The organism is Neobacillus niacini, assembly GCF_030817695.1.
Taxonomy (GTDB): Bacteria; Bacillota; Bacilli; order Bacillales; family Cytobacillaceae; genus Neobacillus; species Neobacillus niacini_F.
Genome location: NZ_JAUSZQ010000002.1, coordinates 2,850,001 through 2,906,763 on the forward strand (window position 1 = coordinate 2,850,001; position 56,763 = coordinate 2,906,763).

At 37.8% G+C, this 56,763-nt stretch carries 64 protein-coding genes and 2 pseudogenes (2 of these 66 cut by a window edge); 23 read left to right on the plus strand and 43 right to left on the minus strand.

Going from position 1 to position 56,763, the window contains the following annotated elements:
* The 3 genes in view from crcB (QFZ28_RS14630) to QFZ28_RS14640 are tightly spaced (at most 58 nt apart) and all read right to left on the minus strand, a layout consistent with a single transcriptional unit that may run on beyond the window.
* Nucleotides 1-62: the 5' end (the start) of a fluoride efflux transporter CrcB gene (gene crcB, locus QFZ28_RS14630; protein ID WP_307195306.1), read on the minus strand. The gene continues 292 nt to the left of window position 1, outside the view; only the first 62 of its 354 coding nucleotides appear in the window; its start codon is at nt 60-62; its stop codon lies off the left edge, out of view.
* Complete coding sequence (crcB, locus tag QFZ28_RS14635) at nt 59-445, minus strand: fluoride efflux transporter CrcB (protein ID WP_307195307.1); 387 nt, start codon at nt 443-445, stop codon at nt 59-61. Before crcB (QFZ28_RS14635) ends, crcB (QFZ28_RS14630) begins: the two co-directional genes overlap by 4 nt.
* A gap of 58 nt (nt 446-503) precedes the next feature.
* A complete protein-coding gene (locus tag QFZ28_RS14640; RefSeq protein WP_307195308.1) occupies nt 504-1,322 on the minus strand; it encodes a hypothetical protein in 819 nt (272 codons plus the stop codon).
* Between the two features lie 540 nt (nt 1,323-1,862).
* Here QFZ28_RS14640 and QFZ28_RS14645 point away from each other — a divergent pair.
* Nucleotides 1,863-2,306 carry a hypothetical protein gene (locus tag QFZ28_RS14645; RefSeq protein ID WP_307195309.1) on the plus strand — a complete coding sequence of 148 codons (444 nt, stop codon included), beginning with the start codon at nt 1,863-1,865 and terminating at the stop codon, nt 2,304-2,306.
* Nucleotides 2,307-2,590: 284 nt separating this feature from the next.
* On the opposite strand, the pseudogene QFZ28_RS14650 reads toward QFZ28_RS14645, so the two are convergent.
* Nucleotides 2,591-2,746 (minus strand): annotated as a pseudogene (locus QFZ28_RS14650) (NAD(P)H-dependent oxidoreductase); the annotation flags it as partial.
* Nucleotides 2,747-2,907: 161 nt separating this feature from the next.
* Between QFZ28_RS14650 and QFZ28_RS14655 the strand changes: the two are divergent.
* Nucleotides 2,908-3,117 carry a DUF892 family protein gene (locus tag QFZ28_RS14655; RefSeq protein WP_307195310.1) on the plus strand — a complete coding sequence of 70 codons (210 nt, stop codon included), beginning with the start codon at nt 2,908-2,910 and terminating at the stop codon, nt 3,115-3,117.
* Nucleotides 3,114-3,440 carry a spore coat protein gene (locus tag QFZ28_RS14660; protein WP_307195311.1) on the plus strand — a complete coding sequence of 109 codons (327 nt, stop codon included), beginning with the start codon at nt 3,114-3,116 and terminating at the stop codon, nt 3,438-3,440. The genes QFZ28_RS14655 and QFZ28_RS14660 overlap by 4 nt, the downstream gene beginning before the upstream one ends.
* A gap of 50 nt (nt 3,441-3,490) precedes the next feature.
* On the opposite strand, the gene QFZ28_RS14665 is transcribed toward QFZ28_RS14660, so the two are convergent.
* On the minus strand, nt 3,491-4,369 hold the full coding sequence (locus QFZ28_RS14665) for a proline iminopeptidase-family hydrolase (RefSeq protein ID WP_307195312.1): 879 nt from the start codon (nt 4,367-4,369) through the stop codon (nt 3,491-3,493).
* Between the two features lie 167 nt (nt 4,370-4,536).
* On the opposite strand from QFZ28_RS14665, the gene QFZ28_RS14670 reads away from it, so the two are divergent.
* A complete protein-coding gene (locus tag QFZ28_RS14670; RefSeq protein ID WP_307195313.1) occupies nt 4,537-5,310 on the plus strand; it encodes a class I SAM-dependent methyltransferase in 774 nt (257 codons plus the stop codon).
* A 79-nt stretch (nt 5,311-5,389) separates the two neighbouring features.
* Here QFZ28_RS14670 and QFZ28_RS14675 read toward each other — a convergent pair whose 3' ends face one another.
* Nucleotides 5,390-6,112, minus strand: coding sequence for a TerC family protein (locus QFZ28_RS14675; protein WP_307195314.1), 723 nt, complete (start codon nt 6,110-6,112; stop codon nt 5,390-5,392).
* A 227-nt stretch (nt 6,113-6,339) separates the two neighbouring features.
* Between QFZ28_RS14675 and QFZ28_RS14680 the strand changes: the two genes are divergently transcribed.
* From QFZ28_RS14680 to QFZ28_RS14690, 3 genes are all read left to right on the plus strand, one after another.
* Nucleotides 6,340-6,582 carry a glutaredoxin family protein gene (locus tag QFZ28_RS14680; protein ID WP_307195315.1) on the plus strand — a complete coding sequence of 81 codons (243 nt, stop codon included), beginning with the start codon at nt 6,340-6,342 and terminating at the stop codon, nt 6,580-6,582.
* A 197-nt stretch (nt 6,583-6,779) separates the two neighbouring features.
* Nucleotides 6,780-7,037, plus strand: coding sequence for an HPr family phosphocarrier protein (locus QFZ28_RS14685; RefSeq protein WP_307195316.1), 258 nt, complete (start codon nt 6,780-6,782; stop codon nt 7,035-7,037).
* Nucleotides 7,038-7,262: 225 nt separating this feature from the next.
* Entirely contained in the window at nt 7,263-7,733 is a 471-nt protein-coding gene (locus QFZ28_RS14690; protein ID WP_307195317.1) for a divergent PAP2 family protein, read from the plus strand.
* A gap of 8 nt (nt 7,734-7,741) precedes the next feature.
* On the opposite strand, the gene QFZ28_RS14695 is transcribed toward QFZ28_RS14690, so the two are convergent.
* Nucleotides 7,742-8,941 (minus strand): MFS transporter, encoded by a 1,200-nt coding sequence (locus tag QFZ28_RS14695; protein WP_307195318.1) that lies wholly within the window; start codon nt 8,939-8,941, stop codon nt 7,742-7,744.
* A 305-nt stretch (nt 8,942-9,246) separates the two neighbouring features.
* Here QFZ28_RS14695 and QFZ28_RS29795 point away from each other — a divergent pair, with 305 nt between their 5' ends.
* Nucleotides 9,247-9,960: a cell wall hydrolase gene (locus QFZ28_RS29795; RefSeq protein WP_373428075.1), complete on the plus strand. Its 714-nt coding sequence runs from the start codon at nt 9,247-9,249 to the stop codon at nt 9,958-9,960.
* A 37-nt stretch (nt 9,961-9,997) separates the two neighbouring features.
* Here QFZ28_RS29795 and QFZ28_RS14705 read toward each other — a convergent pair whose 3' ends face one another.
* Nucleotides 9,998-10,132, minus strand: coding sequence for a hypothetical protein (locus QFZ28_RS14705; RefSeq protein ID WP_307195319.1), 135 nt, complete (start codon nt 10,130-10,132; stop codon nt 9,998-10,000).
* Between the two features lie 211 nt (nt 10,133-10,343).
* On the opposite strand from QFZ28_RS14705, the gene QFZ28_RS14710 reads away from it, so the two are divergent.
* Entirely contained in the window at nt 10,344-11,180 is an 837-nt protein-coding gene (locus QFZ28_RS14710) for an RMD1 family protein (protein WP_307195320.1), read from the plus strand.
* A gap of 61 nt (nt 11,181-11,241) precedes the next feature.
* Here QFZ28_RS14710 and QFZ28_RS14715 read toward each other — a convergent pair whose 3' ends face one another.
* From QFZ28_RS14715 to QFZ28_RS14745, 7 genes are all read right to left on the minus strand, one after another.
* Nucleotides 11,242-11,664 (minus strand): DUF1801 domain-containing protein, encoded by a 423-nt coding sequence (locus QFZ28_RS14715; RefSeq protein WP_307195321.1) that lies wholly within the window; start codon nt 11,662-11,664, stop codon nt 11,242-11,244.
* A gap of 143 nt (nt 11,665-11,807) precedes the next feature.
* Nucleotides 11,808-12,296: a GNAT family N-acetyltransferase gene (locus QFZ28_RS14720; protein WP_307195322.1), complete on the minus strand. Its 489-nt coding sequence runs from the start codon at nt 12,294-12,296 to the stop codon at nt 11,808-11,810.
* A gap of 288 nt (nt 12,297-12,584) precedes the next feature.
* On the minus strand, nt 12,585-12,725 hold the full coding sequence (locus QFZ28_RS14725) for a sporulation histidine kinase inhibitor Sda (RefSeq protein WP_307195323.1): 141 nt from the start codon (nt 12,723-12,725) through the stop codon (nt 12,585-12,587).
* Between the two features lie 335 nt (nt 12,726-13,060).
* Nucleotides 13,061-13,801 (minus strand): TerC family protein, encoded by a 741-nt coding sequence (locus tag QFZ28_RS14730; protein WP_307195324.1) that lies wholly within the window; start codon nt 13,799-13,801, stop codon nt 13,061-13,063.
* Nucleotides 13,802-14,091: 290 nt separating this feature from the next.
* Nucleotides 14,092-14,580 carry a DMT family transporter gene (locus QFZ28_RS14735; protein WP_307195325.1) on the minus strand — a complete coding sequence of 163 codons (489 nt, stop codon included), beginning with the start codon at nt 14,578-14,580 and terminating at the stop codon, nt 14,092-14,094.
* A 102-nt stretch (nt 14,581-14,682) separates the two neighbouring features.
* Complete coding sequence (locus QFZ28_RS14740) at nt 14,683-15,381, minus strand: Crp/Fnr family transcriptional regulator (protein ID WP_307195326.1); 699 nt, start codon at nt 15,379-15,381, stop codon at nt 14,683-14,685.
* Nucleotides 15,382-15,414: 33 nt separating this feature from the next.
* Entirely contained in the window at nt 15,415-15,840 is a 426-nt protein-coding gene (locus QFZ28_RS14745) for a DMT family transporter (protein WP_307195327.1), read from the minus strand.
* A 242-nt stretch (nt 15,841-16,082) separates the two neighbouring features.
* On the opposite strand from QFZ28_RS14745, the gene QFZ28_RS14750 reads away from it, so the two are divergent.
* Nucleotides 16,083-17,150, plus strand: a complete 1,068-nt coding sequence (locus QFZ28_RS14750) for a sulfite oxidase (protein WP_307195328.1) — start codon at nt 16,083-16,085, stop codon at nt 17,148-17,150.
* A 58-nt stretch (nt 17,151-17,208) separates the two neighbouring features.
* Here QFZ28_RS14750 and QFZ28_RS14755 read toward each other — a convergent pair whose 3' ends face one another.
* A complete protein-coding gene (locus tag QFZ28_RS14755) occupies nt 17,209-17,679 on the minus strand; it encodes a hypothetical protein (protein WP_307195329.1) in 471 nt (156 codons plus the stop codon).
* 304 nt (nt 17,680-17,983) lie between these two features.
* Here QFZ28_RS14755 and QFZ28_RS14760 point away from each other — a divergent pair, with 304 nt between their 5' ends.
* Complete coding sequence (locus QFZ28_RS14760; RefSeq protein ID WP_307195330.1) at nt 17,984-18,994, plus strand: 2-oxoacid:acceptor oxidoreductase family protein; 1,011 nt, start codon at nt 17,984-17,986, stop codon at nt 18,992-18,994.
* 17 nt (nt 18,995-19,011) lie between these two features.
* A complete protein-coding gene (locus tag QFZ28_RS14765; RefSeq protein ID WP_307195331.1) occupies nt 19,012-21,324 on the plus strand; it encodes a thiamine pyrophosphate-dependent enzyme in 2,313 nt (770 codons plus the stop codon).
* 355 nt (nt 21,325-21,679) lie between these two features.
* Here the strand turns inward: QFZ28_RS14765 and QFZ28_RS14770 are convergent, their stop codons facing one another.
* The 6 genes from QFZ28_RS14770 to QFZ28_RS14795 form a co-directional block, all read right to left on the minus strand.
* Nucleotides 21,680-22,123: a hypothetical protein gene (locus QFZ28_RS14770; RefSeq protein WP_307195332.1), complete on the minus strand. Its 444-nt coding sequence runs from the start codon at nt 22,121-22,123 to the stop codon at nt 21,680-21,682.
* 479 nt (nt 22,124-22,602) lie between these two features.
* Nucleotides 22,603-23,856 (minus strand): MFS transporter, encoded by a 1,254-nt coding sequence (locus QFZ28_RS14775; protein WP_307195333.1) that lies wholly within the window; start codon nt 23,854-23,856, stop codon nt 22,603-22,605.
* A gap of 24 nt (nt 23,857-23,880) precedes the next feature.
* Nucleotides 23,881-24,744 carry a PhzF family phenazine biosynthesis protein gene (locus QFZ28_RS14780; RefSeq protein ID WP_307195334.1) on the minus strand — a complete coding sequence of 288 codons (864 nt, stop codon included), beginning with the start codon at nt 24,742-24,744 and terminating at the stop codon, nt 23,881-23,883.
* Nucleotides 24,745-24,771: 27 nt separating this feature from the next.
* A complete protein-coding gene (locus QFZ28_RS14785) occupies nt 24,772-25,431 on the minus strand; it encodes a DUF429 domain-containing protein (protein ID WP_307195335.1) in 660 nt (219 codons plus the stop codon).
* A gap of 158 nt (nt 25,432-25,589) precedes the next feature.
* Nucleotides 25,590-26,087 (minus strand): hypothetical protein, encoded by a 498-nt coding sequence (locus QFZ28_RS14790; RefSeq protein ID WP_307195336.1) that lies wholly within the window; start codon nt 26,085-26,087, stop codon nt 25,590-25,592.
* Between the two features lie 131 nt (nt 26,088-26,218).
* A complete protein-coding gene (locus QFZ28_RS14795; protein WP_307195337.1) occupies nt 26,219-26,725 on the minus strand; it encodes a GNAT family N-acetyltransferase in 507 nt (168 codons plus the stop codon).
* A 77-nt stretch (nt 26,726-26,802) separates the two neighbouring features.
* Between QFZ28_RS14795 and QFZ28_RS14800 the strand changes: the two genes are divergently transcribed.
* On the plus strand, nt 26,803-27,252 hold the full coding sequence (locus tag QFZ28_RS14800; protein WP_307195338.1) for a ribosomal maturation YjgA family protein: 450 nt from the start codon (nt 26,803-26,805) through the stop codon (nt 27,250-27,252).
* Nucleotides 27,253-27,728: 476 nt separating this feature from the next.
* Here the strand turns inward: QFZ28_RS14800 and QFZ28_RS14805 are convergent, their stop codons facing one another.
* From QFZ28_RS14805 to QFZ28_RS14815, 3 genes are all read right to left on the minus strand, one after another.
* Nucleotides 27,729-27,971 carry a hypothetical protein gene (locus tag QFZ28_RS14805; protein WP_283951205.1) on the minus strand — a complete coding sequence of 81 codons (243 nt, stop codon included), beginning with the start codon at nt 27,969-27,971 and terminating at the stop codon, nt 27,729-27,731.
* 149 nt (nt 27,972-28,120) lie between these two features.
* The gene (locus QFZ28_RS14810) at nt 28,121-28,270 is read right to left on the minus strand and encodes a hypothetical protein (protein WP_307195339.1); all 150 of its coding nucleotides are present in this window, start codon (nt 28,268-28,270) and stop codon (nt 28,121-28,123) included.
* Between the two features lie 625 nt (nt 28,271-28,895).
* The gene (locus QFZ28_RS14815; RefSeq protein ID WP_307195340.1) at nt 28,896-29,249 is read right to left on the minus strand and encodes a hypothetical protein; all 354 of its coding nucleotides are present in this window, start codon (nt 29,247-29,249) and stop codon (nt 28,896-28,898) included.
* Between the two features lie 258 nt (nt 29,250-29,507).
* On the opposite strand from QFZ28_RS14815, the gene QFZ28_RS14820 reads away from it, so the two are divergent.
* From QFZ28_RS14820 to QFZ28_RS14835, 4 genes are all read left to right on the plus strand, one after another.
* Complete coding sequence (locus tag QFZ28_RS14820) at nt 29,508-30,476, plus strand: NAD(P)-dependent alcohol dehydrogenase (RefSeq protein ID WP_307195341.1); 969 nt, start codon at nt 29,508-29,510, stop codon at nt 30,474-30,476.
* A 98-nt stretch (nt 30,477-30,574) separates the two neighbouring features.
* Nucleotides 30,575-31,087, plus strand: coding sequence for a GNAT family N-acetyltransferase (locus tag QFZ28_RS14825; protein WP_307195342.1), 513 nt, complete (start codon nt 30,575-30,577; stop codon nt 31,085-31,087).
* Nucleotides 31,088-31,227: 140 nt separating this feature from the next.
* A complete protein-coding gene (locus QFZ28_RS14830) occupies nt 31,228-31,314 on the plus strand; it encodes a YjcZ family sporulation protein (RefSeq protein WP_307197036.1) in 87 nt (28 codons plus the stop codon).
* Between the two features lie 233 nt (nt 31,315-31,547).
* Complete coding sequence (locus QFZ28_RS14835; protein ID WP_307195343.1) at nt 31,548-32,483, plus strand: FkbM family methyltransferase; 936 nt, start codon at nt 31,548-31,550, stop codon at nt 32,481-32,483.
* Between the two features lie 99 nt (nt 32,484-32,582).
* Here QFZ28_RS14835 and QFZ28_RS14840 read toward each other — a convergent pair whose 3' ends face one another.
* Both QFZ28_RS14840 and QFZ28_RS14845 read right to left on the minus strand, forming a co-directional pair.
* Complete coding sequence (locus QFZ28_RS14840; RefSeq protein WP_307195344.1) at nt 32,583-33,698, minus strand: mechanosensitive ion channel family protein; 1,116 nt, start codon at nt 33,696-33,698, stop codon at nt 32,583-32,585.
* Between the two features lie 255 nt (nt 33,699-33,953).
* On the minus strand, nt 33,954-35,033 hold the full coding sequence (locus QFZ28_RS14845; RefSeq protein WP_307195345.1) for an NAD(P)H-dependent flavin oxidoreductase: 1,080 nt from the start codon (nt 35,031-35,033) through the stop codon (nt 33,954-33,956).
* 289 nt (nt 35,034-35,322) lie between these two features.
* On the opposite strand from QFZ28_RS14845, the gene QFZ28_RS14850 reads away from it, so the two are divergent.
* Nucleotides 35,323-36,048, plus strand: a complete 726-nt coding sequence (locus QFZ28_RS14850) for a hypothetical protein (RefSeq protein ID WP_307195346.1) — start codon at nt 35,323-35,325, stop codon at nt 36,046-36,048.
* Between the two features lie 85 nt (nt 36,049-36,133).
* On the opposite strand, the gene QFZ28_RS14855 is transcribed toward QFZ28_RS14850, so the two are convergent.
* Together QFZ28_RS14855 and QFZ28_RS14860 are read right to left on the minus strand one after the other, a co-directional pair.
* The gene (locus tag QFZ28_RS14855) at nt 36,134-37,786 is read right to left on the minus strand and encodes a flavin-containing monooxygenase (RefSeq protein WP_307195347.1); all 1,653 of its coding nucleotides are present in this window, start codon (nt 37,784-37,786) and stop codon (nt 36,134-36,136) included.
* A gap of 47 nt (nt 37,787-37,833) precedes the next feature.
* Nucleotides 37,834-38,778 (minus strand): alpha/beta hydrolase, encoded by a 945-nt coding sequence (locus QFZ28_RS14860; protein WP_307195348.1) that lies wholly within the window; start codon nt 38,776-38,778, stop codon nt 37,834-37,836.
* A 161-nt stretch (nt 38,779-38,939) separates the two neighbouring features.
* Here QFZ28_RS14860 and QFZ28_RS14865 point away from each other — a divergent pair, with 161 nt between their 5' ends.
* The gene (locus QFZ28_RS14865; protein ID WP_307195349.1) at nt 38,940-39,614 is read left to right on the plus strand and encodes a response regulator transcription factor; all 675 of its coding nucleotides are present in this window, start codon (nt 38,940-38,942) and stop codon (nt 39,612-39,614) included.
* A 213-nt stretch (nt 39,615-39,827) separates the two neighbouring features.
* On the opposite strand, the gene QFZ28_RS29800 is transcribed toward QFZ28_RS14865, so the two are convergent.
* The 4 genes from QFZ28_RS29800 to ftsZ form a co-directional block, all read right to left on the minus strand.
* Nucleotides 39,828-39,911 carry a putative holin-like toxin gene (locus tag QFZ28_RS29800; protein WP_369689651.1) on the minus strand — a complete coding sequence of 28 codons (84 nt, stop codon included), beginning with the start codon at nt 39,909-39,911 and terminating at the stop codon, nt 39,828-39,830.
* A gap of 130 nt (nt 39,912-40,041) precedes the next feature.
* A complete protein-coding gene (locus QFZ28_RS14870; RefSeq protein WP_307195350.1) occupies nt 40,042-40,947 on the minus strand; it encodes a TIGR01777 family oxidoreductase in 906 nt (301 codons plus the stop codon).
* A gap of 159 nt (nt 40,948-41,106) precedes the next feature.
* Nucleotides 41,107-41,700, minus strand: coding sequence for a cupin domain-containing protein (locus QFZ28_RS14875; protein ID WP_373428076.1), 594 nt, complete (start codon nt 41,698-41,700; stop codon nt 41,107-41,109).
* A 426-nt stretch (nt 41,701-42,126) separates the two neighbouring features.
* A complete protein-coding gene (ftsZ, locus tag QFZ28_RS14880; RefSeq protein WP_307195351.1) occupies nt 42,127-43,296 on the minus strand; it encodes a cell division protein FtsZ in 1,170 nt (389 codons plus the stop codon).
* Between the two features lie 671 nt (nt 43,297-43,967).
* On the opposite strand from ftsZ, the gene QFZ28_RS14885 reads away from it, so the two are divergent.
* Nucleotides 43,968-44,522: a MerR family transcriptional regulator gene (locus tag QFZ28_RS14885; protein ID WP_307195352.1), complete on the plus strand. Its 555-nt coding sequence runs from the start codon at nt 43,968-43,970 to the stop codon at nt 44,520-44,522.
* 40 nt (nt 44,523-44,562) lie between these two features.
* On the opposite strand, the gene QFZ28_RS14890 is transcribed toward QFZ28_RS14885, so the two are convergent.
* Together QFZ28_RS14890 and QFZ28_RS14895 are read right to left on the minus strand one after the other, a co-directional pair.
* On the minus strand, nt 44,563-45,483 hold the full coding sequence (locus QFZ28_RS14890) for a patatin-like phospholipase family protein (protein WP_307195353.1): 921 nt from the start codon (nt 45,481-45,483) through the stop codon (nt 44,563-44,565).
* Nucleotides 45,484-45,568: 85 nt separating this feature from the next.
* Nucleotides 45,569-46,003, minus strand: coding sequence for a hypothetical protein (locus tag QFZ28_RS14895; protein ID WP_307195354.1), 435 nt, complete (start codon nt 46,001-46,003; stop codon nt 45,569-45,571).
* A gap of 271 nt (nt 46,004-46,274) precedes the next feature.
* On the opposite strand from QFZ28_RS14895, the pseudogene QFZ28_RS14900 reads away from it, so the two are divergent.
* A pseudogene (locus QFZ28_RS14900) lies at nt 46,275-46,490 on the plus strand (IS5/IS1182 family transposase); the annotation flags it as partial.
* Between the two features lie 160 nt (nt 46,491-46,650).
* Here QFZ28_RS14900 and QFZ28_RS14905 read toward each other — a convergent pair.
* The 3 genes from QFZ28_RS14905 to QFZ28_RS14915 are packed head-to-tail and all read right to left on the minus strand — an operon-like array spanning nt 46,651 to nt 49,601.
* A complete protein-coding gene (locus tag QFZ28_RS14905) occupies nt 46,651-47,937 on the minus strand; it encodes a TRAP transporter large permease (RefSeq protein ID WP_307195355.1) in 1,287 nt (428 codons plus the stop codon).
* A 19-nt stretch (nt 47,938-47,956) separates the two neighbouring features.
* Nucleotides 47,957-48,571: a TRAP transporter small permease gene (locus tag QFZ28_RS14910; RefSeq protein WP_307195356.1), complete on the minus strand. Its 615-nt coding sequence runs from the start codon at nt 48,569-48,571 to the stop codon at nt 47,957-47,959.
* 19 nt (nt 48,572-48,590) lie between these two features.
* On the minus strand, nt 48,591-49,601 hold the full coding sequence (locus QFZ28_RS14915; protein ID WP_307195357.1) for a TRAP transporter substrate-binding protein: 1,011 nt from the start codon (nt 49,599-49,601) through the stop codon (nt 48,591-48,593).
* A gap of 381 nt (nt 49,602-49,982) precedes the next feature.
* On the opposite strand from QFZ28_RS14915, the gene QFZ28_RS14920 reads away from it, so the two are divergent.
* Nucleotides 49,983-50,681, plus strand: coding sequence for a FadR/GntR family transcriptional regulator (locus QFZ28_RS14920; protein WP_307195358.1), 699 nt, complete (start codon nt 49,983-49,985; stop codon nt 50,679-50,681).
* 195 nt (nt 50,682-50,876) lie between these two features.
* On the opposite strand, the gene QFZ28_RS14925 is transcribed toward QFZ28_RS14920, so the two are convergent.
* The 5 genes from QFZ28_RS14925 to QFZ28_RS14945 form a co-directional block, all read right to left on the minus strand.
* Nucleotides 50,877-51,944 (minus strand): Ldh family oxidoreductase, encoded by a 1,068-nt coding sequence (locus QFZ28_RS14925; protein ID WP_307195359.1) that lies wholly within the window; start codon nt 51,942-51,944, stop codon nt 50,877-50,879.
* Nucleotides 51,945-52,032: 88 nt separating this feature from the next.
* On the minus strand, nt 52,033-53,190 hold the full coding sequence (locus tag QFZ28_RS14930; RefSeq protein WP_307195360.1) for a UxaA family hydrolase: 1,158 nt from the start codon (nt 53,188-53,190) through the stop codon (nt 52,033-52,035).
* Between the two features lie 3 nt (nt 53,191-53,193).
* Entirely contained in the window at nt 53,194-53,538 is a 345-nt protein-coding gene (locus tag QFZ28_RS14935) for a UxaA family hydrolase (protein ID WP_307195361.1), read from the minus strand.
* Between the two features lie 108 nt (nt 53,539-53,646).
* Entirely contained in the window at nt 53,647-54,597 is a 951-nt protein-coding gene (locus QFZ28_RS14940; RefSeq protein WP_307195362.1) for a hydroxyacid dehydrogenase, read from the minus strand.
* 166 nt (nt 54,598-54,763) lie between these two features.
* Entirely contained in the window at nt 54,764-55,648 is an 885-nt protein-coding gene (locus tag QFZ28_RS14945; RefSeq protein WP_307195363.1) for a LysR family transcriptional regulator, read from the minus strand.
* A gap of 118 nt (nt 55,649-55,766) precedes the next feature.
* Here QFZ28_RS14945 and QFZ28_RS14950 point away from each other — a divergent pair, with 118 nt between their 5' ends.
* Nucleotides 55,767-56,763: the 5' portion of a YeiH family protein gene (locus QFZ28_RS14950; RefSeq protein ID WP_307195364.1), read on the plus strand. The gene runs 65 nt beyond the window's last position; 997 of the gene's 1,062 nt are visible here — the first part of the coding sequence; the start codon lies at nt 55,767-55,769; the stop codon falls past the right edge of the window.

A 56,763-nucleotide genomic window follows, 5' to 3' on the forward strand; every position in this document is an offset into this window, starting at 1 on the left:
TTGCCCAATAAATATCTGCTTGCTGCACCTAATGATCCTCCTATACCAATTAACCAAATCAATGTGATTCCCCTTTTCCCTCGTTAACCACTGCCAATTTTAAGCCAAAGTACGCCATCAGTATCCCTAAAATAATACTGATTAAAATATATAGAACACCATAAGCAGCCTGTCCATTTTGAAATAATAGGATTGTCTCTACAGAAAAGGTTGAAAAAGTTGTAAATGATCCGAAAAAACCCGTTCCTATTAATAAAGTTAATGCTGGTTTTATGTTTTTTCTGTTGGTGATGAACGTAAGAAACCATCCAAGGAAAAGACAACCTAGGAGGTTTATTAATAAGGTTCCTAGAGGGAATCCATTATTCGTTTGAATCCACTCTCCTATCGCATATCTAGTTAGTGCTCCCAAAAAACCTCCAAGTATAACAGAGATTAAATTCAATACATTCAGCCTTCTTTCAATTGAAAATAATGTGTTTTCGATAGGTTTTCCCCTACGTTCACCGGCACGATCTCATTTTATATAAAATAAAGGATATCAATAGTGTAATAAAAGAAAAAAGGAGCGTAATACTTGAAAAAGCTAATACATAGGCATTATATTCCGTTAATCTGACAATAAATTTATAGGTATCTATATCAAAGAAACCAGCAATAAGGTTTGTTATAAACAAGACGAAAAATATCATTTGCAGCCCTCTGGAAGCACCGCTGATGTCGGCCTTACTTAACGATATATGTGAGGAAATACTAACAGCAAATACTAGAAATAGCCAAAATAACGGATTGAGTAAATTTTCTAATGTAAAAAGACTTTTCGTAATAGCAAGAGTTGCACTTACAATTACCATTAAGTCAATGCTTCCAGGAGAAACGTGGTTACCAATATACGAACTAAAACTGTAATAAGAATCAGGTACCAATACGTACATCCCTAGCATCAATGCACCAATCCCGCTGAAAACCGGTCCCATTCCAATGAAGAAGTTTCCAATCTGTTGATAGATACTGTTCGGATTATACTGGTGCTCCACATAACCAAGAACACCATTAGGGCTGTTTAATTGAAGGAATTTTACCTTAGTAACTCGATGTCCCCAAATGAAACACTGAAGAAGGTGACCGAGTTCGTGGACCGGTGTACCTATCCAAGCGGTAGCCAATACTCCGCGTGGTCCCAATGCTTTATATAGAAACTTATTCGAATATTTTTCTAACACGCCCAATAAAAAACCAACACCAATTAAGAACCCTAAAAGGAAAAATAATTCTACTAGACTTAACATTAAAGTATTTAAAACAGACTCAAGAAACCTCACCTATTCATTTTTCCTCCTCTTCGGTCCTAGACATCCTTTCATACAGCAACGTATTTCTTTTTATATTTTCGATCCTCTTCTTTGATGATTAATTCTAAAGCGATTCCCTTTACTTCTTTATTGTTTATAACCTCATACATGTTTCTTAGTCCTTGAATGATATCAAACCGAATCAATGTATAGTTTTTTCTTCAGACAATTAATGTAGCGATCAACAAGGTGGTAGATGATTATCTTTTTTACTCATCTCCTGCCAATCCAATTTTCCAGATGGATTAAAAAGATTGAGTCTTACTATCCATTTATATCCCTCGGAAATTTCACTCATAATGTAATACCGAATTATACCATATTTTTCTTTATTAACCTTATTCTTATTTACTTTTGGACAAATAGTGCAGGAATCTCAGTAACTATTGCATATCCTGGTAATGGAAATCTCATCAATTTAAAGGTGCGAATAGTGAAACAATTCAAATCAATTTCATAATTTACACCATTAAAATGATTAAAACAAAAATATTGAAGGAGTGTAAAAGAATGTCACCTAAAGGTAAGAATAAAAAGATGCACCGTAAGGATGAATCCTCAAGCAGCCATGTTGAGGACAAGCAGTCTGAAAAAAAGAAGCACCGTAAGGATGAATCTACAGACATCTATGGTGAGGATAAGCAGTTCGAAAAAAAGAAGCACCGTAAGGATAAATCATCAGACATCTATGGTGAGGATAAGAGATTTAAAAAAAAGAAGGACCGTAAAGATGAATCTTCAGACATTCATGTCGATGACAATTTGTTAAAAAAACAGTATTTCGATGATAACCGTCTACAAACTGAATTTGTATATTATGATCCATATATTATTCAGGAGGTAGACGTATTTCAGGCCACTTCACAACATTCCCATTTTTCATATGAAAATGATGAAGTCGAAGCAGTAGATCATGTTGTAGAAGCTAAAGAACAGGATGAAATGAAGGAATAATAGCTAGTAAATTAGGTATTGAATTTAAAAAATCCACCATAATCGTGGATTTCAGGCTGTTGAGAATCTCTCCACAGCCTTTTATTTTTCCTTGAAACTTTAACAATCATAATATAATTAATAATTATAGGACGGTGAATTAAATATATAAGCAAAAAAGCAGGTTACGGGGATGTATTCATTTCACCCATTGTACAACTTGATCCATTGTCTTTCTTGTTTTGGAGGATTTTGTTTACGGCATTATAATCAAACCCTTCAATTGGACAAGAATCTATACAAATTGACAATCTACCCGTTTCCAAAATGAAGTGAAAGTCCTCTTCATTAATTTTTTTAGCGGTGTTAAATCGTTTGGCTGCATGGCGAAAATGAAATGCATCTATAATTTCCTGCTTTCGGGTTTTTGTCTCAAGCAAAAAGAATCCCCTCGATTCAATTGATAGCTTTTCTTCAGATTAATTAATAATCCAGGTATAGAAAGAACAAGATTTTCCACCCTTTGATTCTGAAACATCCACTTATTCCCTCAAATTTATTTGCAGGGTCGGGTCAAACTATTTTTTGTGTGGCAAATATAATTCCGTAAGGAGGAAACGCAGTGAATACACATTATTTAGCACCGCATGAGACATACGAATTACATGAATTATTAACGTTTAAAAACCTTTGTTTAACGAAATCATCGACAATGAGTGCACTTGTCCAGGACCCGCAGCTTAAGAATATCTTGCAGCAAGATGTCACTAAAACAACAAGTCAAGTACAACGTATTCAAGAATTTATGACGAACAGAGGTGAACAATCATGAATGGAATGATACAGAATATGGCAGGCATGGGCGCAATGACAGATCAAGTCGTTGCAACCGATTTTTTAATCTCCGCAAAGACAGGGGTAAAAAATATTGCACTCGCCTTAACTGAAACCTCTACACCAGAAGTAAGAGATGCATTAAAGCAATATCTAATGGACGCAGTGGATACACACGAACAAATTTCAAAGTATATGGTAGATAAAGGCTATTATCACCCGAATAATCTTTCTGAGCAACTAGGCGTCGATCTAAAAGCTGCTCAAACTGCGCTCAATTTAAACCAATCTCAAAACCAGTCTCAAAATACTTCTTCATAAAGAAAAATACCCGCCTGTTGCTATAGGCGGGTGTAATAATATTTTTAATTTCACTTTGAATCATTTGTTTTTAAGAAGTCACCAACTACCTGTAAAAACTCGTCTTTCTCTTCGAAATATGCCAAATGAGCACTATTTTCGTAAACATGGAATTTCCCATTTGGCACAAGACTGCTAAAGTATTCTGTCGATTTAGGTGTTGCCTCATCATATCGTCCACATGTAAATAAGGTTGGGCAGCTGATTTCATTTAGCCGAGATGTACAATCAAAATATTTTAAATTCCCCTTTACGCTGAATTCAGATGGACCCCACATAATGTTGTAAATCTCAGGATTTCGATAACCTGACCCTTTTTTAACCCACTCAGGATCAGGTTCTTCCTGTACTCTACAAACAAATACTTTGTTAAATTCCTTAATAGCAGCTTTGAACTCATTGGAATCCGTTGTTCCCTCTTCTTCACACCGAGTTATTGTTTCCTGAATCTCAGTAGGTAACTTTTTAAGATTCTCTATCTGGTCCTGTTCCCAACGCGACGCACTTAGACATGGACTTGAAAAGATAACACTTTTCACACCCCTAGGTTTTGTTAAACAATAGGAGGCCGCAAGGGTTGTACCCCATGAATGACCTAAAATATGAACTTTATCCAATTTTAAAGCTTCTCTTACCTGTGCTAATTCTTCGACAAAACGATCAAGTTGCCAAAGAGAGGTGTCACTAGGACGGTCTGACCTCCCGCAGCCTAATTGATCGTATAAAATAACCGGTCTATCTTTTTCAAGCGCTTGTAATCCTTCTAATGAATAACTTGAAGAACCCGGACCACCATGTAATATGATAACTGGAGTAGCTTCAGAATTTACATTGAATCTTTGATACCAAACTCTCCCGCCTGTAACCTCTATGTATCCCTCTTCACGCATAAATCTTCCCCCTAAAACAACTAAAAATAATAGTAATGCGTTATTATTTTACCTGATTAAAAATAATTAGAAAACTCATAAAAATATATCCTATGGTGAAAATTTCCATTATACTCTAGTAAAAGAATACCTCAGATTGTCACATCTTAATAAAGGGAGAGTTGAGCGTGAAAATTCAAAGTACCGAGGACAATTGGAATGCAAATTTATATGACAAGAACCATTCATTTGTATCAATGTACGGAACGAATCTAATAGAGTCATTAGAAGTTTCAGCAGGCGAGAAAATTCTTGACCTTGGTTGTGGAACTGGAGATTTAACAAAAAAATTATATGATATTGGAGGATATGTAATCGGAGTGGATAAATCTCATAAAATGATTACCCAAGCATTGAGTAAGTACCCCGATATTAAGTTTTTCGTTCGAGATGTAATAGACCTAGGATACCATGCAGAATTTGATGCTGTATTTTCGAATGCAACGCTTCATTGGGTAAAACAGCCGAAGGAGGCGTTAAATTGTATTTATCAAAGTTTAAAACCAGGCGGAAGGTTTGTTGCCGAATTTGGTGGTAAAGGAAACGTCCAAATCATAACAACCGAAATTATTGAGCAAATAATGCAAGCAGGAATGGAATATGAGATGGAACAGTTTCCTTGGTTTTATCCAAGCATCGGTGAATATACGACTTTAATGGAAGAAGCAGGATTTAGGGTTACTTTTGCAGAGCATTTCGATCGGCCGACCCCATTAATAGGTGAAAATGGATTGAAAAATTGGATTGAGATGTTTGGCAGTCTTTTGTTTAAAGGGATTTCCTCAGATAAAAAAGATGATATAGTTATAAAGGTAGAGAATAAATTAAAAGAAATCTTATATAAAGATGGTAATTGGATAGCTGATTACAAAAGGATTCGTGTACGCGGAATAAAGGAATAACAAGCCAAGATACTGAAAAGAAAATGACTATCAAAAGGATAATTTGATCGTCATTTTCTCATTTTAAAAGTGTTATCATTTATTTAGTTGCCAGCTTCCCCTTTAAAAAATGTACCAGGAATGTTCCAAAGAAAATTCCAATTAACACACTGAAAAAGATAATTTCGTCCATCTGGAAACCAAAGGCTGCAGCAATCATTCTTAATCCAATCATGCCGATTAAGACAAATGCAGTAGTTTCGAACTCAGGAACTCGTTCAATTAGGGCTAAGAATAGTTGTGCTACGCCCCTCATCATGAGGATCCCGAAGATTCCTCCTAAAAATAGTACCCAAACCTGATTGGATACACCAAAAGCTGCAATGACACTATCAATACTAAAGGCGATATCCATCAGCTCTACCGTTAACACTGTACTCCAAAAACCTACGGTCTTCGTTTGAACCTCTTCCTCCCCATCCTTTTTCTTAAGGAAGTTTTGAAGGACAATCCATAGAAGATAGTGACCGCCTACTATTTTGATCCAGCCAATATTAACTAAAGTAACACCAACCCCAATAGCGACAACACGGAATAGATAGGCTCCTATTATCCCATAAAAGAGTGCTTTCTTTCGTTGTTTCTCGGGCAAATGCTTTACCAATACGGCAAGTACTAACGCATTATCAGCCGATAATAACCCTTCTAAAACGACCAAGGTACCAATGATTCCCCAACTAGCAGGATCTGTTAAAACATCCCCCAAGGCGTCTAATGATAAAAATGAACCATAATTCGCTATGATTTCTTGTAAGAATCCCATCCCCTTGCACTTATCTCCTTTCATGAATTTTCCTTGACGTAACTGCTTGTCAACTTACTGTATATGTATGTTAGGCAAACGATTATATGAACCTTAAATGGATAGCAACTATGACAAGGAAAAATTTAGGAGGATACATTTAGTTTGAAAATGTATTTAATGAAGAAATAAAGTAATGGGACTTTTCTTATTAAATATAATAAAATGTAAGGAAGGAGGAATGTACTATGCGTAAGGTAGTTATATACACACAAGAAAGCTGTGGTCCATGTACAGCTGAGAAGCTATGGTTAAAGGATAATGGTATTAAGTTTGAAGAAAAAAATATCAGAGAAAATCCTAAATACTTAGATGAAATTGTTGAATTAGGTGCATCCGCCACACCAGCAACTGTAGTGGAGGATGAAAATGGGTCAGAGGTAGTTTTTGGCTTTAACCAAGAGAGATTAGCGGAACTTTTAGGATTATAAGTGTAACGTCAATAACGGACACTCCAGACTTGGAGCGACCGTTTTTTATATGTCGATTTTGGTCTCTTTTTTCAATTATCTTACATCGTATTCTTTGGTGCAGACAAGCTTAAATGACTAAATAAATCATATTTGAATATTATCTTTCATACATAAAAGAGTGTGATTTAACTTGAATTTTAAGGAGGTTGCCTCAAATGGTATTAAAGACAATTCAGCTTAATCGAAAGTCTGGTTTAGACAGTCGCGCAATTAACCAAGTCGTTCAGGTGTCTTCTCAATTCGAATCAGATATCTACCTAACTTACAATGGACATAAAGTTAATTGTAAATCCATAATGGGCGTTTTATCACTAGCCATACCAAACAACGCAGAAATTAGTTTAGAAGCATCAGGCTCCGACGATCAGGAAGCAATGAAGCAATTAATAGAAACAATAGAATCATTAGCTTAAACCCCATTTCACAAAAGTAAGAGTGATCAAAGCCACTCTTACTTCTTTGTTTTATCCAAAAAATGCACATACGGTATTATAATCATTCATTAACATTTACAAACTCTTAGTTTATACAATCATACTTTGTCATAATTTCTTCCACATTCTTGGATGTTTCATCCGGATTAATAGGGGTTATATAGTGATAATATAAGTATATAGATAATCATGCAGGAGGTTATTATGTTCTTATCCTTTCCTATATTAGCTGCTTTTTTGGGCATGTTCTTTGCACAATTCGTAAAAGTACCGATTCATTTTCTAGCTTCTAAAGAATTAAAATGGAAATTAATGTTTAGCACTGGCGGTATGCCTAGTTCACATACTGCGATGATTGTTTCATTAACGACAGCAATCGGGTTAGTGACAGGATTCCAATCAAATGAGTTTGCTATTTGCGTTGTATTAGCTGCGATCGTTATGCATGATGCGATGGGAGTTCGGAGGCATGCCGGTTATCATGCGGAAATACTGAATACGCTCTTAGCTGATTTTAACCGTCTGATCGAAACATTAAAAGACCCCAATTTAAAGAAACCGGAGTCAAGAGAAAAATTAAAAGAATTATTAGGTCACCAGCCTACAGAGGTCTTTTTTGGAGCCATAACTGGAATCATTGTCGGAGTCATTACTTACTATTTATATCCCTTTTAAATTATTTTTCATGTAACTTTTGTTTTAAGTTCACGATTTAAGTCATTTGCATACCAATAAGCCACACCGGTTGCGGCCAGAAGTAAGATACCTGTTACAACAAACACAGTTTGTACAGGGAAAATACCGCCAAGGATCCCTCCGATTATCGGGCCAATCATCCCGCCAATTTGATTAGAAGTTTGGTGTAACCCAAACGCCCGCCCGCGGAAATCGCTTTGGGTTGACCTTACAACTAGTCCATTTAACGCTGGGAATACGGCGCAGAAAAAGACACCGAAAATAAATCGAGTAATCGAGAATCCCCAAATATTGCTGAAAACAATTTGAGCGATGGTTCCGATTCCTCCACCCATTAACCCAATAAAAAGAATTTTTTGGAAACCAACTTTGTCAGCCCATTTCCCCCACATTGGGGCAAAAACGACACTTGCGATACCAGGAAGCGAAAAAACAATTCCTGCTAGTAATGACGCATGCTGGGAAGAACCGCCAAGGTCTACTATATATAATGGAAGTACTGGTTCGATGGTCATAATCGAAGCAGATGTAAGGCTTGTTAATCCAAGAACCATCATCAATGAACGGTTTGAAAGTGCCAATTTAAAATCATTCCGAATAGATCCCTTTTCTTTATTAGGAATGAAATTTTCCTCTATTACAAAAAATATTACAAGCAGCGTCGAAATGAGCGAAAACATTCCAGCACTTCCAAATGCAATGCGATTCCCAACCAATGATGCAATTCCCCCGCCTAAAAGTGGTCCCACAATACCACCTGAGGCAGAAGCAGAGGATATCATCGAAAGAGCGTACCCTACTTTATTACTTGGTGTATTTGTACCAACTAAGGCGATTGCGCCAGGGATGAATCCACTTAATAAACCCTGCATAATGCGTAATCCTAATAGCTGATACGGATTTGTAACAAAAGCCGTTAACGTATAGACAACAAACAAGGCAAATCCTGCTCGGATTAACAACGGCTTTCTTCCATATTTATCTGCGACCCTCCCCCAAAACGGTGAAGCTATCGCCCCGGCAAAAAATGCAGCACTAAATAACAAACCAGCCCAAACTTCCGTGTGATCATGCACACCAATCTGAAGCAGGAAAATAGGCAAAAATGGGATGACCATGGAAAAACTTGCTGAAACGAAAAAAACTCCTATCCATAGTACCCACAAATTACGTTTCCAAATAAGCACGCAAATCCATCTCCATTAACATTGATAATTTTAATAGTGTAATAGTAGCATAATTGCCATTTATTTTCATTTCCGAAATATTAGATTACAGAAATATTTTCTTCCTCCTCCCTTTCTCGTACAAAATATTCCTCTATTCCGTAAAATTGGTTCGTTTATGACAAAATCATAGGTATAATGTCATATTCCCATCGCTGCTGCAATGTTGTTCATCAAACCATAATGAAATGTAACCTTATCGTTCTGTATATAGTGTGTATACCCATGTTAGTGTTATATATAGAAAACATCAGGAGGTAGCACACATGAAAAACACTTATTTTAAAAAAGTTGCGGTAGCTTGTGTAGCTACATTTGCATTTATCGGGATACACAACAGTACAGTTGAAGCGATTACGCAATATCAAATTGTAAATGTAGACAGCTTGGCTGAAATTGGACAAGCATATGGTCCGATCATGGATGAAATGGAACAAGAAAATAATCAATATGATGACAAAAAAGAATTCATTCTTAATAAACCTGATTTAGTAGAAGAACAATCTCCCGAAATGGAGGTTGAAGTACCAGCTGATACGGAGCCTCAGGCAGCGGAACCAGAAATGGTCACTCAAGAAGCAGCACCTGAGCCAGCTCCACAAGCCGTTTCTATTTCAAATGAAGAGAAAGACTTATTTGCGAGGTTAGTAGAGGCAGAAGCTAAAGGTGAATCATATGAAGGAAAAGTTGCGGTGGCAACGGTTGTTTTAAACCGAGTTGATTCTCCAGAATTTCCAAATACAGTAACGGAAGTTATTAATGAAGTAGTTGGTACCGCTTATGCCTTTTCGCCAGTGCAAAATGGTGAAATTAATAATCCGGCATCAGATGAAGCAATTCGCGCAGTTGAGGAAGCTTTAACACGACAAGATCGTTTAAATGACAGCGTATATTTTTATAATCCAGAAATTGCAACTGATTCTTGGATTACGACTCGTGAAGTAGTAAAGACAGTTGGAAATCATGTATTTGCAAAATAAAAGCAAGAGCCGTAGTTAACGGCTCTTTTTTGCTGTTTTATTCTTCTTTTTCATAAGCAATAACTACAACTTCTTTATTGGCTTGTTCGCTTAATTTTTCTTCCAGTGATTTGATTTCATTTACTAAATTTGATGATAAGTCAGCAGCTACATAGTCCTTTTCATTGTCCATACTGATCTCTCCTTTTTATTTTTAGTATTCACCATAAAGGAGAAAGTATTACATTCGGTTTTTTTTAATGCCTCCGCAACATTTCAGGCTTTATTTACTAGTACATAATAATTAATTCTGTATTCTTTCCATTTATCCTTCATTATTTTACCTAAACCGTTCATATACTAGTATAGATAAGTAATAAAAATACCTGAGATGAGTGGTGAATATGAGAGATTTAACCTTTAAAGCTTTTGCCATAACCAATGAAATTGACCTGAACAAAATCGCCGTTCATTGCGGAATTCCGAAGAAATTCACCTGGGAAGAGCCATTAATTTTAAGGGGTGAAATATTAAAATCAATTCTCTATAAAGATGTGGACGAATCACAAATGGTTCTAGTATTTTCCTTCGGCAGCATTGTCTTCATTAATCACTCAACTCCGAATGAGATAACTGCTTTATTGAACTACCTCCACTCCTTCGAGCCAGACATTGAGGTTAAAAACGCAGACCGATACAGCGATGATTACAGTTTGCATATAAAAGAAACCGAAAGCATTGAGTTAACAGATGAATATGTGGTCGTTCCTGAATATGAAAGCTACTATCCTGAGTTGATTTCTACCGTATTGGCAAAGTCAGTTGCTTTGGAAAAAACAGAGGAACAGCTGGGGCAAATTAATGATAAACTAGAAACAATGATAGATCGGCTAGAGAAAGGCAAACTGCGAATCGGAAATAAGGAACTAGCGAGAACGACTGCAAAAATCGTTCGTCACGAGTACAATACCTTAGCTTATATTATGATTCTGGATAAGCCTGACATCACTTGGACAAGCAGTACAGCGGGGGAATTTTACGATAAAATGCTCGAGTTTTTCGAACTGAATGATCGCTATAAAATCTTAAAAAGTAAAACAGAAATACTTTATAACATCATGGATGGATTTTCGACCATCAGTCACTCGATTCGCGGACTATTTGTTGAATGGATCATTGTGATACTCATCCTTTTTGAAATTGTTTTATCCCTACTAGGTATAGCGGGATTGCTTCCATAACTGTATAAAACAGAGCCCCTTTTCACAATCAATTTGATTGATAAAAAGGGGCTCACTGGTATTATTTAGCTGGATACATTTCTTGCAAAAAGGATACAGATTCATTAATTAATGATTTTAATACCTCAACATCAATATCTGCTACTTTATTAATGTACACACACGCTTTCCCTGTTGTGAGTTTTCCAAACTGTTTTAATAATTCTCCCCGCTTTGTTTCACCAGGTGCAAAGTACAAGCTAATTTTTGCTTTTCTTGGAGAAAAGCCAACGAGAGGAGCGTCCCCTTCGTGACCGGATTCATATTTGTAATGGTAGGATCCAAAACCGATAATACTTGGTCCCCACATTTTTGCTTCAAAACCAGTAGTTTCAGTGAAGAGATCTAATAATTTGTATGCATCTTCACGTTTTTTAGGGCTATCGACTTGTTCAATGAACTCAATTACACTATTGTCTGTTTCCTTCGTTTTTAATTCGTACATTGGTTTTGCTCCCTTCGTTAAAAATATTCATATTACTGCCCATTCTACCATAATTCTCCACTAGAAGAGACGCATAGAAAAGGCCTAAAAAAGAACCTAAGTTTTTAGGCTCAGGTTCATACAAATATATTTTTTTAAAGGCTCTATGACAATTTTTTATTCATATTGTACCATAGTACACCGCCATGCTCCGATTTTGAAACACCTCTATTTTTGTATCCCAAGTTTTCATAAAAACGTATTAAGTCCTCTTTACAGGTAAGTGTAATACTTTCGCGATTTTTTGATAATGCCTCTTTTTCAAGATGTGTAAGTAACGCTGTTGCTACTCCTCGGGTTTGGAAATGAGGTGTCACCGCTACTCCTAAAACGGTTTGATGACCACCTGATTTAGGATTTGGCTTAATCTCCTCAAATAAATCATCTGTAATAAATTCCTTTTCAATCACTGGTCCATTCACTAAACCCACAATCACGCCACACTCTTCTGCCACAAAAAAACTATCTGGAATTAATTGAATACGCTGTTTAAACGCATTTTCCGTAGCTGCTTCTTCTATAGGGAAGCAAATGTGTTCAATGATTAAAAGGTCAGGTAAATCATTCATCGTCACGTTACGTATGGTTAACATTTTAACACTCCATTTTCCAAAGTATCATTCGTGTTCAAATTTAAACATTCTTATAATATAAAATTATACAAAACTATGGAATGAGATATAAGGGGCAATAACAACTTATTAAGAATAACTATAAGAAAAAGCTAGGCTTGAGACCTAACTTTTTAAAACGTATTAGTAATCTGATTATTTAATAGGCAATATTTTTTATGGAAGAAGTGAAGAACAAGAAGCCATTCGCTACTGTTCTTATTACATTTTATTACTGGTGGAAGAAGGTTCAAAATATCTTAGTAAAAGCTATGGATAGACCATTCTATCTACCATATCAAATTGTATCCCTCTTCGATCAATTTCTTCTTCTAACAATTTTATAAAGTCTTCGTCTAACTTTAGCTTTACAGCATTAAAATATGTGTCTATTAAAACTTTGTTGCTCATGCTTGAAAACATATCCTACTCCTCAAAGCGAATGGCATTCTGTCCCTTCACCTACTTTCATTATATTTTTATTCCAAGTAACAAACCATGCTAATTATTTCCAGCGAAAAGGGTACACTAGGGTATTATACCTAGTTGGAAAATGGAGTTCGCAGCGCACTCGGATTCATAACATTATAAGCTTACAGTTTCCCGTAGCCTTGGTTAGTATAGTAATCCATTAAACCAGTAGACCATTCTTTCGGTCGTTCTTGAACGGCCTTTTTAAAGGATCGCGACAAATGTAAAAAAATGGCTTGATATGATTCCAAGCCATTTCTTTATGATGATGTTCCTTACGTAGATTGTTCTGTTTTCTTCCCCGATAGGAACCAGCCACCCAAAGCAATGAGAAGCATAACAGACCAAAAGATGGTATTCCAAATTGGTCCTTCAACAAAATCATGAGGAATAACGTGTAAAGCCGGATGTGCAAGAGTATGCATTAACAACTTAACCCCAACCCAGCCAACGAGTAACATCGCTGCTGTTTCAAGAGTCGGGCGTTGTGTCAGGATTTTAACAAAGAATCCTGCTGCAAAGCGAATCACAATTAATCCAGCGATTGCACCGATTAATATTACAATGAATTGTGCGCCATCCATTCCACCGATTTCGCCCATTGGCGTACCTGGCAATGCAATGACAAGAGCGACTGCAGCTAAAATCGAATCAACAGCGAAGGCGATATCAGCTAATGCGATTTGAGCTACAGTAGCTCGGTAGCTTTTTCCTGATTTATCTCTATTGCCATGGCCCTTTTTAAGCAAATGTTTTAATGCAATGAAGATTAAATACGCTGCTCCAATGGCTTGAATCCACCAAACATGAAACAAAAACGAAATAATAAAGATAGCACCAATCCTAAAAATGAAGGCTAGCATTAAACCGATATTGATCGCCTTTTTTTGCTGAACTTCAGGCAAATGCTTCGCCATGATTGCTAGTACCAACGCATTATCCGCAGATAATAAGCCCTCTAACAAAATCAAAATAAGTAAAACCCATCCATATTCTAATAACAAAGAAAGTTCCATTTTAACCCCCTGCGTATGATAGCAACATGATAATAGTATAAATTATGTTTATACCCATTTAATACTATTTTGCATGATTTGCTTCATAAAAATTTCCATTAATAGTTTAGTATAATATTGTTATAGATGATATACCCCATTTATAGTTAAAATAATCATGAAAATTTAAATTTACTCTGGTATGGTTAGAGTACTTGAATAACTCTGTAAAAGAAAAACCCCTGAGACACAGGTGTTATAAATATATTCAGTTTAAGTTAGGTGCAAAACATATTTTGAAAAACTCATGTTTACTTTTCTGCATGGACACTTTTTAAGCGATTAGTGACTTTAGCTGGCTTAGGTTCACCGCTCATTTTAAAAATGAGAATGCCAACAATAATTACTAATACACCTATTAATTGTTGAAGGGTAAAAGGTACCTTTTCAATTCCCATCCAGCCAAATGTATCCCACAATAGTGCAATTCCCAGCTGTGATGTAAGTAAAATTGAAATCGCATAGGTTGGACCAAGCAACTTTATACCTTGCACGACACAGGTTACTACTCCAATTCCTATTAATCCACTAAACCAGTACCATATCTTCATATTTTGTAATTGAAAAAGTTGTTGGCCTTCGAACAGAAAACCGATAGTAAATGAAGCAACAAATCCTAAACCTAATACTAAGGTAGTTGTTGTCCATGAACCAGCGTGTTCCCCGACTTTACTATTGAATATATTTTGCAGACTGACTAAAGCTCCTGCCAGTATCGCAAATAAAATTCCTAGAATCATTTCTGATACACTCCAATGTGTAATATTTAATAGAAACTCATGAAAGGCTGCAAGTTGCAACTTTTGTTATAGGGAACGTTCGTTATCATTCCCCCATCTAATTTACTCGTAAATATTCCCTCCAGCTAAGGTTTTTAAGGCTTCTCTATCCTTAATAAGAATCGATCCTTTAGCGCGCTCAACTAGTCCATCGGAACAAAACTGCCGTATAACCCGATTTAGGTGGCGATAACTGGTGCCGATAAGATTTGCAGTATCTGTCAAACTAGTGGTACTTAGCTGCCCAGTAAATAATGATTCATTTTCATCTTGGGTAACCGACAATAAATAACTGGCTAAACGAACCTCAACCGGATACATTAAATTGAAACTCATCGAATTATTCTTCAAATAAAACTTTTCGGTAATTATTTTTAAAATAAATTGCAGAAATGGCGAAAAATCTTTTGTGAATTTTTTCAGCATAGTATGCTGCACACCGATCATATAGACCGTTGAAACAGCCTCCACCGTATTAATGGTATCGATCTCCTGCACATATTCAATATCACCTATCACTTCAATCGGTGATTTAAAAGATAAAATGAGTGTTTTTCCTTCGGCTGAAGTGGTGTAGATTTTTATTTTCCCTTTTACCAGGACATACAAATACTTGGATGGTTCACCTTGGGATAAGATAAGTTCTCCTTGCTCGAAATGATATAGAGACAAATAGGGCATGATTGCTTCATTAAATATGGATTCTAGATGTTTAGCCTGCAAATAGGACTGCACTAACTGATGATCTTTTATTTCTTTCATGATTCCACCTCCAGCACGGACCAATTCTTCACATCAAAACCGTAATATGATAACACCCACGATCATCATCGCAATTCCTACAAACTGAGGTAACCTCATCTTCTGTTTCGGAATACCAAACCAGCCCTTGCTATCAATTAAAAAGGTCAAACTTAACTGTGCTATTAATAGGACAGAAATGGAAAGGGTAACCCCTACGTATTCTATGGATGCCACATTACTAAAGATAATAATTGCTGCAAACGCACCACTAGTCAAGTATAGTGGTTCTACATTCTTTAACCTTCTCCATTTCTTATCTCTTACAAATATCATGACCAGCAAACTTACAAGAAATCCTGTAAATTGCGTAATGGTTGCGGTCTGCCACGTGCCAATATCTTGACTAATCCGGGTATTTGCAACACCCTGAAGCGTAATAAATGCACCGCCTAAAAATGCAAATAAACTCCCTTTCATTTTCTCTTCTCTCCAATTTATCTAGATTTATAATTTAATTAAATGATAAATCTAGAGTTCTCGGATAGGACATATGTCCTCAAATATTAAAATGAAGCTCATCTTACAAAAAAATTCCTTTGATAAATTAAGCCGTTCAATAGAAATTCAGCCCTTCTTTACTGTCTTCTGGCACGTAATGTAGCCTAATTCGAAAAATAATACATACATTAATACTGACGGATTCTGAAAAGGAGGAAATTATGTCCGCTCCAAAACATCCTGTTGTAAAGCCTTATTTAATAACACGCAGGTTAAAGCCTGAGAATCAGGAAACACCTATACAGTTTATCGAGAATGATTTTATCTCTAACAATTTATTCTATAGACGCAACCACTTTACTTATCCAAAGCTGACCTATTCAAACTATTTTCTCCCCATAAATGGGTTGGTTACTACCCCCTTACTGCTTTCCATGCAAAATATCCTTCAGCTGCCCTCGAAAACCTTAGAAGTTGTTCTTGAGTGTTCCGGAAATAAACGCAGCCTATTTGAACCAAAAGTGTTTGGCGAACAATGGGGAAAAGGTGCAATTAGCCAAGGCATTTGGAAAGGCGTTCCTTTGCGTACCCTGCTCGGATATTCAGGAATTATGGAAGGGGCAAAAGAAGTCGTCGTGGAAGGATATGATTTTGGAAAAAGAACGGACATAGACAAGGTGTTCTCTTATACTAGGAGTTTACCGTTAGAAAAGGCCTTACATCCTGATACGATTATTGCTTATGAATTTAATAACCAGCCATTATCTTTTAAACACGGATTTCCGTTCAGATTAATCGTACCACAATGGTATGGTATGGCGTCTGTCAAATGGATTAAGCAAATAAGTGTAATTGCTGCTCATTTTACTGGGCCTTTTCAGAACATTGACTATATGTATTATCCAAATCAGGAAAATGACGAAGGTGCTCATCCTGTTACTACCATGAATGTAAACTCAACGATTCAAAGACCGTTAGATATGGCTAGGTTAAATAAAGGTAAAAATGTTATAAGGGGCATGGCCTGGACAGGTAAAGGCATCATAACAAAGGTAGAAATCAGTACTGACAGTGGACACACATGGTCCGAGGCACAGGTAGGTGATTCAAAATCAGGCTACAAATGGGTTCCTTGGTCTTATGAATGGAATCCAGTTGAAAAAGGTATGTTTACCGTTATGTCAAAAGCATCAGATTCTTTTGGTCAAACTCAGTCCACCAAACCATATTGGAATAGAAATGGGTATGGATATAATGCTATCGATCAAGTTAAAGTAAAGGTTGAATAGTAAAGTAGAGCAGGAAATTAACCCCTGCTCTACTTTACATATTCTCTCTCTCTCATTACTAATGTTCTCTTAATAAATCATCCACAGTCATTTTCATTGTATAAATGACTGTTTTTTTATAGTGGGCAGCTAAAAGAAGGACTCTGATTTGTTGCGAGCGGGATAATTGTTTAAAACGAGGCTCTTGTTTTAAAAAGGATCGGACAATGGACCAACTAGATGGCATTAATGGAAAATCATCAAGCGGTTGTTTTCTGCGAAATCGTTGAAACCAGGAAATAGTTTTAGAAGGCGGACTTTTATCAACAATACAGGGAGCATATAAATTTTTTGTATGTTTTCGAAGAGATTCATAACGATCTTGTCCGCTGATAATCGTATAGTTGTTGTCCTTCCGATTTTTTCTTACAACCAAAACAAACATGCAATCCCACATCAATCGCTGGAGCTTTTTAATATGTTCCGTTACTTTCAATGATACGTCAGGTTTAATTTTGTTCAGGGGTATATATTGAATGGTAAATTTCACAAACATCCCCTCCTGTTCTATATATAATTATATGAAGGATCTGGGCACAAGTGACCTGCAAACAACTTTCCATTTGTTTTCATACTTGCCTAACCACTTTTGTTATATAACAAATACTTCCCTGTTATATATCATAATTACATTCCACCTATCAAATAACACCAACACCAAGTGGGTTCCAACATCTGATTGCAAAATTCTGTTGTAATTGTTTTGGTGTCCTGTTACAATTAAAATAATTTAATTTATAGAATATTTACAATATTCTTTATTAAACTCTGTTTCACAGATGGGAGGAATACTTTTGACAAAATTGCCAAAAACAAATGAATTAGGTTTTTTTGAAATCCGTCTTGAGTCCATTGGCGGGTTAGGAGCTAATCTGGCTGGTAAAATGCTTTCCGAGGATGGAGTTGTTGGAAACGGACTGAATGGGGTCGGTTTTTCATCATACGGTTCAGAGAAAAAAGGTTCCCCAGTAAAAGCCCATATACGTTTTTGCGAGCCAGAAACAAACATTCGAGACACCACACCAATAGAACGCCCTCATGTTGTTGGCATTTTCCATGATGCCCTTTTTAAAACCATCGACTGCACAAGCGGGATCTATCCTGACAGCACCATCCTAGTAAACTCACAAAAATCCCCTGACGAACTTAAAAATCTCATGAAAATTACTGGCGGAACCATCGCCATCATTGATGCCACTGGTATCGCGTTAGAAGAACAAACAAAAGCCAACACCGCAATGCTCGGTGCTCTTTATCGTATCTTGGACTTTTTAGATCCAGAATCGATGAAACAAACAATCCGACGTACCTTTGAAAAAAAATACCCACATCTGGTTGAACCAAATATTAGGACATTCGACCGTGGATTTAATGAAGTCGAATTTAAAACGTATCTTCCTGAAGATGGCGTCGAACCTAAACCTTTTTCAAGGTCAGAACCCCTTCTTGGTTATCAAACTCAGGCGATTGGCGGTATGATTATTAATCCGGGAAACAGCATGTTAAAGGATTTAAGTATTTCTCGTGCCGGTATGCTCCCTCATTTTCATGAGGAAAAATGCATCAATTGCGCTGCATGTGACACAGCTTGCCCCGATTTTTGCTTTGTATGGGAGGAAAAAGCAGACAAAAAAGGTCGTCCACAAATGTTTCTAAGTGGTATTGACTATCAATATTGTAAAGGCTGCTTGAAGTGTGTAACGGCCTGTCCTGTGGAAGCGCTATCAGGGGAACGAGAATATAATGATGGTTATGCAGACAAGAACCGTGTACCTCATCTTTTTGATTTAGCCACTCAAAACTAAGGAAGGACGGGATCTTTATGTCCATTGAAATAAACCAAGAAAATCATAAAACCGAACTTGGGACGGTTGAGCAAAGTTTTGTGTTTGAATCTGGTAATGAGATGGCGGCCTATGCTGCCCACCAAATTAATTATCATGTAATGGGATACTTCCCCATTTCCCCATCAACAGAGGTTGCCCAGTTCCTTGATGGAATGAAGTCCAGAGGTGAACATGATATTGTTTTAATTCCAGCTGATGGTGAACACGGTTCTGCAGGTATATGTTACGGGGCTTCAACTGGCGGCGGCCGTGTGTTTAACTCTACTAGCGCTAATGGATTCCTCTATATGTTAGAGCAACTTCCTGTTCAATCCGGAACCCGGTTTCCGATGGTATTAAATTTAGTGAATCGATCTGTTTCAGGTCCTTTAAATATTCATGGTGATCATTCTGATTTATATTTCGGTTTGAATACGGGATGGCCAATCCTAATGGCCCGTGATCCGCAAATCGTCTATGATATGAACATAATTGCGATTAAATTAGCAGAAGATCCAGCAGTCAGACTGCCAGTCATTGTTTCGTTCGACGGGTATTTTACTTCCCATCAAAAACGCCGTGTTCAGGTCATTAAAAATAGAAGTGATGTTCAAAAGTTTATCGGCGAGCCTCCAAGAAATTTCCCTCATGCTTTAGATCGTGAGAATCCAGTAACCATCGGTCCATATATGAATGAACCTGACTATATTAATAACTGCTATCAACAATCAGAAGCGATGTACAATGCTGAAGCAGTATTCGAGCGAATTTCAAAAGAATATGCCGAATTAACTGGACGTGAGTATCCGATCCTTGATTTATATCGTATGGAGGACGCTGAGGTGGCGGTATTTATGTTGAATTCTGCTGCTGAGGTTTGTAAAGACGTGGTCGACCGACTCCGTTTGAAAGGGATTAAAGCAGGTGTCATTTCACCAAATATGATACGTCCCTTCCCTCAAAAACAAATAGCGGAAGCCTTGAAAAACGTAAAAGCTGTTACAGTTGGTGATCGTGCCGATTCTTACGGAGCGCATGGCGGAAACATGGCGCTTGAACTAAGAGCAGCATTGCAAACCGTTGGAAATGCTCATACAAAGGTAATCAACCGAATTTACGGATTGGGCGGAAAAGACTTTTATGCAGACGACGCTGAACACTTTTTCCAATTAGCGATAGAAGCTGCCGAAAAAGGATTTGCTGAAAAGCCTTTTGATTACTTTGGGCATAATCCTGGAGACCCAGAGTTTGCTCCAAAGCGCGTTTTAAATCCAATGAAAAAAGAAGACTTAAATACTGGATTAATCACGGTCACTCCTGATGAAAAAACGGGCGAATTGAAAGTGAAAATCCCGCCTATGAGGAGTTTAACGAAAAAGCCAAAACGCCTTGCTTCTGGTCACGGAGCATGTCCTGGCTGCGGAATTTTCTCAGGATTGGAATTGTTTTTTAAAGGAATTGAAGGGGATATTGTCGCATTATTCCATACCGGTTGTGCGATGGTAGTAACAACCGGTTTCCCTTATAGTTCTCATAAAGCTACCTACATCCATAACCTATTCCAAAATGGCTCTGCCACCCTTTCCGGTCTTGTGGAAATGTTCCATGAAAGGAAAAGACGCGGTGAATTAGCGGAATTAGGACTGAGTGACGACTTTACTTTTGTGATGGTGACTGGTGACGGGGGTATGGACATCGGCATGGGTCCTGCGATTGGAACGGCTTTACGAAACCATAAAATGATCATTCTTGAGTATGATAATGAAGGTTACATGAATACAGGCAGCCAGCTGTCCTACTCTACTCCAATGGGCCATATGACAAGTACATCCAATATTGGCGGCTTCCAAAATGGAAAGCCATTCCATCATAAAGATACTGCTCAAATTATGGCTGCTACTCATATTCCATATGTATTTACCGGTACCGAAGCTTTCGATCGCGATCTCTTAAAGAAAGCAGCCAAAGCCCAGTGGTATGCCAATAATGAAGGATTGGTTTATGGCAAAATTCTAATTACCTGTCCCTTGAACTGGAAATCAAAGGATGAACTAGGACAGACGATTGTCGAGGCTGCTGTTAACTCATGCTTCTTCCCTCTCTATGAGGTTGAGCATGGGATTACAACCGTTACCTATAATCCAGAGGAGAAAAATAAACGATTAGCTGTATCCGAATGGTTAAAGCTCATGGGTAAAACGAAACACCTTCTCAATGAGAACAGCAAAGTTATGCTGGATATGTTTGATAAAGAAGTTGACCGCCGTTGGAATATGCTGAAAGCGAAGCATGAAAGTCCTTATCTATAAAAGAATGAATCCCAAGTGCTGGAATAGCACTTGGGATTTTTCTTAGCTTTATATGGAAATAAAGTCTATTGATTTTAATTTTATTGCTTAATTAAACGTTGTAACTCCGTTTCAACTGCAAATACCCGCTTATTTAATGCATCTGTTTTATTATCAAAGTGATCAGTAATCTTTTCAGAAAAGTCACCCAGTTATCTAATTACACTTTTATGATTTTCCTTTTGCTCATTTTTTAGCTCGTTAATAGCTTGTTCAAGCATCGCGGCTTTATTCCCAAGTTCAGTCTGACCGGTCTTAAGTTCATTCACGTCGTTCCCTAACTTTGTTTGTCCGGTCTTAAGTTATGCAACCAAATCTAAAATGGTAGGTCTTCATTATTTTTATAGAAAATAATTTTATCTTTATTTATAGCCCGGCTTGTCTTTCCTTCATCATTTTCCATTTCCTCTCTTGTAACACCAAAAGGAACACCATTTGAAGTATATCCTGCGATGAAGTAAAAGATATCATCTTCATAATTCTCCGCTACTTCTTTTCGTTTCCTACTTTCTTTTTGTTTTTGCCTAGCAATTAAAGATTGCTCGACTTGCTTTTTGTATGTCTGTTTAAATTTATAACCCAACATTTCCAGCTCTGTAATTGCACATAATAAGTCAACACCAAACCAATTACTATAACCTTTTGCAATATTTTTTCCATCATACTGCTCGGCCCATTTTTTTGCATTTTGAAGCCGAGCATTACGATTATATCGTTTCCTTCTTGGAGTATTACTCGGATTTTTCTTACTTTTTGCCATACTTTATCCCACTCTTTTACAAAATTTATTCCTCATCGTCTTCCTCAAAAACCCATTCAATCGTATAATATGAATCCAATAAAGCTTCCTGAAATCCCCAGCCTTCAGGTGCTGCTGGTCACAACGTTATCTAATCTAGAAGAAAATGCCTTATACAATTCTTCATCCCGGTCCCCTGTATTCATGTTGATTTTTGTGTAGGGTTGAGAATTCATAGGCGGATAATTTCCGGCTAATGTATATAGAGGAACCTTAAGAAGCAGAAATAAGCGGAGATATTCTGGTTAACTGCTTTAAATAAGACAAATTACATGAATTTGGATACAATAAGCGGAAAAACTCCGCTTATTTTTAAGGATATATGGGTAATTCCCAATTTAAACGGAAATTCTCCGCTTATTTTCCAAACACAGTAAAATCAACATTCAGTTTTAACAGAGCCTATCAATTAAAAGAGGCAACCCCGATGGTCACCTCGTTTACATGACTTCATTCCGCTTCTTCAAATACCGATACAATATTATACTAAAGACGGAGCATAACAAGCCACAGACGCCTATAAATATAAATCCAGCCTGAAATCCTCTCATGAGACCCATTTCAGCTCCAAGAAGAGTTGTGAACCATCTTTTAAAAAATTCAATCAGTGCTCCTAAGAATAAATTGCTGATTACGACCACAATTCCCATTACCGTTACCGTAACGGTAATCGCAGCGTCAAGTCCAGTAGGATATCTTTTAGCAATCAATGCCATTACGGTCGGATAAACGGGTGCAATCCCGAACCCCGCTGCAGCATATAACCATACCCCTGATGGTCCGAATAATGTAGCCAAAATGGTGGTAATTCCTGCAAGAGCGGAAAAAACAATGATTGAGATCATAAATCCTATTTTATCGGTTACAAATCCTAGAAGTAACCTTCCTACCATAAAACAGAGAAAAAAGATGGATAACATACCAGAAGCGGCTGTTGAACTCCATTGAAAAGATCTTTCTAAAAAGTTAACAAGCCAGCCTGCAATCGAAAGCTCCACAATAACCCCAAACGAAAGAATGATAATAATGAACCATGCTACCCGATCCTTTAAGAACATCTTAACAGGCAGGCGCTCGTGAGTAGTTGTTTTGTCGACCGGAAGGGTACTAAAAAATGCAGGAATCATAGGAATGATACATAATGAGAGCATGAAAAAATACATTCCCTGCCATCCTAAATCACGTCCCCCGATAAATGTCAGACCCATTAAACCCGCCGCCATCAATGGTGCCGCTGTCGAACTAAGTCCATAAAAAAAATGAGAAAGATTCATCATAAAGCCAGTATTTTTTGTAAAAATTCTTGCAGCCAAAATCGCTAAAGCTATTTCTAACATCCCGTTTCCTAAATACATAATGAAATAGGAAACAGAAAAAATGGCAAAATTACTAGAAAAATAAATAAAAACACCTGATATCGCCATCGTTCCAAAGGCTAACAAACTCGTAAGCTTAATGCCGACTTTAGATGAAAAAGCACCAGTAAAGCTGCAGGCGATTAAGAATCCAATTGAATTAATCGCTAATAGAAAACCCACCTGCAGCTCATCTATTCCATAATCGATTTGCATTTGAGGAATCGCTGGTCCCTTGATATTCTCAGATAACCCAAAAACTAGGTATCCTAGAAAAATCACAAAAAATGAAAGTGGTATGTATTTCTTAACCGGTTGTGTTTGTGGCAATGTTTGCATAGTATAGATCCCTTCACTTGTTTGTTAATACCACTTACCTTCTGAAACCACAATCACTTGCCCTCCAACTTGGATGAGATAGTGGTCATCAGTCTTTTTGGCATTTATTTTTAGTAGCGATGGTCTGCCAATAAAAGCACCTTGTTCAACACGATAGTTTATTTTATTGGAATGGAAAAAGTTATGTTTTAATAGATAACCTGCTAAATTTCCATTCGCACTTCCTGTTGCTGGGTCTTCTAGATATCCCGGTATTGGCATAAATAATCTTATATTTAGATTGTTTTCTGGGTTTGCCGTTTCTGTTGTAAAAACGAGTAAATTAACATCTCCCATATCCTTCAATAGGTCTGCATAAGCTCGATGATTAATTTTACAACGACTTACAGCTTCCAATGAATTCAAATAGACAATTACACTTGGTAATCCGGTTGATACCACTTGTATTGGAAAATCAGTATTGATATCTTCTCGATTAATTTGTAGTGAAGCTACAATTCTATCAATCTCAACATTAGGACCAAATTCAGGTTGATTTTGAGTCATCCAGGCGTATTGGTCTTCAAAAACAACTGGTATTTGCCCAACAGGAAGATTAAGTTTAATTTCACTACTTTCTGAGCGGTTTAATAAATTGTTGATAACATAAGCAGTTCCGAGGGTTGGATGTCCTGCAAAAGGTAATTCAGAGTCAGGAGAGAAAATCTTAACATCATACCCTCCATTATCCTGTAATCCAGAAATAATAAAAGTTGTTTCTGAAAAATTTACTTCCCTGGAAATTTTTTGCATTTCAGTCGTCTCAATTTTTCTATCTGGAATAAAAACAGCCAATTGATTTCCCTCATATTTGTTTTCAGCAAACACATCGACAATATAAAATTTCACCTTAATTTCCTCCTTACTTTTACTTGATTAACAACAATAGTCATATGGATGAAGAGGAGGATTTGCAGGAAGCAGCCATTTTGGTTTATATAATGGATCCTTCCAATGCCAAGCCCCTAAGGCAGCTGCACACGCATCAATTGTATGACTTTCTTTTTCTATAAATGCAGGCAGTTCTTTTATTTGTTGCTCTTCTAGCCAGTTTAGTAAAAAAGTTCTTGCGGATAAATCTTGTTTGTAGTTCAATACATATTGGATATCTTCAAGAAGAAGTCTTGAACCGATTACAGCACCTGGATGAACTTCGACGATAGAGATTGGGTTAGAAGTTTTCATATTTTCAATTTCTCTTGTAAGTTTAATCCCTCTCAAAGTAAGATAGACCATTCGATTGAAAGTCGGAGGCATGATGGATCCAGACTTCATCCCAAACGAAATAATAAACTGTCTGAGCAGCTTATCTCCTTGCCTGTCCCCTCCACCATCCTCATAGGACAAGGGAGCATCGATTCCAATAATCACTTCATCAATCTTACTTTGAACCTGAATTTCTTCTAATATGTCAATGTCACTTACGTCACTCATTAGTTTAAGAAATTTCAATTCCCTATCCTGTTTTTCAAATAACGATAAAACTGTATCTTTATGATTACTTGGCCCAGATAAATCAATCCCTATCACTCTCATGAACAATCCCGCTTTCAGCCTACCAATAGTTTTTTTTAGCTACTTTTTTATAATCTTATCAACATTATCTTTAAACGTCACGGTTAAACTCTCCAGCATATCACCCTAAAAAAAATCCCTGGATATGAATGTATCCAAGGATTCAATAATTCTGCTGTCTATAAGCTCATTTTAATATCTGTATTCACTTTATGCTTGATATTTTTAAAGATAATGATAGAACAAAGAATCGTGATTAAATTGATAGTTGGGATAATGAATATGACTGGGATCACATTCACACCCACAAGAGCCATTCCAATGATTTTGCCTGTAAGAGCGGTCATTAAAAGAGTTAAAAAAACAAAATAAACGGGACCTAGTAAATATCCAAGAGGAAGTTTTTTAACCATAAAGACACCCAAAATGAACGAGATTGGCAGAAAAAGTGCTAAATCTAATCCCTGAACAATTAAGGTAGTGTAATGATCTAAATCGATGGGTAAAACATCATTGATTAATGGAGGAACGACAACCTGAAGCCACATACCGCCGATAGCTACGGCATTAAAGATAAGAAATCCACCTAATAATTTCACTTGTAATATGGTATCAAAGAATTTACTAAGGTTCTCAAAATGGAGTGAAAATAGCGTAAGGATGTATAAAAACTCCATTCACATTTATTATATACAGCTATTTAGAAAATTCAGGCGGATATTGTGGCAATATTTTTAAAATTCAAATCGTCTGTTTAGGTCAAAAAAATCCCAGGACTTTAGTAAAGCCTGGGGATTTTATTCGTTATTTATAAATTTTTATAATAAATAACAGTGGTATCTAGTTCGCCTTTTCCGGATAGAGCAAAGTTAGGAATTTTTCCTGCAGGTATAAAACCAAATGATTGATAAAGTAGATTAGAAGGGTCTCCTTCCCTTGTATCGAGAACCAGCAAAGTCCTTCCTTCATTTATTGCTCTTTCTTCTGCCATTTTCAATAGTGCACGACCGACTCCTTTGCGTCTAGCATTGGGACCTGTCATTAGTTTTGCAATCTCAGCTCGATGAAGACCGTTCTGCTTGGTACATAAATGAACCTGGATGGTTCCAACGATCTCATTATTTATCTTCGCAATAAACAAAACGACATCTGGTTTTAATACAGTTTGCCAATATTGTCTTGCAGCTGATAGCTTCATAGGAGGTAAAAAACCAATAGACGCACCTTCATCCACCACTTTAACCAATAGTTCCGAAAGAGGATTTATATGGGTCTCAATGGATTCAATTTCTTCAATTTTTAGCACATTTAACACCTCTATCTGAAAAATTTGTAGATATATTTAAAAAGTGTGTAGATATCGCTTATATATTCAAAAAAAGTGTTACTATAATGAAAATTATACGTTGGAAAAAGGTGCTGCCAATGATTTCTAAAAATGAGTCTCATAATCCATTGAGAATAACTTATTTTTTCGCTGTTTTAATAACAATTCTACTTGGACTGGCTTCTAGAAAATACAGCCATCTATTATTCTCCTTTTTAGCAGAGAATGCTGGAGATGTACTATGGGCAATGATGGTATATTTCGGATTCCGTTTCTTATTTTTGAAAAAGAGTATATTAATGGCCATCTTTCTTAGTTGTTTATTCAGCTTCGGTATCGAATTCAGTCAGCTGTATCAGGAAGAGTGGATCGATCAGATTCGCGGAACGCTGCTGGGAGCGTTGATACTAGGTAAAGGCTTCCTTACTGTGGATCTAATACGATATACAACAGGAATTGTTATAGCCACTAGCTTAGATCGTGTGGCGATCATAAAAAAACAGAAAAACATATAAATCAATGTTCTTCTGTTTTGGATTTAAATCTCTTAATAACAATATTTTACTGTGTTTGGAAAATAAGCGGAGAATTTCCGTTTAAATTGGGAAATAACCATATTTCCTTAAAAATAGGCGGAGTTTTTCCGCTTATTGTATCCAAATCCTTGGAATTTGTCTTATTTAAAGCAGTTAACCGGAATATCTCCGCTTATATATGCTTCCTAAGGTTCCTCTATAAACAATAGCCGGAAATTCTCCGCCTATGAATTCTCAACCCTACACGAAAAATCAACAATGAAAAATAACAGAGCCTACTAGTAAAAAAATAACAGTTACTTTTTACTATAATCTATTCTGTTAATTTTGAAAATATTTTAATACTTTCAACCTACCCATCATCATGACTTTTTTCAAGTTGTAGCTTCCCACTATTGGGGGCTTTTAGAGCAAAAAAATAGGCTGCACCAGCAACCTAAACTACAAGTTTTAACTTAAGCGTATTTTATGCCTGCAAGCTTGATATTATTTATATCACTTGACCCGCAAGGTGTAACTGCATACGTCATTTCACATTTTGGGCAATTCATGACAACGGTTTCTAGCGTAAACGTTTCTCCACACTCGCAGTGAATCTCATGCGCCACTGTTGGTGCAAGTTTATCTTTTCCTTTACTTTTAACATGATCAACGATGTCTTTTCCATCTCTAATATGTGATGAACAACCACAGCTCATTTGTAACCCACCAAGAATAAAGTTTATTTACTTAGTAAATTAATAATAGCATAGAAAAAAGGGCTCCAATCGTTCTAAAATCAAACAGATTATGAATTTTATCTATCTCAGAATTAAAAAAGAAGACTTCTAAACTAGGAGTCTTCTAATTAATGTACACGGATTATTTCATATATGTCTTCGTCGTGATGAACCCTTGTATGCTTGGATTCAATACGTTCAAACTCCACAATCTCTTCATCATACATTGACTCGCCAAACCACCAGTTTTTGAATTCAAGAAAAAGTTCTGTAAACATCTTGATACCTCCAGTAAAGGTTAATGGATTTCTTATACTCTTATTATCAATGTGAATCTATTCACATAAAAGCGCTTGCAAAATAGGCGTAATAGGAAAATAATAATGAATTATTTGAAAATAAAAGGCCGATAAATAATAGAAAATGGACTCACAAATCGAGTCCCCTCTTCATTGTTTTGTATGCCTATCAATCGAAGCAACCGCCTCGATTTCCACCAACTGGTTTTTATAATTGTATCAGAGATATCTTGATCTTTGTTCGTAAGACAAACCAAATTTAACTTTTCTATTAAAAATCCGCGAATGACTAACAGCTTGTCCTATACAATATCTGCTTGTCCGAATATATTATTATCGTAAAAGCAAATCACCTCAAGGAAAGGGGGGATTCAGATGGCAGCAGGACAAGGAAATTTCACTGAATTGGCGCTAGTTTTCTTGATTATCTTCATCCTTTTCATTCTTTTAACTCTCTGAGGAAATACTTGAGTTGAACAAGAGGGCAAAGACCATCCATTCTGGTGGTCTTTGTCTACTTTATTAATCTATATATATTGCTTGCATGAATTATGTAAAATTAAAGGATAGAGAGCTGTGTTTTCAGCCCCCTATCCTTTTTATATTATTTAGATTCAGTATTCTTACTCCCCGTATCCAATAACGGCAGCATTTGTTGGATCATATTAGGCAGTGATTGTGTTTCTTGACCTTGATTTAGATTTCTCAAATTATTGATAAGTGTTAATATACCAATTATTTTAGTAAGATCCAGATTTCCGAGAATGTTAGATAGATTAGATGAGTTTTGTGTAGTCGAATTTCCCATTTTTTCTAGGTTTCTGTTTAGTCTCCGCATTTCATTATATACACTATTCAGCGATACATCTGTTTCTACATTATGTCTCCTTACTCCTCTAACTTCCTTGCTTTTTTCACTTTTTTTCCTATCTTTACCCTTTTTATCTTCTTTACCCAATATGTCCACTCCCTTTAATTTATTACAAACATAGATGAATGAAGGTTTGTCCAACATATAGTATGTTTATCGACAAAAGGGTGTATAGACAAAGGTGTAAATTCCATAAATTTTTCAAGGTGCTACTTTAAAACTAAGGAAATCCATTGTTATTTAATATTAAGTATTGAATGAGCTATAATTTGAATATCTATTTACCTAGGAGTTTACTGTTTCAGAGAAGTTTCTATGTAGAAATTCTTTCAGTGGAGGGCATTTATGAAAGCGATTGTTTATAAAAGATATGGTCCACCTGAAATTCTTGAAGTAACAGATGTCGAAAAACCGATGCCTAAGGACAATCAAATATTGGTCAAAGTCCATGCCTCTTCCATAAATTTTGGGAACCTCGTACTTTTAAAAGGAGAACCGTTCTTAGCACGATTTGCATTCGGACTTTTTAAACCAAAGTACTCTATACCTGGAGGAGATATTTCAGGTACCGTAGAAGCTGTTGGGAAGGATGTTACCCAGTTTCAACCAGGTGATGAAGTGTTCGGTGATTTATCAGGTTGTGGTTGGGGTGGATTTGCCCAATATGTAGCTGTTCCTGAAAAGGCGCTTGCCTTGAAACCTGCCAATCTTTCCTATGAGGAAGCAGCGGCCGTACCGATGGCAGGCGTGACCGCATTACAAAGTATCAGGGATAAAGGCAGGATTCAGCCAGGACAGAAGGTTTTGATTAATGGTGCCTCTGGTGGTGTTGGCACTTTCGCTGTACAGATAGCCAAATCATTTGGGGCTGAGGTAACCGGAGTGTGTAGTACGAGAAATATAGACATTTTACAATCGCTTGGAGCCGACCATGTCATTGACTATTCAAAGGAAAAGTTTACCGAAAACAATCAGAGGTATGATTTAATTCTAGGTGTTAACGGACACCAACCCCTTTCAGACTATAAACGTGCATTAAATCGTAATGGTATTTTTGTTCATGTTGGAGGTTCCGAGACTCAAATGTTTCAAGCTATGACAGTGGGAACATGGATATCAAAGACCTCGAGTAAAAAAATGAGTACTTTCTTGCAACGAGCCAATCAAAAAGATCTATTTTTTATGAGAGAACTTCTCGAAGCTGGCAAAGTAAAACCAATCATAGATAAACAGTATTCCTTGAACGAAGTTGCTGAAGCGTTTAGGTACTTTGAACAAGGGCATGCCCAGGGAAAAGTAGTTATAAAAATGTAAATTGAAAAAAATTTTTTATGGCACCCAAAAATAATATTTTATTAACCGCATTTCACTGATATAATAAACGCCATATTCATAATTTAGGGGTGTCTATGTTGATAAGATTTGCACAGGAAATGGATTTACAGAACATTTTAGATATATATAATGATGCCATCCTCCATACTACAGCTGTATATACCTATAAAGCTCAAACACTTGAGGGCAGAGAAATATGGTATAAGCAAAAAATGGAAGAAGGTTATCCTGTTATCGTATATGAGTTAGATCATAAGGTTGTTGGCTTTGCAACGTTTGGCCCTTTTAGACCATGGCCCGCTTACAAATATTCGATCGAACATTCTATTTATGTAGATAGCAATTATCAAAGAAGAGGAATTGCCACTTCTTTATTAAAAGAGATTATTTCAATTGCAAATGAACGAGAGTATAAAACATTAATTGGCGGTATCGACGCAGCAAATGAAAAAAGCATTGCCATGCATGAGAAGATTGGCTTCATCCACTCAGGGACCATTAAAAATGCAGGCTATAAATTCAATACATGGCTAGATTTAGCTTTTTATCAATTGGACCTAAACGGCCCTAAAAATCCTGTAGAAGACTAAAGATTTAAACACCCCCTTAGCTATTGCTATGGGGGTATATTGCTAACCTAAAACATTGTTTTATTTCCTGATCAGTATTAGTATCAATCCCTAGGCGAATGTCATATGATGTATTCTTCCCAGAAAAGGAGGTTTCTCTAATGAGTAATGAATATGAAGTGGGGATAGGATTTCACTTAATTGTTGTCCTCTTCATCCTGTTAATTATTATTTGTTCAGTTTGTTGAAAAATAATGATGGTACTTAATCAGCTTGCGGTGTAATGTCCAAACTCGCCAAAATATTGAACTGCCCCCACTTTTAGCTCTATCTAAAATGTTGGCAGCAGTTTAATATTGGCGAGTTTATTTGCTAATAAAAATGTAAATTTATTGTTAATATTTCAGAACTGTGAAGGAGTTTTTAAATATAAACAGAAAACTCTTTAAATGTAGTTAATTACATTTACAGGAGGAAAAAAATGAATACGGGAGCAGCTGCGGGAAAGACTTTCTTATTAAAAATGTGGGAAAATTATCCGAAGACATGGAAGTTTTTAATTGATTTAGGGATATTTCTTAAATATAAGACCTTAAATACTAGTAAAATTCCAAATCAAATTGTGCTGCCTTCCTCCAATACGATCTTTGTTAATTCAGAAGAAAATCGTGGAAGAGCATTGTTGATCAGTAATGGGATGACTCAGAAGCGTTTGACAAATTTTTGGAATAACGCTGTGAATGAATATTCACCAGATTTGGTTATCGATGTAGGTGTAAACTATGGAGAATGTATTTTCTCGACAAATTACCCTACCCACACACAAATTTATGGAATCGAAGCGAATCGTGATTTGTTAAAATACATTCATCAATCCAGAGAGGTTCATCATAATAAAGCGCAAATTAAGATCTTTAATGTGTTTGCGGCAGATAAAGTAGCAGAAAAAACGTTCTATGTAGATAAACATTGGTCGGGTACATCTTCTGCAGCCTATCGTCCTGCACACGATATGATTGAACAAACAACCGTTCGTTCTGATACGATTGATTCGATCGTGGAAGAGGATGTTACGAACAAAAATATTTTATTTAAAGTGGATGTTGAGGGATATGAAGCATTTGTTTTAAGAGGAATGACAGAACTAATTCAAAAAAGTAACTCTGCTTTAGGTTTTATTGAGTTTAATAGTGAGTATATGGAAAATTCCGGAGTCAATTTAAGTGACTTTTTGCGGTTTTTACAACAACATTTCTCCGTATACATCTATGTCAAAAATGAGCTAGTAAATGGAAGTCAATTAACGCTATCTGATTTACATAAACTATTCGGGTCAAAATATGTTCATACAGATATGATTTTAGTGAAAAATGTAAAGGAGCAAATAAATTTATTACAGTTTTCTTCAGCTTCATAGGATTTAGGTCGCACGTATTGGTTTTTCAGAGGAAATGTACAAAAAGCTCCAAACTCATATATTGAGCTTGGAGCTTTTTTATTCATGTTTTGAACGTGTTCAGTCAAAAGAACCCATTGTTTGAAATAGTTCACTGGATTGCGGCGATACATAAATGGTTCTGCTTGGAAAGGCGACTTCTACTCCCTCTTCCTCTAAGATCCCCATAATCGCGATGTTGATTTCATGTTTAATTTTAACGTGCTCTGCCCAAACGGTTGTATTGGTAAAGAAATATAACAGTATATCGAGACTACTGTCATTATATTGATCGAATGCAACCATAATGGTATCCGGATGAACTTCGTCATGTGTCCGGAGCATTTGTTCAATTTGATGGACGACTCTTTCGATTTTATCTTTGGAAGTATTATAGTTTAGTCCTAAATGGAAAGTGATTCGTCTTTTCCCCATCCGGCTCCAGTTGGTAATCGGTTCGTTCGCAAGTGTTGAATTAGGAACAGTTACAAGCGCTTGACTAAAAGTTCGGATTTTCGTACTTCTGAAATTAATGTCTTCTACCGTTCCTTCAACGCTAGGTGTCAATATCCATTCACCTATAGAAAAAGGTTTTTCTGTTACAATGACGATACCGCCAATTAGATTACCTACAGCTTCTTTAGCTGCTAATGCAAAAGCGAGACCTCCTAAACCCAGTCCTGCGACCAATCCATTAACATCATAATCAAATTCCTGACCAATAACACTGATACTGATGGCAATAAGGATGACGCGGATGGTTCTTGAAATAAACGGAAGAAGAATTAAATCTATCTTATTATTAATCTTTTCATTCACGCTAATTAAGATTCCCGTTGTAGGTGAGGATAGATTAAATAATCCCCATGTAATTAAAACAATCACCATCGAACGCAAGAATTTTAAAAATAACGCATTATGTTGTTCAATAAAAGGAAAATAATCCATTGCAACATACAAACCTATAATAATAAAGCCCCATCCTAATGGACGTTCAAAAGCTAAAAAGATTTTAGTGAAAAAATCTGTAGGTGTTTTACCTGCTAATTTTAAAATTAACTGGAATACATACTTGGTAAATAGATTTCTAAATAGAATAAATAAGATCAATATCCCGATAGATATCCCTAAATCTTTTAACACTTCATAGTCTAGTTGCATACCTAAAAAAGCCATGACAAATGAATCAAAAGCCATTCACAAAACCCTTCTTTCATAATTCTTAGCAATTACAATGGTTAAAACCATCACATCTCACTATAATAACTTCTTAAACAAGATATTTGAATACAACCAAAGTCTTAGATTTATAATTTTTGAGGTTTATTGATCAAAAAAAGGCTACATTTATTGCAGCCAGGTCCTACAAAGTTTTATCTGGTGGAATTTCACTTTATTAATTTTCTCATCTGATATAAAAAGAGTATATCTTATGCAAATAAAAAATGAATTCTATATCCTTTTATGGATTTCTTTAGCTTCAGTTAAAATCGTATTAAATAGCATTTTAACACTTTGATTTTTTGCTAATCTAGGACTTTGACCAGACCAGAGTGATAAATAGTCTGGGTTTTCTTGAGATGAAGAAGCTTTTCTTATAGTTTGAGTAAGTGCATTTTGTACTGGGAAGTCGGGTAATAAATCTTCGTGTTTTTCTAATTCTGAAATAAACTTATTTTTAATTCCTCTTGCATATTTGCCAGAAAAAGCTCGAGTTAAGACAACCTGGTCTTCTTTCGCGTTCATAATCGCTTCTTTGTATACCTGATGTGCACCGCTTTCGATACACGTTAAGAAAGCTGTGCCCATTTGTACTCCTGTTGCACCCAAGCTTAGAGAAGCCATTAAACCTCTCCCGTCCATTATTCCTCCAGCAGCAATAACTGGAATACTGACATGATCGACAACTTGTGGAATCAATGACATTAACCCTATTAAACTATCTTGAGATTGAGTGATAAAGTTACCGCGGTGACCACCCGCTTCACTTCCTTGAACCACAACCATATCCATACCAGACTTTTGATTTTCAATGGCTTCCACCACAGTGGTAGCCGTTCCAATTAGAATAATACCATTCATCTTTAATTTTGAAATGATTTCCTTAGAAGGAATACCAAATGTAAAGGAACAAACTGGAACTTTTTCTTTTATGACAACCTTGATTTGTTCATTAAAGGTTTCAATTACTTGATCGCATGTTGGGATGTCTATGTTATTTTCTTCGTTTATATGTAATTGATTACGAAAGGGCTGTAATTTCTGAAGGGCTGATTTTACTTCACTTTCTGTATAGGTAAATTCGTTGGGAACAAATAAATTTATACCAAATGGTTTTGATGTTAACTGCTTTATTTCCTTGATTTGTTCTCGGATTTGATTTGGAGTCATATAGCCAGCTCCAATCATCCCAAAACCTCCAGCATTAGAAACCTCCGCTACTAATTTCGAAGTCGTTATGCCCCCCGCCATGGGAGCTTGAATGATCGGATACTCAATTTTTAAAAGCTGGGTTATGTTAGTTTTAAACATAGGACTACACCTCGTTGTTTAATTTTTATAGATTTGACATTACGATATATATGTATATAACCATATTATTAGTTTCTAAGGATAAGGACAAGACGCGGTTAACGTTCTTTATGTACCAATTCACAAAAATAGGCACTTGAAATTGAAAAATTAACCTTATCTTTCCAGAAACCAGTGTAACCATAATCATCCAATATCGTCTACTTTATAAAGGTAAGAGTTTCAGCAAACAATCAAGCACAGGTCTTAACCCAATAATATTAATTGTTAAAAAGAAGGGATGATTGTTATGCTTCAATCAAGAAAATTTAATTATATACTGATCAGCTTTTTGGTATTCCTGCTGTTTTTCACACCTAGAATGTCCTCTCCAATGCCGGATAACGAGAGTGTATCTGCAGCACAGGTGAAAACCGAGAAAAAACAAAAGGATAAAATTAAAATAACGGTTGAATATAAAGGCAAAATTTATCGTGATCTGGAAACACATTATTACCTATTTTCAACTGCAAAGAGAGGAACGATAGACATTAGTTGGGGATCAGATATGCTTGGATCCGATTATATCATTACTGATAAAAACTGGTCAGCCATGTATGGAAATGGCGATGAATTGCCAGCAGGAGATTATATGTTAGTGATTACCTCAAATCCAGCAGAATCACCCGAAGACCCTTCACTACTTTCCTATCATTTTATCCTAAAAGGTCTTACGTTTAAGGTGGCTCCGGATACATCACTCCCTAAACTAAACATTGAATCTCCTGCCCAGCTAGTAACTCACCTTCCAGCAGGAGAACATGACGTCATATTCAAAGGATGCTCAGATGCCGATAGTCTAATTTTTGCAGACGAAGAGACCACGGAACAGTTACCAAGTTCATTTGAAAAGAGTATTCATTTTGATGAAACCTCTCCAAACTATCGTGGATATCGAATTACCGCCACTAATGAATCAGGCAACAGCGTTAATCGTTATTTCGAGTTTATTTATGAGGGTGGAATTTCAGAATAGGTGTAAGAGACCAGATTTACAGTTTATATCAGGCTCATTACAAAAATCCCTAGACGGATGTCTAGGGATAATTTTTTTCAGGGATTTATTTTAAACTCCCCTGAATAGGCGCCGTTGACTTTTCAAATGTAAATCCTTCATACCCATTCTCAGCAATTTCTGTACATTTTTGACGGTATGCCCCGACGCCGCCTAAATAGATTAAGAATCTGCGAGTCTTACCAGGAATATTGGCTCCGGTATACCAGGAGTCTGCTTTTGTGAACAATGTGGCATCAGCAACTTCGGCGCAATGCTTGCTCCATGTTTCTTCCGCATCAACATTTGCTTCAACCGTTTCTAAATTATTCGCCTCCATATATTCGATACAATCAGAGACCCATTCTACATGCTGCTCAATGGAAGCCGGCATATTACTTAGAACGGAAGGACTTTCTGGGCCGGTAATCATGAAGAAATTAGGGAAACCGGCATTGGCAACACCAAGGTATGTTCGTGTATTTTCTCCCCCGTTCCATTTTTCCTTCAATGACACACCCTCTTTACCGCGGATATCCATTTTTAACAATGGACCTGTCATACCATCAAAGCCGGTAGCAAACACAATGGCGTCAAGCTCATATTCTCCTTCAGTCGTACGAATTCCCATCTCCGTAATTTCTTCAATTGGATTTTTCTTCACATCGACTAACGAAACATTATCTCGGTTAAATGTTTCATAGTAATCCGTGTCGATAATTGGACGCTTCGTTCCGTAATAATAGAAAGGCAAGAGTTTTTCAGCGACATCAGGTTTGGTAACGATGGAGCGAATTTTAGATCGGATAAATTCAGCCGCCAATTCGTTTGCCTCTGGATTAATCGTAATGTCATAGTAGGAAGTGAAAATACCTTGACCTCCAACCTCCCATGCCTCTTCAAACTTCGCCAAGCGTTCTTCGGGGGTTACCTCGAGCGCTGATTTGGTAGGCACTTCTGCAGGTAGGCCGCCTGCGGATTCTCGTATTTGCTGCTTAATTTCGTGAAAATTCTCTTTTGCCTTTCGGATATACTCTTCGTCATAAGGGTGATTTCTAGCAGGTGCACTATATTGTGGCGTACGCTGGAAGACAGTTAAATGAGCTGCTTCTGCTGCAATAACTGGAATCGCTTGAACACCGCTCGAACCGGTCCCGACAATACCAACCCGTTTTCCTGTAAAGTCAACCTTTGTGTGCGGCCAATGCCCAGTGTGGTACCAATCTCCCTTATAGTTTTCTAAGCCATTAAATTTAGGAAGGTTTGATGCTGAAAGACAACCGACACCCGTGATAAAGTACTTTGCTGAAACACAAGTACCATCATTTAGAGAAATCTGCCATCTCTTATCCTCTTCATTATAATGTGCCGCCTGTACCCGGGTTTCAAATTGTATATCAGGTCTCAAATTGAATTTATCAGCAACAAAGTTAAGATATCTTAATATCTCAGGCTGCTCCGGATAGCGAGAGGACCATGTCCATTCGCGATAAAGCTCTTCTGAAAAGGTATAGTTATAGTAGATACTTTCTGAGTCACAGCGTGCCCCAGGATAGCGATTCCAGTACCAAGTACCGCCAACACCATCGGCGGCCTCATATACTCGAGTCGATAAACCTGCTTCACGTAAGCGATACAGCATATACATACCTGAAAAGCCTGCACCAATTACAACCGCGTCAAAACTAGCCATTTGATTCGCATTTTGTTTAGATGTCATTAGCATTTCCTCCCTAAAATAAGGTTCAGATACAGCTTCTATCTTAATTAGACTCTACTTACCTCTTGATCTACCTTTGCTAAAAAAGAAGCAAATTTATCGATGGACCCTTTAATATCTTCCGGGAAGACCGCCATATTCGTAAAGAAACCGTGGACTAAGCCTTCCTCACGTGAAGTTTCTACATACACTCCAGCTTCCCGAAGCCGCTCTGCATAGGCCTCCCCTTCATCTCTTAATACATCATACTCTGCTGTTAGGACATAGGCCGGCGGGAGATTACGTAAATCCTCAGCCAAAATAGGTGCCACAAGTACATTCTTAGCGTCCTCGTCATTACGGATATAATAATTGCCAAACCAAATCATAAGGTCCCTGTCTAAACCAAATCCTTCTTTAAACTCCTCATAGGAAGGGGAATCATAACTTAAGGCCGTTACTGGATAGATAAGTACTTGACCAGCAATGGCAGGTCCCTTTTCTTCCCGTGACTTTAAGGTCATAGCAGCAGCAAGATTGCCGCCTGCACTATCGCCGCCTACGACTATATTGGAAGCGTTTGCATTTAAAGACGCAGCATTTTGACTTACCCACTGTAAAGCAGCATAAGAATCTTCAACCGGTACAGGAAACTTATATTCAGGAGCCAGCCGATAATCGACAGAGACGACAATTCTTTGGGTTTTATTTGCCAACATTCTGCAGCTGGCATCAGCTATAGGAATATCGCCTAATACCCAGCCGCCGCCATGGTAATATACAAAAACCGGGAAAGGACCTTGCCCTTCTGGTGTATAAATTCTCACATTAATTTCTCCATCTTGAACAGGTACTAGACGATCTTCAATCTTTGACAGTGGTGCAAGTTCTACCTCTACTGGGGGTGCCATAGCAAACATATCTCTTACTGTTTGTGGATCTAATGATGCGATTGGCGGCATTTGTTTAAATGCTTCTAAGTAGAGTTGTGATTGTGGTTTTAAATTTGCCATTGTCATCTTCCCTTCGTATTAAAAGTTTTTCATCTTTTTTGTATATGCATGGTAAGTACTATCTAAATTGTAAAATATTTTGTATAATTTGAATATTCCTAATTTTATATATACTAATTCCCCCAAAAGGAGATGATAATTTGGCTTCACAGCATACCTTGATGGAAAAAATTGTACAGCTGGAGGAAACGGCTAGTCATGAGGAGAAACTGTATAAAATTCTAGAATTATACATGTCAATCTACCCTGTACGGAATTCATATTTATTCCGCTTTTCACCTTTAGGTTATTTAGGTGAAGGTATTATCATGTTAAACTCCACTGGCATTGTCTACATAAACGATATCCGCGACAACATTCGTACGTTGCCCATTATCTACTCTGCAATCTTGGAAAGAAGAGCCAAGTATTGTTCTGGCATTGAATTTTTAAAACAAACGAGCAGCAAATATATCCTTACTTCTAACGTAAATTCAATGGCTGTAATCCCGATTTGCTTTGATAAAGTGGTAATCGGCTATATCTGTACGACAGAATTTTCCGATACCGCGGTAATCGATGAAGTGACGCTTTCCTCTTTTACGGATTACGGAAGAATAGTTGGAAAGTACATGGAGAAGACCAACACTTTAGACGAAACACCAAACTTAAGCAAAAGGGAATTAGAGGTAATGAGAAAGATTTCTTGGGGAGAAAGCATGAAGGAAATGGCTGCGGCGATGGACATAAGTGAATTAACTGTAAAACAATATGTAAAATCTGCGATTAAAAAGCTTGGTGCACATAATCGATCCCATGCAGTAGGTGAACTTTTAAGAAGAGGTATTATTTCTTAAAAAAATGTAAACGCTTACCAATTGTTTTTACTAGTAGATTCTCCCTCGTTTATGTTTCTTTTTTCCTATTTTTCGTTATAATATAGATGCATGAACATAAAATAAAAAGACCGAACATGATGCCAACATGTCGGTCCTGCAATAGACGGTCTCGAAGGATCGGCTAGATACAAGTATAAATAATCCACCCGAGCCTGCTAACTCAAGGGTGGGTTATTTTTTTTGGTTAAACGTCAGAATGGCAATGACTAAACTAGCAAAACCAAACATAATCATCAACGTTTCAAAAACCGTCAAACAGCGTCACCCCCTTTCCATTGGGAGCATGCCGACTATCCCTGAGACAAACCTATCTATTGCCATTTTAGTATACCATATACCTGACGATATAAGAACATACATTCGTATTTATTAGTAAAATTATCAATTAGTTGTGAGTCAGCAAATCCTCTAAAGCGGAACGAAGTGTTGGATACATGAATTCAAATTCTGCTTCTTGCAACACTTGAGGCAGCACATGCTGCCCTTCCAAAACGAGAGCACTTTTTTGCCCCAGGACCAATTTCATTGCGAAAGAAGGTACAGGTATCCAATGAGGACGATGTAAAATCAAGCCAATGGTCTTTCCAAATTCGTCCATTTGAAGTGGTGATGGAGAAGTAACATTTACTGGTCCCCGTAAGGTTACATTTTTAAGGGCAAATACGACGGCCCGGACAACATCCATGACATGCACCCAGGATACCCATTGATCACCAGACCCTACTTTCCCGCCCACAAATAAACGATATGGCAGTGCCATAAGCGGCAGTGCACCACCCTCTTTACCGAGTACAACTCCAAATCTCATGAAGACCGGGCGAACCGAATGTTCCTCTACTTGTAATGCTTTGTTTTCCCAACCACGCACCGTTTTCCCTAAGAAATCATTTGCTCTTTCCGTTGAGTCTTCCGTGTAGACCGTTTTTACTGAGGCAGGATAAATGCCAATCGCGCTAGCATTGACCAGGACGGAAGGTTTAACAGGTAGCGAAGAAATGATCCTCAGTAACTCGTCTGTTGCGGTCATCCGACTTTCGTAAATCTGTTTCTGATGGTTCTCACTCCATCTGCCGTCGTTGATCGAGACACCCGCTAAGTTTATAAAGGCATCTGCATTTCTTATTTCCTTTTCCGGTGATGTTCCTTTCTCTAGCCACCTTACATACTGGACCTTCTCGGAGAATTCACGATCACCTCTTGTTAGAATTACCACATTATGCCCTTCCGAAAGAAGCATGTCTGTTAATTTTTTACCGATAAATCCAGATCCTCCTGCAATCACAATCCTCATTTTCCTACCCCCATTTGATCCATCGTCACGGACATATTTCTTTTAACCAGATTATACCATTTCATCCAAAAATAATGGTATGTAAACTTTATATGAATTAAGAGAATCAAAAAAAGCCCCAATAGACAAATGTATATCAGGGCTTATCTTGGAAAATGCTTATCCATGGTTTTCTTCAGTCGCCATTGCTTCTGCTTTCGTTTTGTGAACCGTTCCTAAAGGGTGCTGAGGAGGAGCATAGATGGAATAGAGTTTAAGAGGTTTATTCCCCGTATTGGTTACATTGTGCCATTTACCAGCAGGTACCACGATGGCAAAATCATCGGAAACTCTCTCCTGAAAAGTCAATTCATCTTTTGAATCCCCCATTTGAACGATTCCATGGCCATCTTCGATACGTAGGAATTGATCAACGTCTGGGTGCATTTCCAGCCCAATATCTTCCCCAACGTCGATGCTCATTAATGTCACTTGAAGATGATTTCCAGTCCATAGGGAGGTACGAAATGTAGGGTTTTGTTTAGAAGCTTCATTAATATTCACAACAAATGGTTCTTTACCATAATCCTTTATTTCAACGTTCCTTACTTCAATGATAGGGTGCCAATGTCGATGTGAAATTTCATAGTCTAACTGGTCAGTATAATCCCAATTCATCGTCTGTCTTCCATAGTTAAATAAAGGTATGTTCGAATAATAAGGATTTTGATAAGGATATGGGTACATATTAGGAACATAGTACATTTTGCTCATTCCCTTCAAAGATTTTTCCAATTATCTTATTCACCTTTTCTAATAAGGTGCTGCGGGAAAATGTAGTGCCGTTTTGAATACCCCTTTTATTGATTTTTATAAAAAGCTGCTGATTCCCACTCATCGGTTGTGGCGTCAGGTTAGATTAAGTATCCGAGATGAAAAATAGGCGGAGAAATTCCGCTAAATTTGAAATTATGGTTAAAAAAGGCCTAAATAGACGGAGGGATTCCGCCTATTGGCCTGAAAAATTCAAAAATGAGCGATTTTGCTTTGCATAGTCGGAAAAACTCCGCTTATATTCCCCAAAACGAGCTCCATTCTGCATTTAACCGGAAAATCTCCGGTTATTCAACGTTGCCAATACGACGGTCATTTCGGTTAAGAAACACACTACAAACCGAACCCTTATATAAGAAGTAATGACTAAAGCGTTCGAAAACGTTTTCTTCGATTACGTAAGAACGCTGGAATATCCTGAGAATCCTCTGACTCTTCTCGGTGTTGATCATATTCTAACACTTCATCGAAATGGATAATGGGCTCTGGTTCTTGATATTGGATACGAGGTTCCCTTCGGTAGGAAGGCGGCGTTTCCTCTATGGCGGGCTCAGAAGAAGGCTTATGTACTTCAGTTTCCTCTTTCTCAGTGAAACCAGTAGCAATGACCGTTACAATTATTTCATCTGTTAAGTTCTCATTTATTACCGAACCAAAAATCATATTTAATTCCTCATTCGAAGCAGAGGCAACGATTTCGGCTGCTTCCTGCACTTCAAAAAGACTTAAATTGTGTCCACCAGTAATATTCATGATGACACCATGTGCTCCATTGATGGAGGTCTCCAATAACGGACTATTTAATGCCTTTTCCGCCGCTTCCGTTGCACGATTTCTCCCTTCCGCAATACCAATTCCCATCAGTGCCGTTCCTTTATGGGACATGACTGTTTTCACATCAGCAAAATCAAGATTAATTAGACCAGGGACAGCAATTAAATCAGAAATCCCTTGTACACCCTGGCGGAGAACATTATCCGCTTCCCGGAAAGCTTCAATCATTGGTGTTTTTTTATCGACAATCTCCAATAAGCGATCATTCGGAATAATGATTAACGTATCCACTGCTTCCCTCATTGCGCTAATTCCATTTTCAGCATTTACGGCACGTTTGTGGCCTTCGAATTTGAAAGGACGCGTTACCACTCCAATCGTCAATGCACCAAGCTTTCGGGCAATTTTCGCAATCTCGGGTGCTGCGCCTGTTCCTGTTCCACCGCCCATTCCAGCGGTTACAAAAACCATGTCGGCACCTTTTAACACTTCTTCAATTTGATGTTTACTTTCTTCCACAGCTTTTCTTCCTATTTCCGGATTAGCCCCGGCACCTAAACCTCTTGTTAAATTAGAACCAATTTGCATTTTGATTGCTGCACATGATTGCTTGATCGCTTGTGAATCCGTATTAACGGCAATAAATTCTACACCGCCAACTCCATCCTCAATCATTCGGTTTACGGCATTGTTTCCCCCGCCGCCTACACCAATCACTTTAATCGTCGCCAATTGGTCCATACTTGTATCAAATTCTAACATGGATATTCCTCCCCGTTACCCAAAAGCCTATTTTTTACATTCATCACTATAATTCGGTAGTAAATCTGTTTTTTCGATTTAGTAGAGTCACTTCTTACCCGAAAGTAAAATACTAGAAAAATAATATAGTTTTTAGTCTACGGAACATTAATTTTATTGTCTAGTTAAGTGTTACCTATTATTAAGCAAAGCAACATGGGAAAAAGCACACCCTTCTTTAATGTGAAAAGCAGTCATATTTTTCCTTATTGGGGGAGTATGGTCCTGTTTGTTTTCATGGCATTTCTATTGTTAAGGAAGGATTACATTCTAGTTACAAATTAGCTCATAACCTCTGGTTCGACAATTTTTGAAAAAATCCCTTGTTATGATGGCTATATATCTTAAAAGGAGCAAAATAAGGAGGAAACATGGCGGAAATATTACTATACCTGGGTACATATCTCACCGTTACTCTTGCTGTCGGCTGGCTGATTACAATTGGTTTCGATCTTTTTTTAAAATAGTTAAAAAGAATATTTTAAAAATAAGATGTGTCAAAGAATTCATAGTCTCTTTACAAATTGTTTACTATCTACTGCTTCGACAATTCCTAAAAAACACTTGCTATAATGACCTTATCTACATATTTTCTTAATTAAATATTGATAGTAACCCGAGGAGGCAATGTTATGACGGAACTATTTCCCCCTAGCCATGTCCAAGAAGCGCTTGGTATTGATAGCAAGACATTACGAAAGTTTGCCACTCTTTTAGAAGAACACGGGTATCCTATTCACCGCAATAGCAGAGGACATAGGGGCTATTGTGAAAAGGATATTAACACGCTAAGGAAATTCATAGATTTTAGCAATGAAGATGGAATGACGTTGGAACTTTCTGCCAAAGCCATCATGAAATGGGTTTCTGAAGAAAATAAATCATTCGCGATTACCGCAAAAGAGCCGTTACAAGCATCTCCTGATATGGGAATGTCGCTAAATGGTGATTTTAATGAACTAATGGAACGGATAGAAAATTTAGAGCGCATCAATATGGATTTGATCAATCTACTAAAGGAGAAAGCGGTACGGGAAGCGTATCTAGAAGATAAGATGAACCAAATCTTAAAGTATGTGGAACGTACGGAACAACTATGGGAGGAACGAAATCACGTGATGTTGGAAGAAACGAGAAAGCAGATCGCAGCTGCAAAGCAAAAAAAGTGGTGGCATTGGTGGAAATGAAAAAAAACGGCATTCGTAATGGAATGGCGTTTTCTAGATTTCAGCTGTTATTTATTCGTTGTAATCTGTTGGCCTTATGTTGTTCAAAATCCCATGTTGATAAAAACTTTTTTGTAGAAGTATAGCCTGATATATAGAGAAATTCGATTTCATCCTCATTCAATAGAAAATCAGTTGTGTTAATTTCGCCAGTCGGAATCTTTATCGTGCGCTCGAGCGTATCTTGTTTCATATGTCGTAAATCATGTGCCTGAAGCATTGTTTTAAATATATTCTTAAAAAGATGCAGCGGCGTTGGTATTACCGGGTCTATACTAACTTTATCTTTTACAAAACGGAAGCCGAACGTTGGAAAACTAGGATTTGGTGTATCAAAAATCCAAATTGGGAAGTTACTCAGCAAACCGCCATCTAATATATATGATTTGTTACGATCTTTCGATTTCCAAATAACCGGGCGGAAGAAAAATGGAATCGATGCACTCATCATTACCGCGGTTGAAACCTTCAAATCTGCGGGGGTCATTCCATAGCGCTCTAAATCATCCGGCAAAATAAGCATTTGCCCATTCGATACATCAGAAGCGATGATCTTTAACTTGCCATCTGGAAGATCTGCAAATGTTTTAATCCCTTTATTTAAAAGAAGTGAATCGGTCCAGGCTTCCAAATAATCATTTTTATATATACCTAGATTAAACATTAGTTCAAGTAAACTGCCGAAAATGGGAATTCGGTTCATAAACGTCCTGCCTCGAAGCTTAGAAAAATCAAGTTCACTCAGAAGCTTTCTAATTTCATAGCTTTTATAGCCGCTTGCCAAAAGAGCAGCGATTACAGCTCCTGCTGAGGTTCCAGCTATTCTTTGCCATTCTACCTTTTCCTCTTCCATGGCTTGAATGGCTCCGACAAAAGCAATTCCCCTTGCCCCGCCGCCTTCAAAAACAGCATCTGCCTTCAACGATTTACACCTCACGTTCTATGACATAAATTTTGATATACTAGGTTTTTTCATGCAAAGTTTTCATTACGGAGTAAAATGATCATTATATATTGGTTAGTTGACCATGTACTAGGTCTTTATCTAATTCACGTACTCGATCATAAGACTGTAATAATTGATCAGGGACCAATGTTCTCCCATATACCCAAGCATTCGTTTCTATTTGAATTGTAAGCTTTTCTATTTCATGGTCTTCACCATACTTTAAAATCCTCAAATCATGTTTGTTTTTCTTAAAATCCAAATAATATCCAATCACATGATAAAGTATAATTTTAACAAAGTTTTCATCTGACTCTTTAATGCTAATTTTATTTATATAACCGTTAACTTGTAGATAATTAAATTTTATCGTGTTTGTCGAAACGTTATAACTCATAGGTACAGTAAGTTTATTGTTAATTTCATAGTTAATATCTAATTTGTGCTGGTCTAAAGTTTCTTCAATGATTTTCTCAATATTCCTGATATAAAGCATTATTCTAACACTTCCCTTTAACTGACAATATATGTTTTTTATTATCTGAACGTTCCCTATAATGATTCTATTTTACAAATAGGAATTAAAACTATAAAGCTATAATACCAAAATTTAATAAACTCAGAATAAAACAAATCTAGATACCTATTTAATCACTGACGAATTGAGGAAAAATCCCTATGCATAAAAAAAGCGTCCTGCACCTAGGATGAACATTCATCTAGACCGGTGTGGGAAAAAGCGAGTGTAAATAATAAAAGATCTATAGAAATCAGATTCACATAAGGGAGAGGCAATGTTTCAAGAAAGTGAGTATTTCAAAGAAAAGTCAAAGAAACGATATAAAATAGAGGCTAAAAATAGCAAATTAAAACGCCGGCACGGGTATATGTTTCATTATCCTCGGGTCTATTTGGCATGGAATTACATGGCGCTATGGCCATTCACAGTAAATCTTAAGAGAATACTAAAACTCCTGGGGTAGATATTAGGAGTTTTGATGCTAAATTAAGAAAAAACCAACCTTTTCTCCCGGAATTTTGGAAGTCTGGTCGGTTTTTTATTTGTGCGGACTGTATAGAAAATCAAAAATCGACAGATTTTCAGTGCCCTCCGTTAAAGCAGCGGGGGACTGACCCCCAATTTTATTTACCCATGGCCACCAAAAACATCGATAGTGCCGGGAAGTAAGTGATGATTAATAGGTCAACGACCATGACGACAATGAATGGTACAATCGATCGGACCAGTTTATCATAGGAAATGTCGGCGATGCCTTTTACTACAAAGAGATCTAACCCTACTGGCGGTGTGATTAGGCCAATGGACAAATTAACGACCATAATAAGCCCAAAGAAAATCGGATCAATTCCTGCTGCTATAGCAATTGGCAACAATAGTGGTGTTAATATGGTGATAGCAGCAGATGCGTTCAAGAAGCAGCCTGCGATAAAGAAGATGACCGTGAACATAAGCAAGATGAGATAACGATTATCAGAAAAGCCCGTTACTAGGTTAACAAGGTGCTGCGGGATTTGTTCTGCTGTTAACAGCCAGCCAAATAGATTAGCAGCCGCGATTATAAATACAACCATCCCAGTCATTTTTCCTGCTTTAATAAAAGCTTCAGGAATATCCTTCCAATCCATATCCTTATAGACAAATTTATTAATAATAAAAGCATAGGCGGCAGCTACCGCACCAGCCTCCGTCGGAGTAAAAATACCTCCCCTTATTCCAAAGATGATAATTAATGGAAGAATCAAAGCCAATATTCCTTCAAAAAAGGTCTTTTTGAATGAGGAGAATTCAAACTTCGTGTTCTCTTGAGAATAGTTATTCTTCTTTGTCAGCCAATAGTTTAACATCATAATCGATAAACCAATTAAGATTCCAGGGACAATCCCGGCCGTAAACAAATCCCCAATCGAAACACCTGCGGTTACTCCGTAAACAATCATGGGAATCGATGGCGGAATGACGACTGCAATGGTTCCTGCACTCGCTACCGTAGCAGCAGCAAATCCTATATCATACCCTTTTTTCTCCATCATTGGGATCATCATCTTACCGACAGCCGCCGTATCCGCTGCACCTGATCCAGAAATCCCAGCGAAGAACATACATGTTAACGTCGACACCTGTGCTAAACCGGCACGCAGCCAGCCGACCGATGCAAAAGCAAATCCCGCAATCTTTTGTCCCATGCTGCCAGACATCATAAATTCACCCGTCAGCATAAAAAAGGGAATGGCTAGAAGCGGAAATGAATCTACAGAGGTTAATAATCTTTGAGGAACGACTTCTAATGGAACATAGTAGATGCTAGACAAAAAGCCGGAAATGGATGCTAATATTAAAGAAATTGCAATAGGAACACCAAGAAACATCAGTAAAAACAGTACAACCAGGACAATAACTGCAATTGTCATTCGTATTCCTCCTTCTTTATCATAATTGAAGATTCTCTTTTGGGGCTTCTACCTGACCAATCTCAGCCTTTTTCTCTTTTGCCGCTTCTACCTGACTAATCTCAGCCTTTTCCTCTTTTCCGTGTACCAAATCAAGGATTGTAACAAAAGAATGAAGAAGACAGATGAGCGAACAAACTAGTACGGAGCTATATATCAAGGTCATATTCAGTCCCAAGGAAGGGGATATTTGTTGACTGGTAAATTTTAAGATGCTCCAGCCATAAAAGATCAAAAATAGAAAGACAGCGGAGTTGATGACTTCAATGAGGACTTGCAGCTTACCTTTGAACTTTTCAGGCAAATAATGAAGTAAAATTTCAACCTGTGCATGTTCCTTGCTCTTATAGACAATACCGATTCCTAAAAAAACAATCCAGACAAACATATAGCGAATGAGCTCTTCTGCCCAGCTTAAATTAAATACGGAAAAGTCAACCATTGGAAGCATTTTTTGTACGATGGAACTCTGTAAAACGAACCGGGAAAATACTTGATATACAGTAGCCATGAAAGCAATAACGAAAAAGAAGATTAAGAGAAATTGACTGGCTTTATTAACCTTTTTACTCAGTTCCGTCATAAACCCTTTCATTGAATGCACCTCCAAATGCTTATTTTAAGCTTTCTATTTTTTTCAGCAGTTCTTTTCCAATTGAGCCTTCAAACTCTTTGTATACTGGTTTAACAGCTTCTCTAAAGGAGTCTAAGTCAGGGTTTTCCTCTATTTGAATATCTGAATTTCGCAGTTCCTCAAGCAGCTTTTTCTCATCCTCTAAAGCTACCATTCTTTCATATTGAATCGCTTCTTTGGAAGCTTTTGAGATCACCTTTTGCAGATCCTTTGGCAGTGTGTCATAGGTTGTTTTACTCATAATAAAAACAGCTGCATCATAATTATGAGCGGATAACGTCAGATACTTTTGAACTTCATTAAATTTGTTCAAGTAAATCTGCGCAAGCGGGTTTTCCTGGCCATCTACTACATGCTGCTCCAGCGCTGTATAAAGTTCCCCAAACGGTACGGGAACAGGAGTGGATTTTAGTGACTTAACAAACGAAATATAAGGTGGTGATTCCTGGACCCTTATTTTCATCTTTGCTGCATCTTGAGCCGTTTTAATTGGCCTTACATTATTGGTCATATGTCTCCAGCCGTTTTCCATAAACCCTAAACTCATTAAACCCCGATTGTCCAAATCACCTCCGAGTTCCTCACCGATTTCCCCATCGAGAACCTTAAATGCATGCTCCCGGCTTTCAAATAAATAGGGTAAATTCAGTACATTAAACTTCGGGGCAAAATTAGTTACCGGAGCAACAGAACCTATGTGAAAGTGAATCGAGCCGATTTGGGCTCCCTCGATCTGGTCCCGCCCGTTTCCTAACTGGCTGCTAGGGAAAATATCAATTCTCATTCTGCCTTTTGATTCTTTCTCCACAAGCTCTTTAAACTTTAAAGCTCCCTTATGATAAGGATGAGTTTCTGTCTGTAAATGTCCGAGCCTTAAAACATACTCTGCCTCTGTTCCTTTACTCGTTGTTGTACTAGACGTACTGGAACAGCCGGTAATCATGAATAAACAGGTTAACACTATCAGAATGAAGAAAGAAGTTCTTTTCATTTCCTAACCTCCCTGTCAAATTTGTAAACCCTTTCATTTTTTTAAAAATACATGTTTATCTGTAAATAGTATGTACTCCTCCTCTCGGATTCTGGTTCAGTGACCCAACCACTAAACTAATTATATTTCAATTTTCAAAAAAATCAAACATATTTTTTCCAATAAAAAATATTTATTGCTTAGTAACAATAAAAATGTTTTAATGAAAGTACACTGGTTGGGTCACCTAACCAATATTTTTTTTATTAATCCTTTAGTGATATAACCCATTTACATGATATGTACACAATGTTTAAATAGGGATGAGAGCAACTAGTATAAATTTACTATATTTATTAAAAGATAAGTGCGCTTCTATTTAACGGAGGGGGCAGTGATAACATGGAATTTAATAGAAAAGGAATTTCTGAGCAAGTCGCAGACAGTATTAAGAAAAAAATCCAATCTGGAGAATACAAAGCAGGGGAACGAATTCCAGGAGAAAGAGAGATGGGGATTGAGCTTTCCGTAAGCAGAAATACGGTGAGGGAGGCTTATAAAATTCTCGAGGCATATGGATTTTTACAAGTGAAACATGGAACGGGTGTATTTGTTGCCTCACCCGAACATCAGATTCAAAAGATGACGGAAGCATTCTTTGGCTCAACTGAAAAGATCAAGGACTTTTTCTCTGTCCGGAAAATCCTCGAAGATTGGACAGTAAAGTGGGCAACCGAAAACATGAATATTGATCAATTTACCGAGTTAGAACAAATTGTAAATGAAGCAAACGAAATCGTCAAAGGAAAAATTGATTATAAGAGGCTAGGAGAGCTGGACCATAGATTTCATTTCACCATGGCAAAGAACTCAAATAATGAGGTCTTAAGCGCGATTATGAATTATTTAATCGATTTATTGTCAGAGTCACGGAATCAATCCATTCAAATTCCCGGCCGAGCCTTACAATCCGTTCAAGAACATACGAAAATTTTACAAGCAATCAAACAAAAAGATCTAGAGTTAGCGCAGCAATGTATGAAGGAGCACCTAGAAAGCGTAGAACGTTCCATTACCGAAAATGCTGTAATTGAACCATAAGTAAGAAGGCTGTTCTGCTGGATTGTGGGAACAGCCTTCTTATTTTTGGCTTTTTTCTAAAAAATTGTTCCTATTTTTGGATTCGCTGATAAAACTCCTCAATTCGCTGATAAAGAATATTTTTACACTCCTATTTGACCTTATAAAGGTTTAAACTTTGTAAAAAACAACAATGTTTACGAAACAGCCTTTATTTTATATCGTTTCCAAAGATAGAGGCTTTGGAAATGGGACGTTATACTCTTCCCCCAGCCTAATGAGTTCCTCTTCCACATTGGACGATAATTCAATTCCTGTTAACTGGCGATGCTCCCTGTCTCTCTTTCTTCTTTCCCCTGGGTATCTTATTTCATTCGTTCCTGGCGCCTTCGGAACCTCCTTCATTTCTGTTAACAGATGTTCCAGCGATCCGAAAAAGGTGGAAAGATGCATAAACTTTTCGATATCTAACAATAGAAAGAAATGCCCGACATTAGCGTTTTCGGTTTCCGCTTCCTTATATATATTTTTCACATATGGACCAAAAGCGGCTCCGGTCAGTATCCCCGTTAAGATTTCTACGGCTAAAGCTAAAGCAGATCCCTTCGCTCCACCTAATGGCAAGACAGAGCCCCTTAATGCCGCTTCCGCATCATTGGTAGGAAGACCGTCTTCGTCAATAGCCCAACCATTAGGAATGGAATTCCCCTGCTTTTGTGCTAAAATAATTTTCCCCCTGGCGACAATGCTGGTAGACAAGTCAATGATTACTGGCCGATCATTCCCAGTTGGAAAACCAAAGGCAATGGGATTTGTTCCAAAAAAAGCATTTTTGCCTCCCCACGGAGCGATTCCTGGCGGAGAATTGGTGAAGCCGATACAGGCGAGGTTTTGCTCACAGGCCAGCTGACAAAAATAAGAGGCTGTTCCAAAATGATTGCTATTTTTAATCGCAATGGCAGTAATTCCGCTTTGTTTAGCCATTTCTGTTCCTTTTACGATAGCCTGATAACTAACTACATGGCCAAGGCCATTATCTCCATCAACAAGTAAAACGGAGGGTGTCTGCTCCGTTAATTTGATATCTGGATTCACATTAATTCGATGGTCATTGAACCGTTTGACGTAGATGGTAAGACGGCTGATACCGTGGCTGTCCACACCCTCAAGGTTTGCCTTAACTAATGAATCAGCAACTACAAAGGCATTCTCTTGGTTCATTCCCACGCTTATTAGCAGGTCTTCACAAAAACTCTTAAGATTACATTCACTGTAGGTTCCCATTCGTAAACTCCTCTACGTTAATTTCGTATAAATAAAAACAGCCCAAAAAGGAACTCCCTACGCATAACTATGTGTAGGGAGAAGAGAATTAAGCACTGCGATATAGCTTTGTCATGACAAATTCACGATGACCTAATGCCTCTGCACAAGTAAGACGACCATTGACCGTACGGCAAATCATTTCCATTAATTGATCCCCTGCTTGTTCCAGAGAGATATTACGTGAAAGCAAACCTTGAACGTCCACATCGATATGTTCACTCATTGTGGCAGCAGTGATTGGATTAGCCGTAATCTTCACTACCGGTTCGATTGGGTTACCAATAATATTACCTTGGCCAGTAGGGAATAGGTGAAGAACAGCTCCCCCTGCTGCCATTAAGGTGATACATTCCGCTGCCGCAGAAGACGTGTCCATGAAATAAAGCCCAGGTCCATTTTCAGGTTTGTCGGCAGGGTCCAGGACGCCAACAACTTCCTTCGAGCCTGTTTTTGCTATGTTCCCCAAGGCTTTTTCTTCAATCGTGGATAAACCGCCGGCAATATTCCCTTGAGTTGGCTGGGATCCTAATAAATCTACACCTTTAGATGCAATTTCACCCACATAATCTTCATAGATGGCCAGGAATCTCTCACGCAGTTCTGGTGTCGCCATCCGCTCGCTGATTAAGTGTTCACCGCCTGTTAGCTCAGAGGTTTCCCCAAAGAACACAGTCGCACCAGCATCAACTAAACGATCAACTGCCTGAGAGACAGTTGGGCAAGAGCCCATGCCGGTCGTCGTATCGGATTCACCACATTTAATGCTTATGGTTAAATCTTTTAATTCAATTGGTTGCCTTTGAAGTTCAGTGGCCCATTGTACATATTCCTTGGCCTTCCAGGATGCCGCACGAATCGTTTCAAAATCACCATTTCCTTCGATAGAGAAATAGGATACTGGTTTACCAGTTTCTGCAATACCATCAGCAATCTTCTTCGCCCAATTTTGTTCAATCCCGATAACAATAACGGCAGCAACGTTTGGGTTAGATCCCGTTCCGATCATCGTTCTGAAATGTAAATCCAAGTCTGGTCCATACTGTAGTCTGCCATATGCATGCGGAAGAGCTAAAGTTCCTTGAACTTGCCTTGCAACAGCTTCACAAGCTGCATTAGAAATATCATCTACCGGTAAAATAATCACATGATTCCGAATGCCAACCTTACCATTTTCCCTGCGATATCCAAAAAGCTGTTGACCCATCTTCTACCACCTCGCCGTTTTAATATTGTGGGTATGAACGTAATCGCCAATTTCCCACTTTTCTGTTGTTAAACCAATTTGAACACCATACTTTAAAACTGGTTCTCCTGCTTCTAAATTGACTAAGGAGATTTTGTGGCCTAAAGGAATATCCCCTTTAGCCAGTACGACTACATCGGAATTATCATCCATATAAATCCCGATTACTTTTTCTCCTTTTTGAATGGGAGTAGTAGCAACACCTACATGATCTCCGCGATGATGGATTAAAAACTTATGAGTGCTTACATTTCCGACTGTCTCTGGCTGATTTTCAGTGAGAATACTTGTTTGACTATTGATACTCATTTGAAAGCCTCCTTTTGGTTGAGTGACCCAACCAATTTATATATCCTTATTAAACCACCTAAGAACTGGATAGTCAACAATAATATTTTAATTTTCTAAATATTTTGTTTAAACAACGCATAAGGAACGTTCTCCATTTAGTATTTTCACTACTTCCTTTGCAACTAATAACGAGGTTCTGATCTGAGATTCATCGGTGAGCCCTGCAATATGAGGTGTGATCGTCGCCGTTTCGCAGGATAAGAGTTGATTAGTTTGTGAGATAGGTTCTACTTCAAGGACATCTAAAAAAGCCCCGGCAATGGTTTGGCTTTTCAATGCGGCCGCCAGTGCATTTTCATTAATGATGCCTCCTCTAGAGGTATTAATGATATACGCCGACGGTTTCATTTTCCTTAATTCGAATTCGGAGATTAAATGATGCGTCTGAGGTGTTAATGGAACATGAAAGGAAATGAAGTCGGACTTCGTTAATACGTCTTCTAAAGACTCTATCAGCTGGATTCCTGTTTCGGAAACAATGTGGTCATACTCCGTGATAAATGGATCATAGCCAATGACCTTCATACCAAAAGCAAGTGCCCGCTTTGCTACACGATGGGAGATTTCACCTAATCCAACTAAACCAAGTGATTTATTTGAGATCTCTCCACCCGTAAACTTCTTACGGTTCCAATATCCTGCCCTTATATCAGCATTCGCTTTATGCAGAGGCCGATTCGCACTTAACATGGCCGACAGAACATATTCCGCAACAGATGTGGCATTCGCATGTCGCCCATAAACCACTTGAATCCCTCTTTTTTTCGCCGCTGCTATATCAATGTTATCCATTCCCACACCCAAGCGGCCGACTACCTTCAAGCGGGTTCCGGCATTTAGTAGTTCTTGATCCACCTTTGTTTGATTCCTAACAATAATCGCATCATAATCTTTAACCAGATTGACCAGCTTCACGCGATTGTTCCATAGGCTCTCATCATAATTCACTTCATACCCTTGGCGTAGCAGTTCCTCAATTCCTTCATTCCAAATTAATTCTGTTATCAAGGCTTTCATAAAAAAACTTCCCTCCTTTTTTGGCTCAGTGACCCAACCACATAACTATATTAAATCACCCTCTGCAAGTTTGGTCAATAGATTCTTGATGCATGGTAAGGGGGCATTTCTATCATTTTTCAGGTGAAGCGCAAGCACCTCCCTCTCACATCCACTTCATACCCCTTCAATCACCCAAGTAGTCCCGTAATGTTTCAATAAATTGTTGTAAGGCTTTTGTTTGATAAGGGGAAGACGTTAAAATAGAGAAGTTACGTTTAAACGGCAATCCTTCCACGTCGACGATTTCCAAAAATCCATACATCAGCTCTTTTTTTATCGCCCATTGGGAAAGCAGACTGATCCCCAGGCCGGCTTCAACCGATTCCTTGATGACCTGTGTACTTCCGAACTCCATTATTTTCTTAGGGGTAAAATTAAAGTGTTGAAAGAGATGTTCGGCAGCTTCCCTTGTTCCTGACCCCTTCTCTCGTAAAATCCATGTCTCCTTCCCCAACTCCGATATTTTTCTCTTACTTTGCTCTTTTAGCAAAGGATGAAGCGGTGAAGCGACAATGACCATTTTATCTTCAGAAACAATTTCTACATTGGGTATTTTTTCGTTAATTTGCCCTTCTACGATACCGATGTCTAATTGGTGGGTTTGGACAAGGTCGATGATTTCTTTTGTATTGTGAATCTGAATCGTCGGTGTAATGAGCGGGTATTTTGCCTGCAGCCTTGCGATAATGTGTGGCAAGATATATTCCCCAAACGTGTAGCTCGCACCGATCGCAATGGGGCCGCTCGCTTTGTTGGTGAGGTCATCGATTAAATATTGCATATTGGAATAGAGAGCAAGAATCTCTTTTGCATGATGAAAGACAATTTCGCCTGCCTTATTGAGGCGGACAAATTTATTACTCCGTTCCAAGAGCCGGGCTCCAACAGATTCCTCCAGGACTTTGATGTATTGGCTGACCGCCGGCTGGGTCATGTGAAGATCTTCTGCAGCCTTTGAAAAATTCCCCTTTTCTACTACCTTTACAAACACCTCTAAATAGTGATCCATGTTACCCCCCTGATTTTATGTATATCAATTTACTTATCATAACTATTATATATTATTATTTTCCTTATCTACAAAACGAGAGTAGGATGAAAGTACAAATAAGTGGTGGGGTGATTGAATGAGTAGTCAATCAGCGAGAGCATTATCTTCACACGACATAGCCGAACAACAGCAAAAAAAGCCGGAGCCGAAATCTAAAGCGGGTTTATGGATAGGCGGTATCGCTTTTACCATTGTCTTTGCGGTTGCAGGATTTGCCCTTTCAGCAATACCCGGTTTTAACCGAGTCGGACCCATGGCCTGTGCGATTATCCTGGCCATCATCTACCGGCAAATTTTTGGATATCCTGAAAAAATACGAGCAGGAATCCAATTTTCAGCGAAATATTTCTTACGGTTTGCGATTGTCTTATATGGACTTAAACTGAATGTCGATGTGATTCTGAACCAAGGCTTGTGGCTTGTGCTCCGTGATACCGGCGTGATCGTGTTTGCAATTCTCGCTACCGTTTGGCTGGGTAAACGATTGAAAGCGGATTCATCTTTATCTTTGCTACTGGGAGTTGGAACAGGAGTATGTGGGGCAGCTGCAATTGCAGCGGTAGCACCCATCATCAAAGCCAAAGAGGAGGATACGGCGATTGGGGTCGGAATCATCGCTCTTGTTGGCACCATTTTTTCCATCATCTATACGATTATCCGTCCACTTCTTCCCTTGTCTGCTATTGATTACGGGATCTGGAGTGGCAGCAGCCTTCATGAAATTGCCCATGTAGCTTTAGCAGGTGCGCCTGCAGGTCCGGATGGTTTAGCAATGGCACTGCTGGCCAAGCTGGGACGCGTTCTGCTGCTTGTTCCACTATGTTTTATTTTAATGTATTGGATGAAACGGAAGAGTGCAGATGCGGCCGGAGAAACAAAAGTTGATTTTCCTTGGTTTTTGGTTGGATTCATTCTAATGAGCTTGTTCGGGAGTTATGCTGTAGGCACATGGGTCCCTGTACCAGCTATAGTTCTAGACGGAATCTCTACCGCAACCACCTTCATACTCACATCAGCCATGGTTGGATTAGGCCTAAACGTAAGCCTTCATGACCTCCGAACAAAAGCCCTAA

Excerpts from the sequence above, each read along its gene's own strand:
- QFZ28_RS14800 (WP_307195338.1), top strand. The coding sequence starts at position 26,803 with ATGAAAATTATACGTTGGAAAAAGGTGCTGCCAATGATTTCTAAAAAT.
- ftsZ (WP_307195351.1), bottom strand. The coding sequence starts at position 43,296 with ATGTTAGAATTTGATACAAGTATGGACCAATTGGCGACGATTAAAGTG.
- QFZ28_RS14690 (WP_307195317.1), top strand. The coding sequence starts at position 7,263 with ATGTTCTTATCCTTTCCTATATTAGCTGCTTTTTTGGGCATGTTCTTT.
- QFZ28_RS14855 (WP_307195347.1), bottom strand. The coding sequence starts at position 37,786 with ATGACATCTAAACAAAATGCGAATCAAATGGCTAGTTTTGACGCGGTT.
- QFZ28_RS14775 (WP_307195333.1), bottom strand. The coding sequence starts at position 23,856 with ATGCAAACATTGCCACAAACACAACCGGTTAAGAAATACATACCACTT.
- QFZ28_RS14885 (WP_307195352.1), top strand. The coding sequence starts at position 43,968 with ATGACGGAACTATTTCCCCCTAGCCATGTCCAAGAAGCGCTTGGTATT.
- QFZ28_RS14685 (WP_307195316.1), top strand. The coding sequence starts at position 6,780 with ATGGTATTAAAGACAATTCAGCTTAATCGAAAGTCTGGTTTAGACAGT.
- QFZ28_RS14835 (WP_307195343.1), top strand. The coding sequence starts at position 31,548 with ATGAATACGGGAGCAGCTGCGGGAAAGACTTTCTTATTAAAAATGTGG.
- QFZ28_RS14850 (WP_307195346.1), top strand. The coding sequence starts at position 35,323 with ATGCTTCAATCAAGAAAATTTAATTATATACTGATCAGCTTTTTGGTA.
- QFZ28_RS14765 (WP_307195331.1), top strand. The coding sequence starts at position 19,012 with ATGTCCATTGAAATAAACCAAGAAAATCATAAAACCGAACTTGGGACG.
- QFZ28_RS14925 (WP_307195359.1), bottom strand. The coding sequence starts at position 51,944 with ATGGGAACCTACAGTGAATGTAATCTTAAGAGTTTTTGTGAAGACCTG.
- QFZ28_RS14930 (WP_307195360.1), bottom strand. The coding sequence starts at position 53,190 with ATGGGTCAACAGCTTTTTGGATATCGCAGGGAAAATGGTAAGGTTGGC.
- QFZ28_RS14905 (WP_307195355.1), bottom strand. The coding sequence starts at position 47,937 with ATGACAATTGCAGTTATTGTCCTGGTTGTACTGTTTTTACTGATGTTT.
- QFZ28_RS14820 (WP_307195341.1), top strand. The coding sequence starts at position 29,508 with ATGAAAGCGATTGTTTATAAAAGATATGGTCCACCTGAAATTCTTGAA.
- QFZ28_RS14860 (WP_307195348.1), bottom strand. The coding sequence starts at position 38,778 with ATGGCAAATTTAAAACCACAATCACAACTCTACTTAGAAGCATTTAAA.
- QFZ28_RS29795 (WP_373428075.1), top strand. The coding sequence starts at position 9,247 with ATGAAAAACACTTATTTTAAAAAAGTTGCGGTAGCTTGTGTAGCTACA.
- QFZ28_RS14910 (WP_307195356.1), bottom strand. The coding sequence starts at position 48,571 with ATGAAAGGGTTTATGACGGAACTGAGTAAAAAGGTTAATAAAGCCAGT.
- QFZ28_RS14840 (WP_307195344.1), bottom strand. The coding sequence starts at position 33,698 with ATGGCTTTTGATTCATTTGTCATGGCTTTTTTAGGTATGCAACTAGAC.
- QFZ28_RS14865 (WP_307195349.1), top strand. The coding sequence starts at position 38,940 with ATGGAAAAAATTGTACAGCTGGAGGAAACGGCTAGTCATGAGGAGAAA.
- QFZ28_RS14720 (WP_307195322.1), bottom strand. The coding sequence starts at position 12,296 with ATGTTAACCATACGTAACGTGACGATGAATGATTTACCTGACCTTTTA.
- QFZ28_RS14705 (WP_307195319.1), bottom strand. The coding sequence starts at position 10,132 with ATGGACAATGAAAAGGACTATGTAGCTGCTGACTTATCATCAAATTTA.
- QFZ28_RS14875 (WP_373428076.1), bottom strand. The coding sequence starts at position 41,700 with ATGAGCAAAATGTACTATGTTCCTAATATGTACCCATATCCTTATCAA.
- QFZ28_RS14915 (WP_307195357.1), bottom strand. The coding sequence starts at position 49,601 with ATGAAAAGAACTTCTTTCTTCATTCTGATAGTGTTAACCTGTTTATTC.
- QFZ28_RS14750 (WP_307195328.1), top strand. The coding sequence starts at position 16,083 with ATGTCCGCTCCAAAACATCCTGTTGTAAAGCCTTATTTAATAACACGC.
- QFZ28_RS14665 (WP_307195312.1), bottom strand. The coding sequence starts at position 4,369 with ATGCGTGAAGAGGGATACATAGAGGTTACAGGCGGGAGAGTTTGGTAT.
- QFZ28_RS14740 (WP_307195326.1), bottom strand. The coding sequence starts at position 15,381 with ATGAAAGAAATAAAAGATCATCAGTTAGTGCAGTCCTATTTGCAGGCT.
- QFZ28_RS14935 (WP_307195361.1), bottom strand. The coding sequence starts at position 53,538 with ATGAGTATCAATAGTCAAACAAGTATTCTCACTGAAAATCAGCCAGAG.
- QFZ28_RS14745 (WP_307195327.1), bottom strand. The coding sequence starts at position 15,840 with ATGAAAGGGAGTTTATTTGCATTTTTAGGCGGTGCATTTATTACGCTT.
- QFZ28_RS14770 (WP_307195332.1), bottom strand. The coding sequence starts at position 22,123 with ATGGCAAAAAGTAAGAAAAATCCGAGTAATACTCCAAGAAGGAAACGA.
- QFZ28_RS14725 (WP_307195323.1), bottom strand. The coding sequence starts at position 12,725 with ATGAGCAACAAAGTTTTAATAGACACATATTTTAATGCTGTAAAGCTA.
- QFZ28_RS14805 (WP_283951205.1), bottom strand. The coding sequence starts at position 27,971 with ATGAGCTGTGGTTGTTCATCACATATTAGAGATGGAAAAGACATCGTT.
- QFZ28_RS14645 (WP_307195309.1), top strand. The coding sequence starts at position 1,863 with ATGTCACCTAAAGGTAAGAATAAAAAGATGCACCGTAAGGATGAATCC.
- QFZ28_RS14680 (WP_307195315.1), top strand. The coding sequence starts at position 6,340 with ATGCGTAAGGTAGTTATATACACACAAGAAAGCTGTGGTCCATGTACA.
- QFZ28_RS14735 (WP_307195325.1), bottom strand. The coding sequence starts at position 14,580 with ATGATTCTAGGAATTTTATTTGCGATACTGGCAGGAGCTTTAGTCAGT.
- QFZ28_RS14920 (WP_307195358.1), top strand. The coding sequence starts at position 49,983 with ATGGAATTTAATAGAAAAGGAATTTCTGAGCAAGTCGCAGACAGTATT.
- QFZ28_RS14790 (WP_307195336.1), bottom strand. The coding sequence starts at position 26,087 with ATGGAGTTTTTATACATCCTTACGCTATTTTCACTCCATTTTGAGAAC.
- QFZ28_RS14940 (WP_307195362.1), bottom strand. The coding sequence starts at position 54,597 with ATGAAAGCCTTGATAACAGAATTAATTTGGAATGAAGGAATTGAGGAA.
- QFZ28_RS14870 (WP_307195350.1), bottom strand. The coding sequence starts at position 40,947 with ATGAGGATTGTGATTGCAGGAGGATCTGGATTTATCGGTAAAAAATTA.
- QFZ28_RS14830 (WP_307197036.1), top strand. The coding sequence starts at position 31,228 with ATGAGTAATGAATATGAAGTGGGGATAGGATTTCACTTAATTGTTGTC.
- QFZ28_RS14845 (WP_307195345.1), bottom strand. The coding sequence starts at position 35,033 with ATGTTTAAAACTAACATAACCCAGCTTTTAAAAATTGAGTATCCGATC.
- QFZ28_RS14715 (WP_307195321.1), bottom strand. The coding sequence starts at position 11,664 with ATGTACGAATTAAAAACGAAGGAAACAGACAATAGTGTAATTGAGTTC.
- QFZ28_RS14675 (WP_307195314.1), bottom strand. The coding sequence starts at position 6,112 with ATGGGATTCTTACAAGAAATCATAGCGAATTATGGTTCATTTTTATCA.
- QFZ28_RS14785 (WP_307195335.1), bottom strand. The coding sequence starts at position 25,431 with ATGAGAGTGATAGGGATTGATTTATCTGGGCCAAGTAATCATAAAGAT.
- QFZ28_RS14945 (WP_307195363.1), bottom strand. The coding sequence starts at position 55,648 with ATGGATCACTATTTAGAGGTGTTTGTAAAGGTAGTAGAAAAGGGGAAT.
- QFZ28_RS14710 (WP_307195320.1), top strand. The coding sequence starts at position 10,344 with ATGAGAGATTTAACCTTTAAAGCTTTTGCCATAACCAATGAAATTGAC.
- QFZ28_RS14660 (WP_307195311.1), top strand. The coding sequence starts at position 3,114 with ATGAATGGAATGATACAGAATATGGCAGGCATGGGCGCAATGACAGAT.
- QFZ28_RS14810 (WP_307195339.1), bottom strand. The coding sequence starts at position 28,270 with ATGTTTACAGAACTTTTTCTTGAATTCAAAAACTGGTGGTTTGGCGAG.
- QFZ28_RS14730 (WP_307195324.1), bottom strand. The coding sequence starts at position 13,801 with ATGGAACTTTCTTTGTTATTAGAATATGGATGGGTTTTACTTATTTTG.
- QFZ28_RS14895 (WP_307195354.1), bottom strand. The coding sequence starts at position 46,003 with ATGCTTTATATCAGGAATATTGAGAAAATCATTGAAGAAACTTTAGAC.